Here is a 57671-nt window from a genome sequence, read left to right as displayed (position 1 = left end):
GGCGTGAACATGGTCATGCCCGACAAGGGCCAGAAAAACACACGCGCATCAACGTTCTCGGCGGTCAGAGCCGCCTGCAGCTTCTCTCGCGTCACCCCGGTGCGTGCGTCGAACACCACCGTCGGCATCCAGGCGCCATTGATCGTGCCAGGACATTCGGGATTCATGGATACCCCGTCCATATCGGACAAGGCATCCCGGTAGGCCGCCAGGATATCCCGCTTGCGTTCGATCAGCGCATCAATGCGCTCCATCTGCGCGCAACCGATCGCCGCCTGGATGTTGGACAATTTGTATTTGTACCCCACCGCATCCGGCCAGAACTGCTTCGTCTGCCCCCGGGCGCGACCATGATTGCTCAAGGTCAGGACCCGTTCGTACAACACGGCATCCTGGGTGACGAACATGCCCCCTTCGCCGGTGGTCATGGTCTTGGAACCATGAAACGAGAACGAGGCAAAAGCCCCCATCGTCCCCGCCCGCTTGCCGCGATAGACCGAGCCGATCGCCTCGGCGGCATCCTCGATGACGGGAATGCCGTGACGCGCGCCGATGGCCAACAGCGCATCCATGTCACACAGATTGCCATAAAGATGCACCGCTACGATGGCCTTCGTGCGCGGCGTGATGGCTGCCTCGACTCTGGCGGGATCCAGGCACCAGGTATCGGGCAAAATATCCACGAAGACCGGGGTCGCGCCCAAATGCACGATCGGCGAAACGGTGGCAATCCAGTTGGTGTCGGCCAGAATGACCTCGTCGCCCGGCCCGATCCCCAGCGCCGCCATGCCCAGGTGCAAGGCGCCTGTGCAGCTCGACGTGGCGATGGCATGCTCGGCGCCCAGATGCGCCTTGAACGCCTGTTCGAAGCGCCCAATGTATTCATAGCAGCGATCCCCCCAACCATTGGCGGCGGCATCCGTGGCGTAGCGCACCTCCAGCTCGGTGATCGATGGCTTGGTGTAGTGGATACGGGATTTCACAGGACCTCCAACTGCGGCACCGCCGTCACGAATTTCGTCCCCTGGACAGCCAGCGCCTTGTTCTGCTCCCGGACCTCCGGCGCAATATTCCACGGCAGGATCAGCACATAGTCGGGCCGCTGTTCAGCCAACGCCTGCGGCGCCAGGATCGGGATGTGGCTGCCCGGCAGGTACTTGCCCTGCTTGGCCGGCGCCGCATCGCACACGAACGGCAGCAGGTCGGGTTTCACGCCTGCATAGTTCAACAAGGTATTGCCCTTGGCCGCCGCGCCGTAGGCCGCCACGGTCTTGCCCAGTCGCTTTTGCTCCAGCAAGAAAGCCAGCAGTTCGTTCTTGACCCGGTCGGCGCGTGCCTGAAAGGCCTGATAGGTAGCCAGATCCAGCAAACCACCTTCTACTTCCGACTGCAATACGCGCTCGACTGCGGGTTGTTGCTCGAAGGCGGCGGCGGCATGGCAGCCATACACTCGCACACTGCCGCCGTGCGTGGGGAGTTCTTCTATGTCGTAGATGCGCAAGCCCGCTGCATTGAAAATACGCTGCACGGCATGAATCGACAGGTACGAAAAATGTTCGTGATAGACCGTGTCGAACTGATTGTTCTGAATCAGGCGCAACAGGTGCGGGAATTCCAGCGTGATCGTGCCCCCGGGTTTCAGGACGGCGGCCAGGCCGCGCGTGAAATCGTTGATGTCAGGCACATGCGCATAGACGTTGTTGCCGGCAATCAGGTCAGCCTGGCGACCTTCATCGGCCAGCCGACGGGCCAGCGCCTCGCCGAAGAACTCGCGCAGCACCGGCACGCCGATCGCCTCGGCGGCGGCGGCCGTGCTGGCCGTGGGCTCGATGCCCAGGCAGGAAATGCCGGCAGCCACGAAATTCTTCAGCAGGTAGCCATCGTTAGCGGCCACTTCGATCACAAAGTTTTTATCGTTCAGGCCCAGACGCTGCATCATCATTTGCGCGTAGCGCTGCGCATGCGCAAGCCACCCGCTGGACGTACTGGAAAAATAGGCATAGTCCGGGCTGAACAAGGCGTCGGCCTGGGCGTAGTCTTCGGTCTGCACCAGCCAGCACTGCTCGCAGACACGGATTTTCAGCGGAAACCAGGTTTCGGGCCGATTGAGCTCATCGGCTTTGAGATAGGCGTTGGAAGGCGGCGCAAAGCCCAGATCCAGAAACGTATGGCGCAACGCGGCGCCGCAGTGACGGCAATTCATGAATTCAAATCCAGTCCAACAAAGTCCGGGGTCAACCTGGAATGCTGCAGATCGCGCTCGGACTGCAAGGCAATGGGCAAGGGCCAGTTGATCGCCAGCATCGGGTCGGCGGCCAACAGGCCATCCTCAGCCTGAGCCGTATAGGGGGTTGTGTGTAGGTACAGCAGCTCGCAATCGTCCGTCAGCGCCTGAAAGCCATGCGCAAAGCCTTCCGGGATCAAGAGCGCCTGGCCATTATCGGCAGAGAGTTCGGCGGCGCGCCATTGCAAAAAAGTAGGCGACCCGGCGCGCAGATCCAGGCCCACATCCCATACCGCGCCGCGCAGGCAGCTCACCAGCTTCATCTCGGCATGCGGCGGATGCTGAAAATGCATGCCGCGCACCGTGCCGCGCGCCTGCGTCCAGGTGTGATTGATCTGGGCGACAGGTTTGTGCCAGCCGGCGGACGCCAGTTCCTCGGCGCAAAACAGTCGCGACAAGAATCCTCGTTCGTCGCCCAGGCGTTGGCGCTGGACAATACGCAAGCCTTCGATGCCGGTCTCTCTGATCGTCAAGCGGCTCATGACGAGATGCCCGTCGATTCAAAGGCTACGATATCCGCCTCGCACAAGGCGCGGGCATCCGTGCCGTCCTGCTGCTGGCGGTACCAGGCCATCGTCCGCATGATGGCGTCCTGCAAACCCCAGCGCGGCTGCACACCCAACACGGTGCGTGCCTGGGCGATTTCCAGCGCCAGCCAAGCAGCCTCGTGCGGCCCTTCGGTGCCGTCGCCCCACTGGATATCGCCACTGCCATAGGCCTGACGCGCCCATTCAACCACCTGCCGCACGGTGGCGGCCTCGTGCGTATGCGGGCCGAAGTTATAGGCGCCCGCCACCGCGGGGGTGGCGCACAGGCATTCGGCCAGGCGCAGATAGGCGCTGATGGGTTCCAGCACATGCTGCCAGGGCCGAATCGCCTGCGGACGGCGGATCGGCAAGGCCTGCGCCGCCTGCCAAGCCCGCACGGCATCAGGGATCAGGCGGTCCGCCGCCCAATCGCCTCCGCCAATCACATTGCCCGCGCGCGCCGTGGCCACCGCCACGCCCTGCTCCGCCAGAAAAGCATCGCGGTAGCTGGCAATCACCAGCTCGCTGGCCGCCTTGCTGGCGCTGTAGGGGTCATGCCCGCCCAGCGCATCATCCTCGCGATACGGGTAGGCGCGTTCCAGATTGCGATAGACCTTGTCGGTCGTCACCATCACAGCAGCCCGCACACTTCCTAGGCCACGCAAGGCATCGAGTACATGCGCGGTCCCCATGACGTTGGTCGAGTAGGTCGACAGCGGGTCCGCGTAGCCGGCCCGCACCAAGGCCTGTGCGGCCAGGTGAAAGACGATTTCAGGCTCCGCTCGGCGCATCCGATCTGCCACAGCCTGCGCGTCGCGAATATCGACGAAATGGGAATCGCACATCTCGCCCACCCGCGCCAGCGTGTACAGGTTCGGTTCGCCAGACGGCGGCAGGGCCATGCCTGTCACCTGCGCGCCCAAGCGGTGCAGCCATAAGGCCAGCCAACTGCCTTTGAACCCCGTATGGCCCGTCAGCACCACGCGCCGCCCCCGCCAGAAGGCAGGGTCAGGCGTGCTCACCGTCATGGCGTGCGCTATGCCCAGGTCTTCCATGGCGCCTTGCCCGATTCCCAAAGATCTTCCAGCAGGTTCTTTTCCCGCAAAGTATCCATAGGCTGCCAAAAGCCATTGTGTTCAAACGCCATCAGCTGGCCGTCACGCGCCAGCGACGTCAGTGGTTCACCTTCCCAACTGGTCTGATCACCCTGGACGCGATCCAGGCATTTGGGTGACAGCACGAAAAACCCGCCATTGATCAACCCGCCGTCCCCCCTGGGCTTTTCCGTAAAACCTGCCACCTGATCGCCATCGCGCTTGAGCGCACCATAGCGTCCCGGTGGCTGCACTGCCGTCACCGTCGCCAGGCGGCCATGCTGCTGGTGAAAGCGGATCGACGCGCCAATATCCACGTCGCTGACACCATCCCCATAGGTAAAGCAGAAGGCTTCGTCATCCTTCACATAGTCGCGCACCCGCCTCAAGCGCCCACCCGTGAGCGTGTCCTCGCCCGTGTCCACCAGCGTCACCCGCCAGGGTTCCGCATGCTGGTGGTGGACTTCCATCCGGTTGGTGCTCATGTCAAAGGTCACGTCCGACATATGCAGGAAGTAGTTGGCGAAGTATTCCTTGATCACATAGCCCTTGTAGCCGCAGCAGATCACAAAGTCGTGAATGCCATGATGCGAATACATCTTCAGGATGTGCCAGAGAATGGGCTTGCCGCCGATCTCGATCATGGGCTTGGGCTTGAGGTGCGTTTCCTCGGAAATGCGGGTGCCCAGGCCCCCGGCCAGGATGACGGCTTTCACGATGAATTCCTTTGATCTAACAGCAACTTAGCATAGTTACGGCTTGCACGGGCGAGGCTTTAGTGAGGTGCAAACAACGCGCTCCCGCGCTACCTGATCGAAGTATAGGAGCCGGAAAGCGAAGGTAATTGCAGGAACAGGTGGGGAAAGAGGGATCGGGAACGAGCTTACGTATTTCCCCCAAATGACAAAACCAATCAAGACGGCCTGAATCCACAGGCGGATTCCCCTGTTCTAGGCGACCATCTACTCCATCCCGATCCGAACGGAGACCCGCATGGGCGAGATGGACGCGGCCTACCGCCGCTTGTTTCAGCACAAAGAGCTGCTGCGCGATCTGCTAGCCTGCGTGCTCAGCCCCGGCCTGTTCGCCGCTCTGGACTGGGCACGCATGACGGCTGTATCCGCCAGCCATGTCAGCGACGGGCTGCATCGGCGCGACGGCGACTGCGCCTGGCTGATCCCCGGCAAAAGACCGCTGCCGCCGCCCGCCCGGCCATTGAGCCCGAAACGCACGGCCAATACCTCGTTCTCGCCCCCACTCCTCATTAGGGCAAGGACTGTGCGTCCTGTTACTGCTCGAACAGCAAAGCACGGTGGATGCAACCATGGCGCTGCGCATGATCAGCTACGCAGGGTTGAGCTACCAGACACTGCTCAACGGCAGACAGATCAGTCTGCCGCTGCCGCCCGTGCTGCCGGTGGTACTGTACAGCGGCCCGCGCCGCTGGCGCGCGTCGCGGGACATGGCTGGGCTGCTGGACGAGACCCCCGCCGACCTGCGACCCTATCAGCCGCAGATGCGCTATCTGCTGATCCACGAGCAGACGCTGATGAGCAGCGCCGGGCTGCCCGGCAAGAACCTGGCCGTGCTGCTGTTTCGCCTGGGCCGCAGTCGTGATGTTGAGCAATGGCGCTGTTTATTGCACACTCTGATCCAGACGGTTCAGCAAGAGCCGGAGCATGCTGAGCTGAACCGCAGCCTGACACTCTGGCTGCATTGCATTGTGCGGCGCAGCGCCCCGCCGGCGGAACAACTGCCCCCGGTCAAAACCCTACAGGAGCTGGATATGATGATTACCGAAAAGCCCGGCCTCTGGGCACAGCAGTGGCTGAAAGAAGGCCGCCAAGAAGGCCGCCTGAAGGGTCAGGCCGAGCTGTTGCTGGGCATGATCCAGCGCCGCTTTGGCCCTGTACCGGATAACGTCACCCTGCGTATTCATGCGGCTAAAGCCCAGCAGATCAAGGCCTGGTCGCTGAATTTCGTCGACGCAGAGACGCTGGAGGACGTGCTCAGAGATTGATCCGGCGCCTGTGCGTTGCGTGCTCATTGCAGAAATTTGATTTTTTCGCTTACCCGACAACGGCCATCAGCCCCCTCAGCGGCTCAGCAACCGTCTCGTCAACAACGCCCGCAAGTCCTTGCGCGTGTCACAGACGACGTGCACGTAAAGGACGTCACCTTGCACTTCGTAGATGATGCGGTTCATGCCTGAAAGCGCCTGGCGGTACTGAGATAGCCCCAGATCAGCCAGTTCAGGCGGGATATGGCCGCTCAGCGGAAAAGCCGCTACGTTGCGCACCACGGCTTTGATACCCGCATAGGTCTCCTGCCATGCAGTCTGGCCGAAAATCTTGCTGACATACTGGCGCAGCGCTCTGATGTCGGCCTGCGCTGCATCCAGCAGCACCGTTTTCACGCCAGATCTTCCTGGTCCAGTTCGGCAAAGAATTCCTCTGCTTCGCGGTAGCGGCCCTGCTCGATGTCTCGTTGTCCCATTGCCAGCATTTTCAGAAGCGCCAGGGTTTGCTCTTTCTGTTCATAGCTGCTCACATCCATGACGACCAGGCGGGCCTCGCCATTCTGAGTAATGAGCATGGGTTCGCCTGTCTCCGTAACGTCTTTGACGATTTCGGCGGCATGGCCCTTCAGATAGCTGATGGGCCGGACGTGAGTGGCAAGCTTCATGATGAATCCCTGATGAGAAGCAAGATAGGGAATAATTCAGACTGAATTTAGCCCAATTCCCCGATCTTCACAAGGCCGGCCCTGCTGGACCAACAGGGCTCTCGCCCATCAAGCCCCCCCCCTACCCCGGCTTGCGCGCCAGCAAGGTTGCAAACTGCAGTTGCGCCCCGTTATGCATCGTCCCCAGATCCTCGTTGTAGTTGACGAGTTCCCAGCCCTGGTAATGCGCACTGAGTTCCCCCGGCCGGAAGGTGAAAGGGAAATTAATCGGGCACGGGTATTCTGCCGTGTCCATCGCGCAGACGATCAGGTTGTATCCGCCCGGCAGGGTGCGCTGCTGCATGTCGGACAGCACCGCATCCACGCGCGCCGGGTCGATGAACATCAGCGTCACGGTGCAGGCGATGAAGCCGTAGTCCGCATCGAGGCTGGCTTGCTGGATGTCGTAGACCTGCGGCGCGATGGTGCGGATGCCTTCCTGGTCGACGATGGACTGCAGCATGGCGATGGCCTGGGGGTTGGCATCGATGGCCGTGACCTTGAAGCCCAACTGGCTGAGATACAGGGCGTTGCGCCCGCTCGAACACCCCATATCGAGCACATCGCACGGTTCGATGATCCGGCATGCCTGCACGATCTCGCTGTGGGGCGGGTTCAGGCCGTGGCGGCCATTCAAATCTTCCATGGGCTGAAATCCTGTAAATTAGAGTACCGGGCACGTGAGCCGCTACCGGCCGCCCGCGTGATGTTGCGCGGCCGCGCACGATGGTAGCAAACCGCAGCCGCCCGATCCCCCAAAGACCCCACAGGCGGCACTGTCCCCCTCAGCCATTATCGTGACCACACTCCCCTTTTCCCAACTGCCGCTTTCTCCCGCTCAGCTCGACAATCTGGCGAGCATGGGCTATCTGGCCATGACGCCGATCCAGGCGCAGAGCCTGCCTGTCATTCTGGCGGGCCGCGATCTGATCGCGCAAGCCAAGACCGGCAGCGGCAAGACGGCGGCCTTCGGCCTGGGCATTCTGCACCGCCTGGATCCCGCGCGATGGGCTCCGCAGGCGCTGGTCGTCTGCCCCACCCGCGAACTTTCCGAACAGGTGGCTACCGAACTGCGCCGCCTGGCGCGCGCCGCAGGCAACGTCAAGGTGCTGACGCTGACGGGCGGCGCCTCTGCACGCCCCCAGAACGAGTCGCTGGCGCACGGCGCCCACGTCATCGTCGGCACGCCGGGCCGGTTGCTGGACCACCTGGCGCGCCAAACGCTGGATCTGTCCGCCGTCAGCACGCTGGTCCTGGACGAGGCGGACCGCATGGTGGACATGGGGTTCTTCCCGGATGTGATGCAGATCGCCCACGCCTGCCCCTACAAACGGCAAACCGTGCTGTTTTCCGCCACCTACCCGGAAAGCATCCGCGCAGACGCCGAACATCTGCTCACGGACCCCGAGTTCGTCAAGGTGGATGCGGTGCACAGCGAAGGGCAGATCGAGCAGCACTTTTACGAGATCGAGGCAGCAGAGCGATTCCAGGCGGCCGCGGCATTGCTGCGTCATTTTCAGCCGGAATCAGCGCTGGCCTTCTGCAACACCAAGGCGGCCTGCGCCGAGCTGTCCTCTCATCTGAAGCGGGCGGGATTCAGCGCGCTGGCGCTGCACGGCGACATGGACCAGCGCGATCGGGATGATGTGCTGGCGCAGTTCTCGAATCACAGCAGCAACATCCTGGTGGCCACGGACGTGGCGGCGCGCGGGCTGGACATTGCGTCGCTGCCCATGGTGATCAATGTCGAACTGGCCCGCGATCCCCAGGTGCACACGCACCGGGTGGGCCGCACAGGCCGGATGCAGGAAACCGGGTTGGCGCTGAGCCTGTGCGCCCCGGACGAACAATACGTGGCGTCACGCATCGCGCAGCAAGATGATCGCCCCCTGCATCTGGAACCCCTGCCCCGCCAGAAAACAGCCGGACGGCCCGCCCAGGCCCCCATGGTGACGCTGCTGGTGCTGGGTGGCAAAAAGGCCAAGCTGCGCCCCGGGGACCTGCTGGGTGCGCTGACGGGCGACGGCGGGCTGACGCGCGAGCAGGTCGGCAAGATCCAGATCACGGACCAGGTGTCCTATGTCGCCCTCAGCCGCGCCATCGCGCACCGCGCTTTCCCTCACCTGGAAAACATCCTGATCAAGGGCAAGAAGCAGCGGATGAAATTGCTGTCGTGAACGGGTCGCCGCGCGGCGATCCCGGATGCGACACCCCTGTTCATTCCACCCGCAGCGTATCCAGCTGCCAGACCGACAGGTCGAACGACCGCTCGCGCAGCGCCTCCGGCAGGCGATCATAAGGATAGATGATGAACAGCGGCCCCTTGTCGCGCGACGACATGGGCTTGCCGTCCATGCTCAATGCGATGATCACGTCATACGCCTCGGCATGCTGGAACGGGATTCCGACGGCATAGTCGTTCATCGCGACAGCGTCGATGCGGGTGCCGGTGGCGCCCGCGGCGGCCAGCACGTCGCGCAGCAAAGGCCCCTGGAAGGTCACGGGGCGCAGATACCAGGGCGTAGTCACGTGATGGGTGTGCTGCGGCAACGCTTTCAGCCCATGCAGATCGAACCGGGTCTGACGCCCCTGGTTTTCCACCGTCAGCACGATTTTGCCGGGGGCTGCCGGCTGCGTGGGCACCATGATTTGCTGCGGCCGGATCGAGGCCGCGACGTAAGCCGCCACGGCAGCCAGCAGGATGAGGTACAGCCCCCCGAACAGGGCGAGACGCCGTCCGTCCGTGCGGCGCTGGCGGCGTCCGGACGGGGTGCGTGCGATACGGCGCAGAAAAGGGATCATGCGCTTGCCTCCGGTTGCGCAGCGCGGGCCAGGGCCTCGATATCCACGGTGTCGATCTGCGCCGGGACCATGTACGCCTGCGCATACGTCTGCCACACCCGGCTGTGCATGAAATACTGGAACAATTCGGGGTCCAGGTGGCCGCCTCTGCACATCGAGGCCATGATGAGCAAGGATTCGGACAGGGTCTTGGGCGCTTTGTAGGGGCGGTCGACCGCCGTCAGGGCCTCGAACACGTCCACCAGCGCGATGATCCGCTCGGTGGTGCCCAGTTGTTCGCCCCGCAGGCGGCGCGGATAGCCGCCGCCGTCCATGCGTTCGTGGTGGTTGGCGGCGATCTCGGGCACCCGTTCGAGGTGGGGCGGCCACGGCAGGCGCTTGAGCATGATGTACGTCTGCACGATATGGTCGTTGATGGCGAAGCGGTCTTCGTCGGTCAGCGTGCCCCGCTGGATGGCCAGATTGTGCAATTCGCCCATGTTGCGCCGGTATTCGGGCAGACGCATGTCGAACCCCCAGATATTGCGGGGATCGTCGCGCTCGACGGCGGGCCGCCGGGCTTCGTCCCAGGGGACGAGGTGGTGCGGCTGATCGGCCAGCAGCCGCTCGACGGCAGGCAAGGCGGGTGGCCCGGAGCGGCTGCCGGCCAACCGGGCGCTTTCCTGTTCGTCCAGGCCCAGGGCATCGTCGAAATGTCGCATCCAGGTCTGAGTCCCGATGGCCTGCAGACGTTCGACGGCCTCGTCGGACAGGGATTCGCCGCCGATGTTGCAGGCGGCGACGAAGCGGAAGTCCTCGTGCAGCCGGGCCTGGCGCGCATCGCGCCGGGTCTCGGCGGCGCGCGGGTCTTCGCCGCGCAGCCGGGCCAGCAGGCAGTCGATCTCGGCATCTCGCCAGAGGACCTCGAAGCGCATGCGGATTTCGTGGATGCGGTTGTACAGCAGCTCCAGCTTGGTCGCCTTGTCCATGATGTGCTCGGGACTGGTGACTTTGCCGCAATCATGCAGCCAGGCAGCCAGGCGGAAGGCCTCGCGTTCGCCCTCGTCCAGGTGGAAATCCGCATAGGGGCCTGCAGTTTCGGTCTGCATGCGGTCGGCCAGCAGTATGGCCAGTTTCGGCACCCGTTCGCAATGCCCGCCCGTGTAGGGGCTTTTGGCGTCGATGGCATCGGCCAGGATGTGGGTCACGGATTCGAGCAGCAGGCGCTGCGCCTCGATGAGCCGCCGTGTTTCGATGGCGACGGCCAGCATGCCGGTCAGGCGCTCGGCAAAAGCCTGGAACGCAGGCGCGGCGTGGTCCCAGTCTTTGTCGTGGGTCAGGACGAGCAGCCCCTGCGGCTGCGCATCGCGCCCTGGCAATGCGAAGGCGAGGCGGCGGCCACCTGTGTCCTGCGCCGCGGCCGGCGCCGCTGCGACCTCGTCTGCGCTCATGGCATCCCGCAGCCCGCCTTGTTCTCCGACCGCTGCCGCACGGGCCAGCTGCTGCTGTTCGCGGTCGAACAGATAGACGGCGCCGCCGGTGCTGCGCGTGGCCTGGACGAATTTTTCCAGCACCTGCGCGAGCATGGTCTCGATCCGGGGCTCGGAACCCAGCACACGACTGATGTCGAGCATCGATTCCATCGAGCCCGCCACCTTGTCCATCACCTCGTTGAGGGCCTCGACCTCGCGCAGCGCCGAAGCGGCCCGATCCTTGCGGCGGCGGAAATTGAACCGTGCCAGGCGCATCGATTGCGCCGAAATCCCCTCCAGCGCGTAGCCCACCGCACTGCCGACCTGCCAGCCGAAGGGCAGGATCAGGGCGATCAAGGCGATCGAGATCAGGATCATGCGTGTGCGGTTGAGCGCCAGGTCGCCCAGCAGTTCATCGACCGGCGCAGCGGTCAGCAGCCGCATGTCCATGCCTTCGATGCCATCGAACGGCAGCGCCGCCCCGAACCATTCGCGCCCGCCGGATTCATAGGCCACCACCCGGCCGTCGCCGGCGGCGGCGGTCCGCCACAGATGCGTCAGCGCCTCGATGCCCAGGGCATCGATGGCGCGCAGACTGGACGGATCCACCCCGTTCTTGCGCACCGGCAGCATCGCCATGTCTCGATAGCCGATCACCGTGCCGTCCTGACCCACCAGCGCCAGTTCGGCGCCGGGCGTCATGCCCAGGCCGCCCAGGGCTTCGCCCAGATCATCCAGGGCCACGTCCACCGCCACGATCGCCCCGCCCGAATGCGCCAGGCGCGAAAGCGTGATGCCCACCTGGCCGGTCGAAAAGAAGACGTAAGGCCCCGAGGTAACGGTGGACACCGTGTCCTTCGCGCCGACGTACCAGGGTCGTTCGCGCGGGTCGAAGCGGTAATCGGGTTCGGGCCGGCGCAGCACGAGTTCGTGCCGGGCATCGTAGAACAGGTACAGGCCGTGCGGCTGGCCGTCATCGCCGTGCGTGACCACCTGCACCAGATAATTGGCCTGGGGCGGCGCCTGGAACTGCGCGCGGATGTCGCGTCGGTCCAGGGCCCGCATCAACAGAAAGTCGCCGTTCTCGTAGCCGACGTGGATGGCCGATACCAAGGGGTTTTCGGCCAGTTCGGTCGCCAGGACGCTGCGCCGCGCGAGCCGATCGTCGAGCTGCCGGGCATCGACCACCGGATCGAAAGCCAGCACCCGCAAGGCCAGAGCGCCCGGTTCGGTCAGACGGCGCGCCCGCTCGGCCACGATCTGGCCGGTATCGCGCGCCATCAGGGCGGCCATGTCCAGCAGGATGGTCCGCGAGCTGTACCAACTGAGCGTGATCAGCACGGCGGCAACGAGCGCCATGGCCGCGACCACGAGGCCGGCAATCACGAACCGCACCGGCCATGCGTACTTCACACGAGGGACTTGCGGCATGGATTTCCCCATCGTTGCCAGGGAAACCGCCCGGGCCGGTCGTGGACCGGACGTCCCTGTCTCCCAATGTCACCGTGTTGCGAAAAGCTGGTTTGCAGAATGTTTCCTACGTTAGAGGATTCGTCAGGACATGGCAAGGCGTGACCGATGACGGACGCCGCGCGCCAGGCCTGCGTGCTAGCATTGGGCCTCGGCCCGATGCGGGCTTCCCATACGGGATCAGCCCTACGCCATGAAAAAAAACACCCAGACCGCTCTGATTTCGGGCCTGCTTCGCGTTCTTTCCGCCCTGCCCTACGGATGGGTCGCCAGGCTGGGCGAAGGGCTGGGATCGCTGCTGTACCTGATCCCCGGCAGGCGCCGGCATATCCTGCACACCAACCTGCGCCTGTGCTTCCCGGAACAGTCCGAGCGCCAACGCAGGCGCCTGGCGCGCGCCACCTTCCAGCATGTCATCCGCAGCTACCTGGAGCGCGGCGTGCAATGGTATGGCAGCGCGCGGGCCATCACGGATCTGACGGAACTGGACAGCGCCATCGACCTGCAGGACCGCTACGACCAGCCGACCATCTTCCTGGGGTTCCATTTCGCCGCCATCGAGGCGGCCTGCATGTATTACTCGATACGGCACCCGGTCGCGTCGATCTACACCCCGATGTCGGACCAGGCGACGGATGCGATTTCCAAAGCGCGACGCTCACGATTCGGCACGATGATGATTCCGCGCCACGGCAGCGCCCGCGACATCCTGGGCGTCCTGAAATCCGGCACGCCCATCATGCTGGCGGCGGACATGGACTTCGGCCTGCGCGATTCCGTGTTTGTGCCGTTCTTCGGCGTACAAGCCTGCACCTTGACCGCCGTCTCGCGCCTGGCGCGCCTGAGCGGCGCGCGCGTGGTGCCGTTCGTCTCGGAAGTCTTGCCTGGCTATCGCGGCTACAGGCTGCGGATCTATCCGGCCCTGCCGGCGTTTCCCAGCGGCGACGTACGGGCCGATGCGATGGCGATGAATCAGTTCCTCGAGGCGCGCATCCGCGAGGCTCCGGACCAATACTACTGGGTGCACCGCCGGTTCAAGCGCCGCCCGCCAGGCGAGGCGCCGGTGTACTGAAACCCTGGCCGGCCACCTCAGCGGTCGCGAAGCCGCACAGTCAGGCTTTGTGCCGCGGTCCCCACCGGTCCCAAGGCATCGCTCAGAACCGAAAACGTCTCGCCCAGGCCCGTGGGGCCGAAGCTGACACGCGTATCGAAGCCGACCCACCCGGCCACGGGCTGGCGCGTGAAATGGATGGTCAGGTCCACATTGGCGAAGAACACCGCCTTCGGGTCCGCGCGCACCGCCAGCCCGTTGGCGGTGTCGACCAGCTTGACGAAACCGGCCACGGTGGGATCGGCCTCCCCGTCCACCAGCGGATAAGGCGTCCGGATCCAGCTCTGGCCTCTGCCCGGGCGCACGTCGGCGCTCCGGCGGGCCTCCAGAGAGGCAATGAATCCGCCGCTCCAGATGGACGAGAACGTCAGGGCAGGCAAAGCATCGGGCGGCGGCAACGGCGTCCATTCGCTTCCTTGCACCTGGGCCGTATCGGTCGCGGCCAGGCGCCAGATCCGGGCCTGGATGCTGACCTGATCCCCATGGCGCATGCGAGCTTCGATCAATTCGATCGAGCGGCCCGGCCGCAGCATCCGGACGTCGATGGCGAACGGGCCGGAATGGATCACGCCCAGCACATCGAACGACACGCGGGATACCAGTTTGTCGCTGGGCAAACGGCGTTCGGCCTCGGCCAGGACCAGGCCGGCGGCGGCGGCCAGATGCTGCTCGCCGGGCTGCCAGGCGCCCTGGGAATGCAAGGTGGAAAGGAATTCGGTTTCCCCGCTGCGCACGTAGAAAGCGTCCGGATAGGACTCGCCGGCGCGGCCGAGGTGCAGGTTCTGGGTCGTAGACATGCGACAGAGTATAGCTGCGGGCACGGCGCTTGCCGCCCTTCCCGGTTCCATCGAGAGATCGGGAGATCACCATGCCGGCAAAATCGAAATCGCAGCAACAGGCGGCGGGCATCGCACTGGCCGCCAAGCGCGGTGAGAAAAAGGTCAGCGAGCTGAGGGGCGCATCCAAATCCATGTACGAATCCATGGACGAGAAGGAACTGCAGGAACTGGCCGAAACCAAGACGCGGGACAAACCCGACCACGTGGGAGACTGAGATGCGCGTGATCGTGGCCGCGAAATTCGATACGTTCCCCGCCGCCGAACAGGCGGTCGAGCGCCTGCACGCGCACGGCTTCCAGGGAGAGGATATTTCGACTTTTTACATCGACGGCCAGACGCTGGCCGACTCCCATGGCCCGGCCCCCGGCCCCCGCCCCCGAGAGTGGGGGATCGTGGCCGCCGCCCTGGGCATGGGCCTGGCGTGTGCGGCGGTCGGCGGTTTCCTGGGCTGGCATTTCACGCACATCGACATGATCGCCGTGGCCGGCGCGGGCACAGGCGCCTATATCGCGTCGCTCTGGGGCGCCCTGTGGATCACGGGCAAGCGGGCCCGTACGTACGAGCGGCGCCACGCCCGACCGGATGCCGCCCCCAGCGTCCACGGCCCGGGCGCCTTGCTGATCCTGCCAGTGGCGCCGGAACGCGAGCAAGAGGCGTGCGCCCTGCTGCGCGAGACCGGCGGCCACAGCCCGGGCCGCGCCCAGGGCCATTGGCGCAACGGCAAATGGGAAGACCTCGATCTTCCCGAACAACACGATCCCCGCGACGAGCCGCCCTCCGTACCGGTGGCCGGCACGCGGGATTAGACCGTGCGCTACAGGATCTGCAGGTCGTAGTTGACGCTGCGCCCACCGGGCACCTGCCGGGCGGCCTGGACGGCGCTTTCAGCCGCGGCCCGGCTGTCCACCGTTCCCTGCAACGATACGACCCCGTGCACAGTGCCCACCTGAAGGTTCGAGTTGCGAAGACCGGGCACGGCCGACACGGCACTGATGACGTTGGCATTGATGACGGCATCCTGGTGGTTGATCATCATCGCGCCGCTTTGCGTGCCCTGATAGCGGCCCGGCCCCGTCACGGCCACGTCGCCCGGCTCGTCGCCGGACACGTTTTCGTAGGGTGAGAGGTTCGGGGCGGCACATGCCGTGAGCGCCAAGACCGCCACGGCCAGCGTCCATGCGGACAGATATCTGCTGCGGATCATATCGTTCTCCGTCTAAGAAGGTAACGGGCCCGGGAGCGGGCGCACAGACACACCAGCAAGCCGCATGCCGGACAGCCTTGCCGCCGCGATCGCCGGCAAGGCATGGCAAAAAGCAATGGCTTCTATATAATGAATATTAAATTAATTATTATTCTCATTAACTATTCAACTTTTCTACCCTTCAGCGAGACTTCTCATGCGCGATACCTCACGCCCGCAGCCGTCGCGGCGCGCCTCCGCCATTCTGGCCGCCGCCCTGGCGCTTTGCCTTTCCAGCGCCGCATTCAGCGCCTCGCCGCCTTCTTCCAACAAGGATCGTCTCTGGATGAGCACCAACTATCTGGAGCATCCCGAGGAAGGGCTGTACGAACTGCAATACAACGCTCCCACCGGCGCGGTCTTTGCCTCGGTGATGGATCGGGTGCGCCGGGACGACAACCTGGGCTACCTGTACGCCTTCGACGGCAAGACTCTGGCCCTCAAGGGGCGCTACGACATGCCCTACCGGGCTTTCTCATTGACGCAGGACGCCCAGGGAAAGTGGCTGTACGTCGGACACACCCAGGCGGCATCGCTGCGCATCAGCAAGGTCGATCCGAAAACCGGCAAGGTGGCACTCACCAGCGAGCGGCTGCACGTCGACCCCAGCGAGCCGAAACACGAGCATCTGCGCCACGTCGTCCACAGCGCCCAGACCGGGGAACTGTTCACCGCCTACATTGGCAGCGTCAAGGAAAACGACAAATACCGTTCGTTCTACCGCTTGCTGGTCCTGGACGGAGAAACGCTGAAGGTGAAGGGCGAGGTCGAAAACGCTTTCCCCTCCGTCGGCTACGCATTGCACCTGGACCGCGCCACGCAGCGCATCTTCACCGCCGGATCCGACTACATCAACGAAATCGATCCGGTCAAACGCCAGGTCGTGCGCACCCTCCGCCTGGACGACACGGTCAAACCGCGCGTGAACAATCTGGTGGGCTTGGCCGTCGACGCCAAGGGCGGGCGCATCTTCGCCTCGCAGTTCATCCATCAGCCCCACCCCGGCGCCGAAAACGAGCAGGACGGCCTATACGTGTTCGACCGGAACAGCGGCAAGCAACTGGCCTTCGTGCCGACAGGCAAAGGCGGGGTCACGCTGGCCTACAGCCCGAAGCACGACGAAATCTACGTCAGCAACTTCCGCAGCGGCACCATCAGCGTCGTGGACGGAAAAACCTACGAGATCACCCAGCAGATCCCTGCCCACGTGTTTCCCAACATGATGGCGCTGGCCGATGATGAAAGCGCGTTGTACGTCGGCTTGAAGCAAGGGTTCAGCAGGATGTGGAATCCAGAGGAATTCGTCGAAGGCGCCAAGGAACAGATCCTGCGCATCACGCTGGATCGCGACGCGCCATAACGGGATCCCTCGCCAGGCGCACTAAAGGCATACACTGACGGTCGTTCCGATCCCCTTGCCTTTCTGCGCCCCCCTATTGTGACCGACACGGCCTTCTCCTCCCTGCCCCTTTTGCCCGCCCTGCTGGATAATCTGCACAGCCTGGGTTTTGAACGGATGACCTCCGTCCAGGCGCAAAGCCTGCCGCTCATCCTGGAAGGCCGCGACGTGATTGCGCAGGCCAAGACCGGGAGCGGCAAAACGGCGGCATTCGGCCTGGGCATGCTGCACAAACTGGATGTCGGCCGGCTGGCTCCGCAGGCGCTGGCGGTCTGCCCCACCCGCGAACTGGCGGACCAGGTTGCCCAGGAACTTCGCCGCCTGGCGCGCCTGATCCCCAACGTCAAGGTGCTGACGCTATGCGGCGGCGCCGCCGCACGCCCCCAGGCCGAATCGCTCGGCCGAGGCGCTCATCTCGTGGTGGGCACGCCAGGCCGGATCCAGGATCATCTGGCACGCGGCAGCCTGGACCTTTCGGGCCTGGCGACGCTGGTGCTGGATGAGGCCGACCGCATGGTGGACATGGGTTTCTACGACGATATCGCCGCCATCGCGTCGCACTGCCCTGCCCGGCGCCAGACCCTGCTGTTTTCCGCGACCTATCCCGACGACATCCGCGCACTCAGCGCCCGTTTCCTGCGCAATCCGGCCGAGGTCAAGGTTGAGACCCGGCACGATGCCGGCCGCATCGAGCAGATTTTCTACGAAATCGACGAACACAAAAGGCTGGACGCCGTGGTCGCGCTGCTGGCCCACTTCCGTCCGGCCTCCACGCTGGCCTTCTGCAACACCAAAGCCCGCAGCAGCGATCTGATCGAGCGGCTGCAAGCCGAGGGCATCCGCGCCCAGGCGCTCAACGGCGACCTGGAGCAACGAGACCGCGACGAAATCCTGATCCAGTTCGCCAACCAGAGCTGCTCCATTCTGGTCGCAACCGATGGCGCCGCGCGCGGCCTGGACATCCAGAGCCTGGACGCGGTGATCAACGTGGACGTGACCAAGGACGCCGAGGTCCACGTGCATCGTATCGGCCGCAGCGGACGCGGCGAGCGCAAAGGCCTGGCGTTGAGCCTGTGTTCACCCGAAGAGATGCGCTGGGCGGACCTGATCGAGCAATACCAGGGCGCACCGCTGACATGGGCCGACCTGGAATCGCTGCGCCCCAAGCCGGCCCCTCTTCCGCAGGCGCCCATGATCACTTTGTGCATCCAGGGCGGCAAGAAAGACAAGCTACGCCCCGGCGACCTGCTGGGCGCCCTGACAGGCGCCTGCGGCCTGGCTTTCGAACAGGTTGGCAAAATCAACATCACCGAATTCCGTTCTTATGTGGCGCTGGAGCGCAAGATCGCCAAGCAGGCGTTTGCGCAACTGTCCAGCGGCAACATCAAGGGCCGCCGGTTTCGCATGCGGTTCATGGAAGAGTTCTGAGCCTGACGCAAGCCACACGGCGCGCATGTGGGCCTGCCCCCGCTCCTTGGCGTCATGCCATGCCTCAAACACGAAATTATTGACAAGCCCCTTTGCGCATTCCTGACAGCAGGAAGGACACCAGAACGGCCAGGCCCGCAATCAATGCGGCCGTTGTCAGGAGCAGCACTGAATGCGTGGCCGAAAAAGCCGCCTTGCCCGCGGCGACCAATGCGACGGCCTGATCGTCGGCAAGCTGCCGCGCCGCCAGATACAAATCGCCCATCGAGACGGCGGCTTGACCTGCGATATCAGGGGGCAACCCGACAGGCACGGTGAGGTTACGCCCGAAAACAACCGACATGAACACACCGAAGAGGGTGATCCCGAGACCTGTGCCCAATTCATACCCTGTCGCTTCCAGCGAGCCCGCGGCACCACCCTTGCTTGCGTCGACCGACCCCATAATGGCGATGGATGAGGCGGTCAGGCCAATGCTGAGCGCCAGGCCCAGCAGTGCCAGCAGCACCGGCACGGCCAGGCCCGGAGCATGAAAATCCTCGATGGCAAGCCAGCCCAGCGATAGCGCCGCAACGACCAACGACAGGCTGGCCACCAGCCGCAGCCCGTACCGGGTGGACAACCAGCCTGCGACCGGGCCGCCCACAGCCGCCGCCGCCATGATGGGAATCATGAATATCCCGGCTTGAAGCGGTGTCCTGTCCAGGACGTACTGCAGTTCCTGCGCCAGCGTAAGTTCGACCCCCGCCAATGCGCCACTGGCGACCACCGCCATGATGATGCCGGCGGCGACGGCAGGATGCGCAAACAAGGACAGATCCAGCATTGGCACGGATGCGCGTAACTGTTTACGGACAAACAGCGCCAGCATTGCCACGCCGAAGGTCAGCGTCAACAACACCACGGCAAGCGGTTGTTTGCCGCCAAAACCCGCTTTGACCGCATACACCACCGCAATCATGCCCACGACCAGCAACAAGGCCTGGCCGATCGCCCAATGGGCGGACGAGGTCTGTTCGTAACGCGGCAGCAGCAGCCAGCAGGCGGGAGCAACGACAAACATCACGGGCACGTTGATCAGGAACACGGAGCCCCACCAGAAATGCTCCAGCAACGCACCTCCCGCCAGCGGGCCAACCGCCGCACCAACGGCACCGACGGTTCCCCATAAGCCCAGCGCAAGTCCGCGCTCCGTATCGTCTTCGAATGCGCGGCGGATAATGCCGAGCACGCAGGGCATGATCATTGCCCCCCCCACCGCCAGCAGAATGCGCGCGCCAATCAACATCTGCGCAGTCGGCGCAAACGCCGCCAGAGCCGAGGCAACCCCGAAGACCACCAAGCCGCTCAGCAAAATGCGCCGGTTTCCCACCTTATCGGCCAAAGTGCCCATGGGCACCAGCAAACCCGCCATCAACAGCGGGTAGATGTCGATGATCCACAGCACCTGGTTGTTCGACGCCCCCAACGCCTGGGTGAGCGTGGGAACCGCGACATGCAGGATGGTCATGTCGAGAACAACCGGCACGAATGCCAGCATTACCGCCAGCAGGATCAACCAGCGTTTGGAGTTCGGGTGGCGTAAAGACACGATCTCACCTATGATTTTGTCATTATCTGCAATATAAATACGATCGTATTTTATTTAAATCTCAATAAATGCGTCAAGCGAGAAAGACTGTGGGCAGGAAACCAACCATCACCCGCGACGTGCTGTTGGACGCGGCCGAAGAACTGGTGCGTGAGAAAGGCGGCTCCGCTTTGACCATTGGCGCTTTGGCAAAGGCGGCGGGCATTTCCAAAGGCGGCGTGCAGTATTCGTTCGCCAGCAGGGACGACTTGGTCCGCAGTCTGGTAGACCGTTGGACAACCCGATTCGATGCGATGCTGGAAGATGCTGCGGCGGATGATCCGGTTGAATTTATCCGAAGCTACATCGCGGCAACGCGAACCTCGCCGCAGGCAATGGACGCGAAGACCGCAGGTCTGATGGTCAGCTATCTGGAAAACCCCGAGCATCTACGGGAAGCACGCGAGTGGTATTGGGGGATTTTTGACCGTCTGACCGGAGCATCGCCGGATGCACAAGCGGCACGCGTGATCTTCCTGGCCGTCGAGGGGCTGTTCCTCTTACGCATCAATGGCATCGACGAAGATGGCGTTTGGACGAGCCTTCTGGACGATGTCGACGCCGTGCTGAGGCGCCTGACGTGATGGAGTTACCAGGATTCGGCGGACAGGGACGGCATCCAATCAGTCACTGAGGGAGACCGCCCTGCCGAATCACTGGATCAGTTGATTGATCTCTATGATCGGCATCATCACCGCCAGCACGATCACCAGCACCATTGCCCCCATGGTCAGAATCATCACCGGTTCAAGCACTGCGGTCAGGGTCAATGCCCGGCGCTCAAGATCGGCGGCCAGCACATTGGCCGCACGATCCAACATGGCGGGCAGTTCTCCGGTGCGCTCGCCACTGCCCACCAGATGGATCAGTAGCGGTGGAAAGACCTTCTGCGCCTGCAAGGCTTGGGCCAGGGAGCCGCCTTCGCGCACCCAGCGCACGGCATCCGTCGCCGCCGCACGCAATTTATGATTCCTCAGCGTGCGACCCGAAGCTTCCAATGACTCCAGCAGAGGCACGCGGCTGCCGGTGAGGATGGCCAGCGTGGCGGCGAACCGGGCCACGTCCACACCCTGAATGTAGCGGCCCAACACCGGAAAACGCAGCAGCCTGGAATGCCAGGCGAGCCGAAATTCGTCATTCCGCAAGCGCAGACGCCACAGCACTAAGACGAGCGCCAGCCCCATCACCAGCCATGCCCCCCATTCGCGGACCCCCTCGCTTGACGCAAGCAAAAGCCGCGTCAGCCAGGGCAAGGTCTGATGCGCCTGCGTGAAGGCCCCCACCACCTGCGGCACCACGTAGCTGAGCAAGAAGATCACGATCGCCACCGACACCGCCGTCACGATGCCCGGATAAATAAAGGCAGTCAGCACCTTATTGCGCAAAGCGCCCCGGGTTTCAATGTAATCGGCCAAACGTTCCAGAACGCGGTCGAGATCACCGGACTGCTCTCCGGCATCAACCAACGCCCGATAAACATCCGGGAAATCGCGAGGGTGTGCGTCCAGAGCCTGGCCCAGCCGCAAGCCGGCGCGCACATCGTCGCAGACAGCCGCCAGCACCCGCGCGACCTGTGGACGCTCGGCCTGCTCCAGCGTCGCACGCAACGCGGCTTCCAGCGGCAACCGGGCCGATAGCAGACTGGCCAACTGGCGCGTCATCCAGCCCAGATCCGCGTCCCGCAACCGTGCTCGCGCGCCGATGCCGCCGCCCGCCCGATGGCGCGTCTCGACCACGCTCAAGGGCAGCAGTCCCCGATGGCGCAGCAACTGGCGGGCGCTTCGCTCGCTGTCGGCATCGATCCTCCCCCGCTCTTCAAGGCCGGCGGCATCGATCGCCTCATACTGATAGGATGGCATGTCGATGGATCTCGTTATTTCATGGGTCGCGTGCAACGCGCTCGATCTCGGCTCGGGCGACGATACCCGCTCGAATCCAACGTTCGCCATCCTGGCGCAGATCGAGCATGCCGCTGCGCCTTGCGGCCTCCCTCAAGGCCTGCTCCCCGCAGGCTTCGTGAACCATGGCACGCAGCATGTCGTCCAGCACAAACAATTCATGCACACCAGTGCGACCACTGTGCCCCGTGTGCCCGCACGCCTGGCATCCCGTTGGATTGCGCTCGGCCGTCCCGTCATTTCCCACCCGCCTGCACTCGACGCACAGCTTGCGCACGAGTCGTTGCGCCAAAACGCCCTGCAGCGTAGAGGCCAGCAGAAACGATTCCACCCCCATGTCCAAGAGCCGCGTCACGGCCGACACGGCATCGTTCGTATGCAGAGTGGCCAGCACCAGATGGCCTGTCAGCGAAGCCTGCACAGCGATCTCGGCAGTCTCCAGATCCCGAATCTCGCCGATCATGACCACGTCGGGGTCCTGGCGCAAAATAGCCCGCAACGCGGAGGCGAACGTCAAGTCGATGCGCGGGTTGACCTGAGTCTGGCCGATGCCATGGAGGTCGTACTCGATCGGATCCTCGACTGTCAGGATATTCGTCGTCGCGGCGTCCAGACGGCTGAGAGCCGCGTAAAGCGTGGTGGTCTTGCCGCTTCCGGTCGGGCCGGTGACCAGCACGATGCCGTGGGGTCGCCGGATCAGTCCGTCCAGCTTGCTCAACACCTCGGGCGCCATGCCCAGCCGATCCAATTGAAGGCGTCCCGCCTCCTTGTCGAGCAGGCGCAGCACGACCCGCTCGCCGTGCCCTGTCGGCAGCGTGGACACCCGCACATCGATAGGCTTGCCACCCACGCGCAGCGCGATGCGCCCGTCTTGCGGCAAGCGTTTCTCAGCGATGTCCAGGCTGGCCATGACCTTGATCCGCGACACCAGTGCATTGTGGAGCGCGCGGCGCGGGCTGACGATGTCGCGCAGCATGCCATCCACCCGATACCGCACCACTGAATGAGTCTCGAAAGGTTCGATGTGGATGTCGCTGGCGCCATCGCGGGCGGCCTGGGTGAACAAGGCATTGATCATGCGAATGATGGGCGCGCTTTCTCGTGTGTCGAGCAAATCCTCAACCTCCGGCAAATCCTGAAGCAGACGGCCGAGATCAACATCGAGGGCGGCTTCATCGACGATGGAGGCCGCATCTCCCGTATGAACATAGGCCGCGGCCAGCAACGTGTCGAGCACCTCGTCGGACACCTCCCGCACCGGGGTCACACCGTACACCCGGCGGATTTCCGCCAGGGCCCATGGCGGGGTGTGCGCCGAGACCGTCAGCGTGTCGCCCGCAGTTCCGGTTTCCAAGAGGGCGCGCCAAGTGTGCGCCCAGGTATAAGGCAGACGGTGGTTCATGGCTGACGAACCGGCGCGGCCACAGCCGCTGCATCACCCGGATCAAGAAGATCCGGCGCAGCGGCTGGCGACGCCGAGAACTCTTCGGCCCGCCGGAAGCCGCGCAGATCGAGCAGGCCCGTGTCCGGGTCGCGCTGCAGCCCGGGCAGATCGGTCATGGCGTCATCCGGCATCAACCACGAGGGCTGGATGGGCAAGCCCGCCTGCGCCGCCCGCATGAAGTTGTAGCGATCCAGCGTCAGGCGCGCGCCGTCCCTTGCCGTGCGCACGATATGGGGCCGCAGAAACAGCATCAAATTCGTTTTGCTGTGGCTACGCTTCTGGTACTTGAACAGACTACCCAGCACGGGAATGTCGCCCAGCAGGGGCACCGACGCCGTAGAATCGTCCATGATATCCTCCAGCAAACCGCCGAGCACGATGATCTGCCCGTCGTCGACCAGCACCTTCGTCTCCAGAGCCCGCTTGCGGGTCACGATCGAGCCGTTGGTCACCGACGAGGCCGGATCGATGCTGCTGACCTCCTGGTACAGGGCGAGCTTGACCGTGCCACCTTCGGAAATCTGCGGCCGGATGCGCAGCGTCAGGCCCACGTCCTCGCGCTGCACCGTCTGGAAGGGATTGCTGGCGCCATCACCCGAGGTGGTGTACGAGCCCGTGACAAATGGCACCGTTCGACCTACGATGATGCTGGCTTGTTCATTGTCCAGAGTCATCAGATTGGGGGTGGACAGCACGTTCACACCGCCCTGCTTTTGCAGAGCTCGGGCCAGCACGCTGAGATTGAGGATCTGCGCGCCCATGACGTTGACCGTTCCGTTGACGACGCCCAGGTTCAAGCCTTGGCCCAAGGCATCGATCGTGGTGCGGGTGCTGGCGGGATTCAGACCGATCCCGGTACCCCCCAGATTGGCGCCGCCGAAGAAGGCGGCGCCGTTACCGTTCAAGCCGTTGCCGCCGGCCATCCATTGAACACCAAACTCGGCGGCCTTGTCCGCATTGACTTCGACGATCAGGCTTTCGATCAACACTTGGGCGCGCCGCTGATCGAGCTGATCGACGACTTCCCGCAAGCTGCGGTACAAGGGATCCGGCGCCGAGATGATCAGGGTATTGGTGGTGGAATCCGCCTGAATCGTGGCGCCCGCCGCCGAAAAGGCAAGACTCTGATTGCCGGAGTCCGTCAGCGCCGGCGTAGCGGCACCCGACCGGGACGACAGCGCGGCATCAGGCAGGCCCGGCTGACTCGTCGCGCCTTGCGCAGCGACCGAAAGCGAAGCCGCCGGCGATGGCTCGGCGCTTGCGCCCTTTCCCATGAGCGCCCCGCGCAGCACCTCGGCCAAGTGGGTGGCCTGGGCATTGCGCAAAGGGACGACATGCAGATTTCCGGTGCGAGACCCAGGCGTGTCCAGACGCAGGATCAACTTGCGCGCCTGTTTCAGGCGTTCAGGCGTGATGGCGCGCAACAGCACCGAATTGCTGCGAGGATCCGCCAGCACGGACACGTCCCGCGTCTTGCGGCCGCTGCCGTCCTGCAGCAATTGCTGCGCCAAGGCGGCCACGTCGAGCGCCACACCGTACTCGATCGGAACGACGTCCGTATTCACGGCCAGCGGCGTGTCGACGCGGGCAATGATCTGGGCGATGCGGTCCAGATTGTCCGCATAGTCGGTCACCACCAGAGAATTGCTGCCCTCCTGGGCGGCCAGAGTATTGTTGGCCGCCACCAGGGGGCGCAGGACCGGCACCAGATCGGCGGCATTTTCGTAACGCAGTGCGAAGACGCGGGTCTGCAGTTCGCCTCGATGCGCCGGCGCCGAGCCCGACGCCACCGTGCTCCCCAGAAGCTTGGCATCGGCCTCCGGCACGACACGGCTGACGCCGCCAACCTCCACCACAGCGTAGCCCTGCATACGCAGAGCGCCCAGCAGCATCGCGTACGCCGTGTCGGCATCGACCGGCGATTCCGACACCAGAGTCAACTGGCCGCGCACGCGTGGATCGACCAGGAAATTGCGGCCGGTGTAGCGGGCCAGGGCGCGGACCACCGAACCCAATTCAGCCTCCTGGAAATTGAGCTGAGTCATTGGACCGTCCGCGTTGGAATCGGCGACCGCGGGCGTCTCGGGCCGTTCGGGAATGGGCTGCAGCCGGCGGACCCGCGTCGCCTGCCGAAGATTTCCAGACTGAGCATCCAGACGCTCGGCGGGCGCCGGTGGCTCCGACCCCACCGAGGTATAGACCACCAGGGGCGATTCCTGATCCAGGCGAGAGTCGTCCGTCGTCGCGCAGCCGCCCAAAGCCAGCAGGGACAGCATCAGGGTCAGGTGTCGAACAGTTTCTGTTTTCATGAATACATTCGCAGGGGGGTTGCTCCGTCGGGGCCGGCTGCCGGCCCCAGGATATCCAGCAGGCGGCGCAACGCAGCCTGTGTTTCTATAGGGGCCGACTCGTCGGGCCGGGCCTTGCCTTCGAAGCGCAGCAGACCGTCCGGCGTCCACGTCCCGCTCCCCTCCAGGCGCAGGGGACCTGCGTCCGTCTTCAGTTTCAAGGTATATGCCGTCTCCGGACCGGCGGCGGCTTCTACCGAAAGGCGGTAGTCGCCCAGCGGCGCAACGCGGCTCACGGAGGAACGAGCGTCCCGCCAGCGGGCCAGCAGCAGAGGTTGTCCCGGCGCGGTCTGCGGGCCGTCGCGGCCGACGACGAGGTCCGGCCATTGCAGCAGAAATTCGCCACCGGGCTCCAGCGTATTGAACATGGCGTGCAGAGTCGTCAAGACTGTGGCCGGGACCCGCAGGGTCTGGCCGGAAATACGCAGGCCGCCCCAGGCCGGACGGATTTCCACCGGGTTGAGCAGCCAGGCGTGCGACAGTACCAGGCGCGGACCATTGGCCCATGTCAGACGCCAGTGCAAGGGCTCGGACAAACTGCGCCGCAAAGGCCCCGTGCCGATGGCCAGCGAGGCCTGTGCTGACCACAGGCTGCCCTGGGCATCGGTGACCATGACAGGGGCGGTCTCCGGCACCCAAGCCAAGGTCCAGCGGGCTGGCAGCACGCTCAGCGCCGCCAACGCAGCCACGACGGCCAGTACCAAGGCCCCAGCCAGGCGTGCGGGGTGGCGCGCCGGACCCGCTTCGTGCCACGCGCGCCGGAATCCCGGCCCAGGTCGGTTCGACGCATTCATGAAGGCGCCTCCGCAGGCAATGCCAATTCGATGGTGCCGCTGAGCAGACCGGGACGGTCCCTGCCATCGATGTGGCTGCGCGCCAGTTCGAGACGATGTACCCGCACCCGAGCAGCTTCGGGCAATTGCGCCATCCAAGCCAGCAGAATCGCAGCGGGGGCCCGCTCCACCACCAACGTCCGCCGCACCCGATCGCCCTCCACGCGCGCGGGCCCGAAACGGCCGTTCTCCTCAAGGCCGGTCCGCCGCAAGCTATCCTGCAGTGCAGCGAAGGTTGCCTCAGTCGACATGGATCCGCGCCGGCTACGGTTCAGAGCCCGGGACTCCAGCACGATACCCTCGAGCTCGGCCGCCTGCGCCTGCAGTACGGGCAATTGCTCCTGCGCCCGGCGCAATGTATCAAGCGCGGGGTGCAAGCCCGCCAACCACAGAACGGCGGCCCCCAACAACAAGGCCGCCAAGCCCAGCAGACGGCGTTCGCGCGAACCCAGGCGCCGCCAAAACGCGCCCCAGCGATGCAGCACGGGCCAAGCCCGCGCGTTCCAGGCTTCCCGCCAGCGCGACACCTCCTGGCTACTCATTCTTCGCCTCCTGCGAACCGGACCGCGCCTTCGGCCGCATCCAGCCGGGCAGCATGCCAGATATGCGGGCGGGCCGCATCGCGTTCCAGCCGGAGTCCCCGCCCGGCCGCCGTCCGCGCCAGAACGGTCTCATCGATCGGCGGCCGATAGCCCTCCGCCAGCGTCAGCGTCAACCGGCCGTCTTGATAGCGCAGGCCGAGCACGTGGCCCTGGGCAAAGTCCAGAATCTCCGCGGTGGCCAGAGCCAGGGGTATGAAATCGTCGGCGGCATCGTCGCCACCGGCCAAGCGCAGGGCGTCGCGCTGTTGCCGGGCCTGCAGCAAGGGATCGACGACCACGGGAATTTGCGGATAGGCCTGCTGAACGGTCTGGCGCATGGATTCACGCATCGCATCCAGCCGGCCGCCCTGACTGGCTGCGTGAAGGTTCAAGCCCAGAACCCAGACCGCGCAGGCCGCGGCAGCCCAGGCGATCGGCCTGCGCCAGCGCGCCGCCCCGCCCGCCGGGCGGCGCGCTGGCCCGGCGAAGGACCAGGCCGGCAGCGAAGCCAGCCAGCGAGGCCCCGCAGGCAATTCGAGCATCCGGTCGGGATGTGGATCATCCTCCGGCAGGGCCAGTGCATGCGGCACCAGAGACACGACGTTCAAACCTGCAGACGCCAACAGCGCCCAGGCTCGCTCCAGGGGCTCGCGCGCCGTCCACGCCACGGTCACCGTGCCATCGGCCTGGCGCGGGCTGTGGGCAATCAGCAGCCGATCAGGATCGGTCAGCGTCATGGGTTCGATGCTGCTGCGGACCGCGTCGCCGAGCCGCCTGGCGGCGACGGGCGGCACCGCCACGCGGGCGGCCACCGCATCGTCGTCGCGCACGATGGCGTGCACGGGCCAGGCGCCCGCCAGCGAGGCCAGGGGTTGCAGCTCCAGTTGTCCCGAACGCAGCAGGCGGCCATCGCGGCCGACCAGCGCAAAGGCCAGCGACATGGAGGGCGTCAGTTCCGACAGAGGAGGCAGCAACAACCGCACGTGTTGTCTCTTCATTCTTTTTATCTTGTCATCCATAGCTGACCCAGCGGACCGAGGCTCGTCCTTGCCTGTCCCGCTGGAGCAAGGCCCGCAGCCCGACTATCGTATCACCGACCGAAACCTCGCCCGCCACGCTGAACCAGTCGCTGCGAACATCCAGGCGCCGCAGCCCCTCCCGCAGCTCCGGCAGGCGGTTGACGAGATCGCCGCGATTGACGAACCACAGTCCCCGATCGCGCTGAGCGACCAGATCTCGCGCCCCGGCCAGGCCCAACCCTTCCATCATCGCGCCCAATACTTCGGCCGACGCAGTATTGGCGTTGAGCGGAACCGTCTCGGGCAGATAGACCACATAGGGCCGCAGCGCCTCTACCCCCGGCAATCCCAGACCCTCGACCGCCTGGAGGTCATCGAGACTGCGCAGACCCATTGCGACAGGCGCCCGCCCCCGGCCCAGTTGACTGTCGGCGACCCGTTGCGCGAGCGCGCTGGCCAGGCGCGTATCTTGACCCAGCCATTGCAGCAGCTTTTCCAGGGCGGCGACGGCGGCGGGATTGGCCTGGCCGTCCGTTGCCAGATCGCGCAGATTGAACTTCCCCTGCGCATCTTCGATTTTTCCGGAGAACAGGGCGGCGCGTGGATGATCGGCCGGCCCCACGGGCAGATCCGCCAGCGTCTGCGTCCACAGGCCGTCGAGACGCGTGGTGGCGTTCTCGCGCGCATCCAGGTGCAGAATGACCCGTGACCAATCGAGCCCGCCGCGCAACAGCCAGTGCGCCTGGGCCAGGTGTCGTTCGGTCGACAGTATCCGCACCAGACGGCCCTGCCCTTCGATCAGAGCCGTGGCCAGCGCGGAAGCGGCGATCACGACCAGCATGGCGGCGATCACCGCCATGCCGCGCTGATGGAGTCCGGCGCTCCTCATGGCAGCAGCACCACTTTGCGATAAGCCCGCCGGACGCCGTCCTCCTGGCGATGCAGCACGAATTCCAGGCCCAGGATATCATCCGCCGGCGCAGATTCCACTCCGGCGCGCCTTCTGGCGCGGACGGCTGGACGCGGCGCGGCAGCCGCATCCGCCGGTGCAGCCTGCGGATCCATCCATCCCTGGCCAGTACGCCATTCGCGCAGCGACCAGGTGCGCATGCCGTCGAGGACGGCGACCGCCGCTCTCGGCTCGGGCAGCGGCAGGCGGTACGACGGAGCACCGGCCGCTCGATAAAGGACGCCCTCGTCCACGTACCAGCGCAGCCGCTGCCACCGGCCATCGCCCGTCGAGCGCACCAGGGACAACCCCGATTCGCGGGCCCAGGCGATGCCCGGTGCCGGGAAAGCCAAACCCGGCGAAACCGGCCCGCCTGCAGCCGCTTCCCAGGCGGGCAGGACATCCGCCCCGGCATGCCGCCGCAGGTCGCGCTCCACCTGGCCAAGAGCCCGCATCAAGGACAAGGTCTCCTGGGCCCGTGCATCGAGCTGCTCGGAAACGTGCTGCACGGCGTCCAGCCCGCGCCAGGAAATCAGGCTCAACAGCGCCAGCAGGACCAGGGCAACCAGGACCTCGACCAGGGTGAATCCGCGCTGGAAGCGAGGCAATATCTTCATGGCAGACGTGAGGCCAGCCCATCGAGTTCGGACAGTACCCGCCCATCCTCCAACCGGACGCGCACCGTCACGCGGCGGAAACGCGCATTGGGCGTGGCCTGCACCCACTGCTCGCAGTGCAAGGCCAATTCCGCCTGGGGACAGGGCCTGCGATGCCGTCCGACAGCAGGAAAGTCTCCTTGCAGGCGCATTTCCGCCAGAACGTTTTCCGCCGATTGCAGCGCCAGGCTACGCAGCCTGAGCGCCTGCGTGCCGCCGATGCCCACGCCCAGCGCGCGGATGCTGGCCGCCAGCGCGACGCCGACGATGGCCAACGCCACCAGCACTTCGACCAGTGTGAGACCGCGCTGGCGATCTCCGTACCCGACACGGCTTGGCGCGCTCATGGGCGGACCTTGTAGCGCCCGTTGCCCGAACGCGAAATACGAACGGTCCTCCCCCCAGCGCTCAGCGTCACGTCAAGCGGCCCATGGACCCAATCTCCATCAAAGACGAGGTCACCATCCGGCTGTATATCGACCGATACCGGCCCCTCCGAAAGCCATGCGCGCGGGCGCAGGGGCGTGTCCGCCGCAAAACGCTCATCCCGTACTCGGGCCGACCGGGCGGCGACCCGTGCGGGCAGCACCAAGGGGCGCGGCAACCGCTCGAACGCGAACCCCCGCGCGCCGGAGCGCCAGGCAATGCGCGCGCCGCCGGCCCGGGCCTCGGCCTGGGCCGTCACGAATAGCCCCGCCAGCCTCTGGGCATCCTGGCGCAGCGTTCGCATCTGCGAATCACCGAGCGCGGACACACTGGCCGCTCCCATCGCGACGCCCATGATGAGAAGCACGATCATTGTCTCCAGCAGTGTGAACCCGCGCTGCGGGTCAACGCGTATCGATCCCGATCTCGGCATCCACGCCCTCGCCCCCAGGTTTGCCGTCGGCACCCAGGGAAAAAACATCGACCTCGCCCCGCACGCCGGGATTCAGGTATTGATAGGGCGTACCCCACGGGTCGCGCGGCACGCGGTCCATGTAGCGGGACTTGCCATCCGGCCCGCCGGCCAGGACATCCAGCCCCTGCTCGGCGGACGGATAGCGGCCGTGGTCCAGGCGATAGAGCTTGAGCGCCTGCTGAATGGAAGCCACGTCCTGCCGGGCCGCGATGACCCGGGCCTGGTCGGGGCGATCCATGACGTTGGGCACAACGAGCGCAGCCAGGATACCCATGATAACCACCACCACCATGATCTCGATCAGTGAAAAACCGCGCTCCGGCATCGCGCGAGAAAGGAAAGAACCTGGTTTCATGATGCTCCACGATCAACGGGTTTCCGACCCGCCTGGAATCCGGCCCACGAAACGCACGGCCGGCTCTATACTGAACAGCTTCGACGTTCCGGACCACGAACCCCGCGATCCATGCCCGTTCTCGATCTCCCCGCCGCAGAATTCCTCCAGCGCCACGCGCCCAGCCTGCTGCGCGGCGCGGCTCTGCTGGCGATCGCCAGCGGCATCGGCCTGTGGGGCGCCCTGCTGCTCGCGCCGCAACCCGATCCGGCGCCCCCGATGCTGGCGGTGGAACCTGCCCAGGCTCCTTCCCTGGACGCCCTGGCCGGCTGGTTCGGCAGTGGCCGGGGCCGTCTGCAGGTGCGCATGACCGGCCTGATGGCGGCCGGCCCCAGAGGCACCGCGATCCTGTCGATCGATGGCGCTCCAGCGCGCGCCTTCCGCGTCGGCGACACCCTGGCCCCCGGCGTTACGCTGGCCGAAGTCCATGCCGACGGCATCGTCGTCAATCAAGACGGCATGGACGAGGCGATCACCGCCCCTGCCGCCGAGCCGCCCGCGCCAGGCTTCATTCCCGCCGGTTCGCCACAAGGCGGCACCGGAGGCCATCCGTTCCCCTGACATCCGTTAGCCTCCCAACAAAGCCGCTATGCCGGCCGCCGCCAGGAAAGGCCCAAAACCGAAAGCCTCGCCCGGCGCCAGCCGGCCCGTCATCCGCCGCACGAGCGCAACTGCCAAGCCCAACACAGCGGCCGCGAACACCACGCGCGGCAAAGCCGTCCAACCCAGCCAGGCCCCCAACGCGGCCAGCAGCTTGAAATCGCCCCGACCCAGGGCCTCCCTCCCCGTCAACGCCCGGAACGCCCCGTCGACGCACCAGAAAGCCAGGTAGCCGCCCGCCGCACCCACGACGGCATGCGCCAGCGGCGCGAAGGTCATGTCTACATTGACCAGCAGGCCCAACCACAGCAGCGGCAGCGTCAGAAAATCCGGCAGGAAGCCGGTCTCGGCGTCGATCCAGGCCAAGGCCAACAGCACCGATACGAAGACGATGGCAGCCAGGGCCGCACCCGTCGGCCCGAAGCGCCAGGCGCAAACCAGGGCCAGCAGCGCCGCCGCCGAAAAGAAAATCCGCCGGCCGATCACATGGGCGGACGTCGGCTCGGCCGGTCGAGTGCCCGCCAGAGTTCGGGGCAGCCGCCAAGCAGCCCGGGCCAACGGCACACCCAGCGCCAGGGAAAAAGCGAGGGCGGCGCACCCAGTCGCCACCGGTTCCAGATTCCAGGTAATCCACAGCATGTTCACGCCCCCCCTGTCCGCCTCGAGCTTCACCTCAACGCCACCACAAGCGGGTCAACAAGGACGGCGCCACCGGCGGCGGCGCATCGGACACCAGACGGAAACCCACGTGCGACATGGGGCTGGCGGGATCCGCCGCCTGGCGCGCGCTGGGCCTGTAGGACAGACAATAATCTTCATTGCACAGGAACGATCCTCCCCGAATCACCCGCTTGGGGGCGTGGGCCGGCACGCCCGGATCGGACGGATCGTAGGATCTGGACGGACCGCGCGGGTTATCGATAGGTTCACCCTGCGCGGCCTTCGCCTGGCGGGCAAAATAGCGTGCATCATACCAATCGGCCGCCCACTGCCAGGCATTGCCCGTCATGTCGTACAGCCCGTAGCCATTTGCCGGAAAGGACATCACCGGCAGCGTGCCGGCCGCGCCGCCCGCCTCAGGCTTGACCACCGGAAAAGTGCCCTGGCCGCGATCCCAGTAATTGGCCATGGGCCGGCCGTCAGGCATCAACTCATCACCCCAGACATAGGTTGCCTGCTCCAGCCCGCCGCGTGCGGCGTATTCCCACTCGGCCTCGGTGGGCATGCGCTTGCCCGCCCACCGGGCATAGGCCTGGACGTCGGCATAACTGACCTGCACCACAGGGTGATCGCCCTTGCCTTCGATCGAGCTGCCCGGTCCTTGCGGATGCCGCCAGTTGGCGCCCGGTACGTAGCGCCACCACTGGCTGTAATCCGACAGGTCGGCTGGTTCTGCGGTGCCGACGAACACCATGGCCCCCGGCACCAGCACCTGATCGGGCGGCCTGGGCGTGCCGGGCGGCAGTTGGACCCGGATCGTCTCCCAATCGGGCTTGCGCTCGGCCGTGGTCTCGTAGCCGGTCTGCCGCACGAACTCGGCGAACTGATCATTGGTGACGTGGGTGACATCCATCCAGAAACCTCGCACCCGCACTGGATGCGCTGGCTTTTCATTGCGCTGCGCCATCTGGCTGTTGCTGCCCATCAGGAATACGCCGGGAGGCACCCATGCCATGTCCCGGGGTGTAGCCTTGCCGTCGCCCAGAATGACGACCGGTCCGACCGGCCCCGCCCGCGCAGACGTCCGGAACCAGGCATAGCCCCCTGCCGCCGCAATCACCAGGACTGCGGCTGACAGGGCGAGGAACCGCGGCCGCACGCGCAAACGATCAATAAACACTGGGCGGATAGACGCAAGTCTTGCCGAGCTGCAGGCTGACGACGTCCTGGTCCGGACCATTCGTGTAGCCATCGGGCAGACTGCCGGGCGTGGCGCCGGCAAAATCATAGACGCTGGACTTACCCCAACTGCTGTGGATCCGGTTCCAGTTGTCGAGATCCGCCTGGTTCACGACCCCATCGATATTGCCGTCGCCCTCGCACACGACCGCCGACAGCATCAGACGATCCAGCCGATCCTTCAGATCTTTGTAGGCCAGATCGTCTGCGAGCGTCCAACCCGGCATGGGCGTACCGTCGAGATTGATCTTGCTCATGCCGTTCTCGTCGAGCAGGGGTGTGCCCTTGGCCTGATCGACCTCGTAGAACTCGTACTCCACCTCGTCGTGGATGCCCTTTGCGGGATCGAAGCGTTTGAAGGTGTTGCGCACCAGCTTGTAGCGCGTTTCCCGGACGGCCACGGACTGGTCGGGCATGATGGTGTACATCTGGGCGGCGTTGTTGTTTCCGTAGCGGACCTGGTTCACCTGGGCGCAGGTGTCGTAGGAGTCGATCGCATTGTCGCCGTCCCAGGGAGCCAGGTCTTCATGCCCCTCTCCCCACCAGAAACCGCTATTGTCGCCGCACACCGATTTGGACGTGGCGATCTGCATGCAGGTGCCACCGCCACCGACCGTAGGCACGACACATGGACCGTTGCGCCCGCCGTCCGCCTGCTGGTTCAGACCGCTGATGGCGAAATTGGTCTGCCGCAGCGCCGGCTGCGCCGGATTTTTCAGATAGGCCTGGATCCCCACTGAATCGACCGGCCGCGATACGGGCAGCTCCTGGCGTACGTCGATGCCCGCCAACTCGCCGAACAGTTCGAACAAGTCAACCCCGTTGACCATGTGTTCGACATCGCGGTCGGGTTCCGCGACGCCGCGCCCCGCCACGATCAGCGGCACCCAGACGCCAGTCTGGTAAGCCGTGCCCTTGGCCCGTGTGGGATCGAAAGGGGCCTTGACCGCTATACCCAGCGAACCGTTGTCGCCAATGATAACGATCAGAGTATTGCTGGCCTCGGGCTCGTAATTCAGGCTGCCGTCAGGATTCCAGGTCGCAATGCCGGTTTCCACCAGCAGGCGGCCGAATTCAGTGTCCAGGGCTTGCGTCATGCGGTTCTGCAGTTCCTGCATGCGCAGCATTGCGGGGGGCGTCCCGTCGCTGGTGCACGTGAGATTGTTGAATATTTCGGCATTGACATATTCATCCGCTCCCCCTCCGACCAGACCGGGCATGAGGGCTCCAGGCGGCTGCTGCCAGGGCGTATGGGCCGAGGTATAGCTGACCGTGGCCATCCAGGGCTTGCCGGGAGTGCGTGAATTGATCCAGTCGATCGCCGCATCCGTCTCGATGGTGGTACGGTAGCCGCGAGCGCGGGGATCCCTGGGCAGCACTTTTTCCGCCTGGCCCTGTTCCAGGATCACCAGGGGTGAAACGTAGTAGCCGTTGTACCTAGAAAAATCGAGCCCGGCCGGCTTCGGATCCGCGCAGGAGGCCCCCGGCACGAGAATGCCTCCGGCCGCCAGACATTGCAGCCCCGCCACATCTTGCTCCGGCGCATTTTTGATCATCTGCGTGCAGCTATTGTCCGGAAAGTGGCAGGCGCCGGTGGCGGCCCCGTCCACGGCTGTCACGCCCGGCACGAACCCGCACTGATTGGAGGTGCCGCCCGGCACGACGCCACCGGCCTGGAGGTCGACGGATTCGGGGAGGCCGCCGATCCAGCCATAGAAGTAATCCCAGCCGAACAGGGCCGGCGTGGTGATGTCCGCCTGGTTGTTTTCTGGGCCGGCCAGGTGAAACTTGCCGAACATGGCACTTTCGTACCCTGCCTTGCGCAGCAACTTGGGAATCGCTGTTTCGTAGGGCGAAAGCTGCGCGTTGGCCAGATCGTTTGGCCCCAGCGCCTGGTAGATATGCGTGCGCGTGGGATAGCGCCCGACGAAGAAACTCGCCCGCGCGGGCGAACATTCTGGCTGTGCCCACGTGTTGCGAAAGCGGATACCCGATTGAGCTACCGCGTCCATATTGGGCATTTTCGGAGGATTGACCCCGCCATAGCCGAACGACGTCATCTGATCGATGCCCACGTCGTCCATCATGACAAAGAGAATGTTGGGCTTGCCAGATTCGGCCGGCGCCGCATTCGCCACCCGGCGAGAACCACCATCATCGCAAGCGGCAAGCAATGCGACCGAGCCGACCGCCACGCACACGGTCAGCAATGAAGCTCTTCTATTTTTCCGCATCCCCACCTCACGGTTAACATTGTCCGTGCATTGAAGGCAAAAATTTGATGTATGTCAAGAAAAAGAGATGCGCTGGGCGCAGCTTGCGGCGTTCTCCGGGCAATTCGACCGTCAGCGCAGCAAATACACACTGGGCTTTCCCCACCTCTCCGGACAGATCAGATGGCATGATCACGCCTGGAGAGCAAAGCGATGGCATGAAACAGAAGAAATTTCACGGACGAATTCAAGCGCGAAGCGGTTCGGCTGGCTGAACAGCACGAACTTGAAGCCGGCCGCGCGTGTACCGCCGTGGCGGGCGCACCGCGCGCCTCCACCTTATGGCACAGGGCGCGCGGGTCATCGGCCATGATTTCGTTGATCTGCCGGTTCTGGAAGGCCGGCAGGATGTCCCGATCACATACATGCCATCGCGGTCGGAAGCCTTGTAAATCTTGGACTTAGGCTTGAGATTGCGCAGTGCGGTGTCGGTAAGCATCGAGATTTTTCCTCCTGTTCGTGACGGCTTTTACCGTCAGGGGCCAGGAGACCTGCTGATGCTCGGAAAACCGCATGAAACCAGCTTTCCCGAGAAGACTTTTACCGTCGAAGACGGTTCGGGTCTGAATAGTGAACGGGAGGGTCTTAATCCGGCTTCCGGTTCTTACCGCCACTTTCACCGCCAACCTGTTCCGCTGGCCGGTGATAGCCACCGATAGATGACGTGACGTATTTTCTTCTAAATCAATACGTTATGACAGACTTTCGATAGCTGGCGATAGTCCCCGAAGGACGTAAATTCACTCCCACTCGATCGTGGCAGGCGGCTTGCTCGACACGTCATAAGTCACCCGGTTGATTCCGCGCACTTCATTGATGATCCGCGAAGAGACCCTTTTCAGCAACGCATACGGCAGTTCCGCCCAATCCGCCGTCATGAAGTCGGTGGTCTGCACGGCGCGCAGGGCGACGACGTAGTCGTAGGTGCGGCCGTCGCCCATGACGCCGACGGACTTCACCGGCAGGAACACGGTGAACGCCTGGGACGTCAGTTCGTACCAGGATTTGCCGGATTCGGGTTCGATGGTGTTGCGCAATTCAGTGATGAAAATGTCGTCGGCACGGCGCAGCAGGTCGGCATAGACCGGCTTGACCTCGCCCAGGATGCGCACCCCCAGGCCTGGGCCGGGGAACGGGTGGCGGAACACCATTTCCGGCGGCAGGCCCAGGGCCAGGCCCAGATGGCGGACTTCGTCCTTGAACAGCTCGCGCAAGGGCTCCAGCAGCTTCAGGTTCAGGGTCTCGGGCAGGCCGCCAACGTTGTGGTGGGACTTGATGGCGACGGCTTTGCCGGTCTTGGAGGCCGCCGACTCGATGACATCGGGATAGATGGTGCCCTGAGCCAGCCAGCGGGCGGATTTCAGCTTGGCCGATTCGGTCTGGAAGACTTCGACGAATTCGCGGCCGATGATCTTGCGCTTGGCTTCGGGGTCGGCCACGCCGGCCAGTTTGGACAGGAACTGCTCGCCGGCGTCGACGTGGATGACGCGGATGCCCAGATGGCGGGACATGGTGTTCATGACCTGCTCGGCTTCGTTCAGGCGCAGCAGGCCGTGGTCGACGAACACACAGGTGAGCTGGTCGCCGATGGCCTTGTGGATCAGGGCGGCGGCCACGGAGGAATCGACGCCGCCGGACAGGCCCAGGATGACTTCGTCGGAACCGACCTGCTCACGGATGCGGGCGACGGCCTCGGCCACGTAGTCGGGCATGTTCCAGTCGCGGGCGCAGCCGCAGATCTCGGTGACGAAGCGTTCCAGAATGGCTTGGCCCTGGACGGTGTGGGTGACTTCGGGGTGGAACTGGACGGCGTAGAAGCCGCGTTCCTCGTCGGCCATGCCGGCGATTTCGCAGGAAGGCGTGGAGGCCATGCGCTTGAAGCCCGGCGGCAGCGCCGTGACGCGGTCGCCGTGGCTCATCCAGACCTTCAGCATGCCGTGGCCTTCGGGGGTCTCGAAATCCTGCAGGCCGGTCAACAAGCGGGTGTGGCCGTGGGCGCGGACTTCGGCGTAGCCGAATTCCCGGTGGTCGGAGAACTCGACCTGGCCGCCCAGTTGCAGGGCCATGGATTGCATGCCGTAGCAAATGCCCAGCACCGGCACGCCGGCCTGGAAGACGGCGGCGGGCACTTTCAAGGATTCGTCGGCGTAGGCCGAGGCATGGCTGCCCGACAGAATGATGCCTTTCAAACCTTGCGCCTGCTGGCCGCGGATGAAATCGTCGTCCACGTCGCCGGGATGAATCTCGCAATAGACGCCGGTGTCGCGCACGCGGCGGGCGATGAGCTGGGTAACCTGGGAACCGTAGTCCAGGACGAGGATGCGCTGGTGGTGCATGATGGGCGATTCGGGAGGGCTGTTCAAGGCGTTAATGTAACCCAGGGATCCCCCGGATGTCGCGTCGCGGCGGCGCCCGCCGCTGACCGGAACGCGGCAGACGCCAGGTCTTGGTCCAATGCCCGCGTGCCGGTTACATTACAAGCCTGAAGGAGATCGCACCTCATGGCTTTCCGCCCAATCCGCCTCCCCCTGCCCCTGGCCGGCCTGCTGGCCCTCGCCGTCGCGATGGGCATCGGCCGTTTCGCATTCACACCCGTCCTGCCGATGATGCAAGCCGATCTGGGGCTGAGCCTTGCCCAGGGCAGTTGGCTGGCCAGCGCCAATTACCTGGGCTACCTGCTGGGCGCGCTGCTGGTCACGCACTTGAGCTGGTCGCCCGCGACCTTGCTGCGGTTTGGCCTGTGGCTGGTGGTGCTCATGACGGCGGCAATGGGTCTGGACAGCCACTGGCTGGGCTGGCTGGCGTGGCGGCTGCTGGCCGGGGTGGCCAGCGCCTGGGTGCTGATCGGGACGTCCGCCCTGTGCATTGCGCGCCTGAACGCCACGGGACAGACGGAACGCAGCGGCGTGGTGTTTGCCGGCGTGGGCTGCGGCATCACGTTCGCCGGGCTGGCCTGCATGGGCCTGACCCTGGCGGGAACGGCGGCTTCGCAAGCCTGGCTCTGGCTGGCGGCGGCGGCCCTGGGCGGGCTGCTGGGCGCCTCGATGCTGTGGCGCACCACGGACGCCGCGCCGAGCGCAGCCCCGGCCCCGCCCGCTTCCGGCTCCGGCGGCCCGGCAGCGCCCGCCGGGAAGCCCTCGACCAGCGAAACGCCCGCTTCCTCCCCCGCCGAAACGGCCACCGGCCCACACGCCGCTACGCCCCTGCATTGGGGCCTGATCCTGTGCTACGGAGTCTACGGTTTCGGCTATATCCTGCCGGCCACATTCCTGCCGGCGCAGGCGCGGCTGCTGATTCCGGATCCCTGGCTGTTCAGCCTGGCCTGGCCGGTCTTCGGGCTGGCGGGCGCGGTATCCACCGTCATGGCCAGCCGCCTGACGCGCCGCTACACCCGGCCGCAGATCTGGGCCGGCGCTCAGGTCGTGATGGCGGTGGGCGTGCTGCTGCCCGCCGTGTGGCATGCCCTGCCGGCGATTTTGCTGGCCGCCTGCTGCGTGGGCAGCACCTTCATGGTGATCACCATGGTGGGCCTGCAAGAAGCCCAGGCCGCCGTCGGCCAGGCCGGCGCCAAACGCCAGATGGCGGCAATGACGGCTTCGTTCGCCCTGGGGCAACTGATCGGGCCGATCTTCTTCAGCCTGACGCACGCCTGGTTCGGCGCATCGCTGGAGTTCGCCCTGGTGCTGGGCACGCTGGGTTTGCTGGCAGGCGCCATTCCCATCCTGCGGCTGCGCAGTCCCGCCGCTTCGCCTCGGGAGTCATGATGCATGCGCCCCGAACCTACGTGCTGATCCACGGCGCCTGGCATGGCGGATGGTGCTGGTCGAGGGTTGCCGGCCGGCTGCGCAGACACGGTCATCGTGTCTGCACGCCCACCCTGCCCGGCCTGGGCGAACGCCGGCACGAACCGGCGGGCGGCATCGGCCTGGAAACCTTCATCCAGGATGTGTGCGACACCTTGACACGCGAACACCTGCGCGATGTGATCCTCGTCGGCCACAGCTTCGGCGGGCTGGCGGTGGCAGGCGCGGCCGACCGTCTGCCCGGGCGCATCCGCAGGCTGGTGTTTCTGGATGCCTTCCTGCTGCCGCCGGGCGTGTCGGCCTTCGACACGCTTCCCGCCGATGTCGTGGCCAAGCTGGAAAGCCGGGCCGCGGATTCGTGCAGCCTGGCGTCCCCCAGGCCCGATAGCCTGGGCCTGACCGACCCGGCGGACATCGCCTACGTCCAGGAACGGCTGACGCCCCATCCGATCGGCACCTACCGCGAACCCCTGCGCCTGGCCCATCCGTTGGGCAACGGCCTGCCGGTGACTTATCTGCGCTGCGTGCAGCCGCTCTTTCCGGGCGTCTCGCAGGCCTACAGTTGGGCACGGGGCACGTATGGTGATCTCTGGTCCTGGGCGGAACTGGCCTGCGGCCATGAAGGGATGATCGACGCGCCGGAGCGCGTGGCCGAGGCTTTGCTGGCGGCGGACTGACCCGGTCGAGACCTTGTCAGGCCGTCAAACGGCCAGCCGCTGGTAGGCCAGCGTGGCGAAGATCGCCGCGCCCTGCGCCAGCAGCGCGTCGTCGAAATCGAACTCGGGATGGTGACAGGTCAGGCCATCGTGACCCAGGAAGAAATACGCGCCCGGGCAGTGGTCCAGCAGGTAGGCGAAATCCTCTGATGCCATCAGCGGTGCAACCGGATCGACGATCCGGTCCGTGCCCAGCACGGCGGCGGCTGCGCGCTTGACGTGTGCCACCGGCCCGGCCTGATTGATCGTGGGCGGCGAACTGAGCAGGTGACGGAATTCGATCGCGCAACCGTAGCCGCGCGCCGTGCCCTCGCACAGGTCGCGCAGCCGGCCCAGCACCCGGGATTGCGCTTCGCGCGACAGGGTGCGCACGGTGCCGCGCAGCACCGCATGGTCGGCAATGACGTTGATGGCGCTGCCCGCCTGGAACTGGCAGACGCTGAGCACGGCCGTATCGAGAGGGCTGACGTTGCGGCTGACGACGGATTGCAGGGACTGCACCAACGCCGCGCCGGCCACGATGGGGTCGTTGGCCTGATGCGGCATGGCGGCATGGCCGCCGACGCCCCGGATGTGGATCTCGAACAGGTCGCAGGCCGACAGGATGGCGCCGGTGCGCACGCCGACCTGCCCCGGGCCGATGCAGTTGTTGTTGTGCAGACCGTAGAGTTCGTCGCAGGGAAAGTCGCGGAACAGGCCGGCCTCGGCCAGCGCCTTGGCGCCCGTCAGGGGCTCCTCGGCCGGCTGGAAGATGAAGACGATGCGTCCGGCGAAGTCGGGATGGGCCGCCAGATGGCACGCCGCGCCCAGCAGGATGGCGGTATGGCCGTCGTGGCCGCAGGCGTGCGCGACACCGGCGTGGACCGAGCGGTGATCGTGCGCGCCCGCATCCGGCATGGGCAGGGCATCCATATCGGCGCGCAATCCCAGGGTCGGCCCCGCTCCCCGGCGTCCGTCCAGGACCCCGATGACGCCGGTGGTGCCGCCGTAACCCTCGTGCACGGCAATACCCCAGGAACGCAGCAGTTCGGCCACGCGGGCCGCCGTGCGGTGCTCCTGGTGGCCGAGTTCGGGGTGCCGGTGGAAATCCCGGCGCCAGGCCTGCATGGCCTGCGCCAGGCCGTCGTCGATGCGCACGCCCGCCGAAGCGGCGGGGGCGGCATCGACGCCCGGGACCGGGTCGCTGGCGGCCATGCGTTCAGTCCGCCCGATAGTTGGGGGCTTCTTTGGTGATCTGCACGTCGTGGACGTGCGATTCGCGCACCCCGGCGGCGGTGATTTCCACGAATTCGGCCTGGGCGTGGAGATCCTTGATGGTGGCGCAGCCGCAATAGCCCATGGAAGCCCGGATGCCGCCCACCAACTGATAGATAATGGCGATGACGCTGCCCTTGTAGGGGACGCGCGCCTCGATGCCTTCGGGAACCAGCTTGTCGACGTTGTTGTTGGGATCCTGGAAATAGCGGTCGGCCGAGCCGTCGGCCATGGCGCCCAGGCTGCCCATGCCCCGATAGGACTTATACGAACGCCCCTGGAACAGCACGACTTCGCCCGGGGCCTCTTCGGTGCCCGCGAACATGCCCCCCATCATGCAGGTGGATGCCCCCGCCGCCAGGGCCTTGGACACGTCGCCGGAATAGCGGATGCCGCCGTCGGCGATCAGGGGCACGCCGGTGCCTTCCAGGGCCTGGGCCACGTCGGCGATGGCGGTGATCTGCGGCACGCCCACGCCGGCCACGATGCGGGTGGTGCATATGGAGCCCGGGCCGATGCCGACCTTGACCGCATCGGCGCCGGCCTCGACCAGTGCGCGCGCAGCGGCGGCAGTGGCGATGTTGCCGCCGATGACCTGGATGTTGGGGTAGTGTTTCTTGACCCAGCGGACGCGGTCGATCACGCCGGCCGAATGTCCGTGCGCGGTATCGACCACGATCACGTCCACCCCGGCGGCGGCGAGTTTCTCGACGCGCTCGTCCGTGCCCTCGCCCACGCCGACGGCGGCGCCGACGCGCAACTGGCCCTGGGCATCCTTGCTGGCCAGGGGGTGCTCGGTGTTCTTGACGATGTCCTTGACGGTGGCCAGGCCGCGCAACTGGAATTTGTCATTGACGATCAGCACGCGCTCCAGGCGATGACGATGCATCAGCGCCTGGGCCTCTTCGAGGGTGGCGCCTTCGGTCAGGGTCACCAGGCGTTCCTGGGGCGTCATGATCTCGCGCAGGGATACGTCGAGGCGGTCCTCGAAACGCAAATCGCGATTGGTGACGATGCCCACCAGCTTGCCGCCCTCGACGACCGGCAAGCCCGAGATGCCATGCTGGCGCTGCAGCGCGATGGCGTCGCGCACCTTCATCGTGGGGGTGACCGTGACCGGGTCGATCACGATGCCGAATTCATGGCGCTTAACGCGCGAGACTTCGCGCGCCTGCTCTTCGGCGCTGAGGTTCTTGTGAACGATCCCGATGCCGCCTTCCTGGGCCATAGCGATGGCCAGGCGCGACTCGGTCACGGTGTCCATGGCGGCGGACACGAGGGGGATGTTGAGCTGAATGCCCCGGGTCAACTGCGTGGTCAGGCGCGTATCGCGCGGCAGAACCTGGGAAAAGGCCGGGACCAGCAGGACGTCGTCGAAGGTCAGGGCTTTTTTGATCAGACGCATGAAAGAACTCCGCACAAAGAACGATTATAGCGTTTCAAGCCAGATGAACCCGCGCATTGCGGAACATCCGCATCCACGGCGTATAGCCGCCGTGGGGCGCGCCATCCCCGCCTCGATCCGCCGGGCCCCAGCGCTCAGGCCGCCAGGACATCATGACGTTGCGCGTGACACGCTCGGGGTGCGGCATCATGACGGTGTAGCGGCCATCGGCCGTGGTCACCGCCGTCAGGCCCGCCGGGCTGCCGTTGGGATTGGCCGGGTAGCTTGTCGTGCGCGCGCCCCGATTGTCGATGAAAGCCATGGCCTCGACCACTCGGGCGGCATCGCCCTGGCGGCTGAAATCGGCGAAGCCCTCGCCATGGGCCACGGCGATGGGCACGCGCGCGCCGGCCATGCCGGCAAAGAAGATCGAAGGCGAGTCCAGGACTTCGACCAGCGACAGGCGCGCCTCGTACTTTTCGGACACATTGCGCGTAAAGCGCGGCCAGGCGTCGGCGCCCGGGATGAAGTCGGCCAGCGCCGCCATCATCTGGCAGCCGTTGCACACGCCCAGCGCGAAGCTGTCCGGGCGGGCGAAGAAGGCGCCGAACTGATCGGCCAGCGCGGCATTGAAGCGGATGGTGCGCGCCCAGCCCTCGCCCGCGCCCAGCACGTCGCCGTAGCTGAAACCGCCCACCGCCACCAGGCCGCTCATGCCGTCCAGACGGATGCGGCCGGCCAGCAGGTCGGTCATGTGCACGTCCACGGCCTCAAAGCCCGCCGTGTCGAACGCCCAGGCCATTTCGACCTGGCTGTTGCAGCCCTGCTCGCGCAGGATGGCGACGCGCGGGCGGGCCCCCGTGGCGATGAAGGGCGCCGCCACATCGTGCTGGGGATCGAAGTCGACGCGCGGCGACAAGCCCGGGTCTTCGGTATCCAGCCAGGTATCGTATTCGGCCTGGGCGCAATCGGGATGATCGCGCCGCGCCATGATGCGCCGCGTGGTTTCGCTCCAGTTCTGGCCCAGTTCGGCCAGCGGGCGTTGATAGATAATGATGCCGTCGCGAAAGACCTGCAGTTCCCGGCTCGCGTTGGGCATGCCGACCACCTGGGTGCAATTCGACAGGCCCGCCTGGCGCAGGTGGCGCAGCACGTCGTCGCGATGCGCGCGCGGCACCTGCAGCAGCCAGCCCGCCTCTTCGTTGAACAGGGCCGCCAGGTTGCGCTCATGCTGCTGGACGGACACCTGATCGGCGCGGATCTTGTAGTCGCCGGCATCGGCCGTATGCGGGTCGATGGTCAGCATGTCCAGGTTCAGGGACACGCCCAGCCGCCCGGCGAAGGCCATTTCGGCCGCCGCCGCCAGCAGGCCGCCGTCGGAGCGGTCGTGGCACGCCAGAACCCAGCCCTTGTCGGCCAGTTCGCGCAGCGCCAGAAAGGCGGCGCGCAGCAGGGCCGCGTCGTGCAGGTCGGGGGTTTCCGTGCCGATGGAACCGTACGCGTGGGCGAGGACGGAGCCGCCCAGACGCTGGCGCCCCTCGCCCAGGTCGATCAGCAGCAGCACGGAGCCTTCCGCCGCATCGCGCAACTGCGGCGTCAGCGTGGCGCGAACATCGGCGACCGGCGCAAAAGCCGTGACCACCAGCGACACCGGCGACACGACCTGATGGTCGCCCGCCTCGTCCCGCCAGGCGGTGCGCATGGAGAGCGAATCCTTGCCCACCGGAATCGACAGGCCCAGGCTCTGGCACCAGTCGCTGACGGCGGATACGGTGTCGTACAAGGCCGCATCCTGGCCCGCGGCGCCGCAGGCGGCCATCCAGTTGGCGGACAGCTTGATGTCCTCCAGGCGGGCGACCCCGGCGGCGGCAAGATTGGTCAGCGCCTCGGCCACGGCCATGCGGCCCGAGGCGGCCGGATTCAGGACCGCGATCGGGCTGCGCTCGCCCAAGGCCATGGCCTCGCCGGCCACGCCCTCGTGGTCGCGCAAGGTGACGGCGCAATCGGCCACCGGCACCTGCCATGGGCCGACCATCTGATCGCGGGCCGTCAGGCCGCCCACGGTCCGGTCGCCGATAGTGATGAGGAAAGATTTGTTCGCCACCGTGGGGTGGCGCAGCACACGCTCGATGGCCTCGGGCAGTTCGATGGCGTGGAGTTCCAGCGCCTCGCCCGTGACAGCGGCGCGGAGCGCATCACGCTGCATGCGCGGCGGCTTGCCCAGGATGACGTCCACCGGCACGTCCACGGGCCGCAGTCCGGCCGCGGCGATCTCGCCCGCCGGACGGTCCAGGCCCGGCAAGCCCTCGTCCAGCGTGACGCGCAGGCGGCGTTCCTCGGTCGCGATACCCACCACGGCGCAGGGGCAGCGTTCGCGCTCGGCGATGCGCGCGAAGCGGTCGAAATCCTCGGGCCGAATGGCCAGGACGTAGCGCTCCTGGGATTCGTTGCTCCAGATTTCGGCCGGCGACAAACCGGATTCTTCGAGCGGGACGCGCCGCAGTTCGAATTCCGCGCCGCGGCCGGCATCATTGACCAGCTCGGGGAAAGCGTTGGACAGGCCGCCCGCGCCGACGTCATGGATCGCCAGGATGGGATTGGCCTCGCCCTGCTGCCAGCAGCGGTCGATGACTTCCTGGGCGCGGCGCTGCATTTCGGGATTGCCGCGCTGCACGGAATCGAAATCGAGTTCGGCCTGGTTGATGCCCGCGCCCATGCTGGAGGCCGCCCCGCCGCCCATGCCGATGCGCATGCCCGGCCCGCCCAGTTGCACCAGCAGCGCACCCGGCGGCAGCGGGTCTTTGTGCGTCAGCCGCGCATCGATCTGCCCCAATCCGCCGGCCAGCATGATAGGCTTGTGATAGCCCCAGCGCGTGCCGCCGGCCTCTTGCTCGAAGCTGCGGAAATAGCCCAACAGGTTCGGGCGGCCGAATTCATTGTTGAACGCCGCGCCGCCGATAGGGCCTTCGATCATGATGTCCAGCGGCGTGGCGATGCGCCCGGGCGCGCCGCCCGCATCTTCCCAGGGCTCCAGGGCGTCGTCCACGCGCAGGCTGGATACGGTGAAGCCGGTCAGGCCCGCCTTGGGCTTGGAACCCCGCCCGGTCGCGCCTTCGTCGCGGATCTCGCCGCCCGCGCCCGTCGCCGCCCCCGGAAAGGGCGCGATGGCTGTGGGGTGGTTGTGGGTTTCAACCTTCATCAAGGTGTGGGTCACGATGTCGTGGCGCCGGTAGACCGTATCTTCGGCGCCGCCCGCATGAAAGACGCGCGCCGGCCCGCCGGCCATGACGGCCGCATTGTCCGAATAGGCGACGACCGTGCCTTCGGGCTGGGCGGCATGGGTCGCCCGGATCATGTCGAACAGCGTGTGCGCCTGCGACTGCCCATCCAGCGTCCAGTGAGCGTTGAAGATCTTGTGGCGGCAGTGCTCGCTGTTGGCCTGGGCGAACATCATCAATTCGACATCGGTGGGATCGCGTCCCAGGTCGCCATAGGCACGCAGCAGGTAGTCGATCTCATCATCCGACAGGGCCAGACCCAGGCGCGCATTGCAGGCCTCCAGGGCGGCCCGGCCCTCTGCCAGCACCGGCACGGCCTGGACAGGCTGCCCGCCCACGGCGGCGAACAGCGCCCGCCCGTCGAAATCGTCGGCGGCCACGGTTTCGGTCATGCGGTCGTGCACGCAAGCGGCCACGGCGGCCAATTGGTCTGCATCCAGCGCGCGCGCGCCCAGCAGGCCGCGTTCGGGCACGACCGTGTAGCGCACCCCTCGCTCAATGCGGCGAACCTGCGGCAAGCCGCAATGGCGGGCGATGTCGGTTGCCTTGCTGGCCCAGGGGGAGATCGTGCCCAGGCGTGGAATCACCAGGAAACGCGCCGCGTGCCGTCCGGCCGCGGCCGGTGAGCGCCCATCGTCCAGCAACGCCCGCAGGCGCGCCTGGCCCGGCTCGTCCAGCGCGCCGTCGAGACCGATGAAATAACAAGCCTCGGCGTGGATGTCGGCCACGGGCAGGCTCCGGACGGCCAAGGTGCGCAGCAGGCGTTCCCGGCGAAAATCGGACAGGACGGATGAACCGGGGATGATCAGGACGGTAGTCACGGCGAGACGGCTCGAAGGCAGGAGAAACCGTCTATTTTAGCCGCCTTAAGGATCCGCTGGACCGGCCGGGGGCCGTCCCGGAAATTCCTCAAGGGTCCGGATAGCGGACGTCCATGATGTCGAGTTCCTCGATCCCGGCCGGCGTGCGCAAGGTCACCGTATCGCCTTCGCGCGCCTTGATGAGCGCGCGGGCCACAGGCGACACCCAACTGATCCTGCCGGCCAGGGGCTCGGCTTCGTCTACGCCGACGATGGTGACGGTGAATTCCTCGCCCCGGCTGTCGCAATAGCTCACGGTCGCGCCGAAGAACACCTGGTCGCGGTTGGGCTGCTGGGCCGGGTCGACAACCTCGGCCGATTCCAGGCGGCGCGTCAGAAAGCGGATGCGCCGGTCGATTTCCCGCAACCGCTTTTTGCCGTACAGGTAATCGCCGTTCTCGGAACGGTCGCCGTTGGACGCAGCCCACGAGACGACGGACACAACCTCGGGCCGCTCGACGTTCATCAGGCGCATCAATTCATCATTCAGCGCCCGGTAGCCGGCGACCGTCATGTAATTTTTGGTCCCGGCGGGCAAGGCCCGGGATTCGGGCAGGTCGTCGTCCTCGTCGTTGTCCGACTCTTTGACGAAGGCCTTGTTCACGACATTCTCCAAAAAACTTTGCGAAAAAATCAAATCCAGTCTTTCCAGACGGGCGCCAGATCATCGGGCAGCGGCGGCACCCCGCCCAGCTCGGTGCGGGCGATGCCCGGCGTATGGAAATCCGAACCGCGCGAAGCCTCGAAGCCGTAGCTTCGCGCGACGCAAGCGTAACGTTTGCTTTGCGCGGGCGTATGGCCGCTGGAGACGACTTCAATGCCAATCCCTCCGTGGGCCTTGAACGCCTCGAACAACGCATCGAACTGCTGCGGCGTGTAGCGGTAGCGCCCAGGATGTGCGATCACGGCCTTGCCGCCGGCCGAACGGATCCAGCCTACCGCCGACTCCAGGCTGGGCCAGCGCATCGGCACGAAGGCCCGTTTGCCGTCGCCCAGGTAGCGGTCGAAGGCTTGCTGCAGGGATTTGCAATGCCCTTGCTCCAGCAGGTAGCGGGCAAAATGCACCCGCCCGAGCAGTTCCGGATTGTCCGCATACCGCAGCGCGCCCGCGTAGGCGCCGGCGACGCCGCAATCCTGCAGGCGCTCGGCGATGGTCGCGGCGCGCGCGAAGCGGCTTTGGCGAATGCCGGCCAGGCCCGCCTGCAGTTCCGGATGGCCCGGGTCGATATTCAGCCCCAGGATGTGGATCGTGCGTTCGCAGAAGGTGACGGAAACTTCCACTCCGGGGATGAATCCCATGCCCAGGTCACGCGCGGCGGCGGCGGCCTCGGCCAGGCCGGAAGTCTCGTCGTGGTCACTCAGCGACCACCAGTCCACCCCTTGCGCATGGGCTCGGGCGGCCACCTGCGCGGGCGTCAGCACGCCGTCGGAACGGGATGAATGGCTGTGCAGATCAATGTTCAATGGCATGTCCGGTGTGTATCGGCCAGGCGCCCGCGCCTGGCCGGCCGCCCTGCGTTCAGGGGGCCAGCAGGAAATCGCGCACTGCCGCGATCTGATCATCGGCGCGCAGGGTGGGCGCATGCCCTACCCCGCCGAACTCCACCAGGCGGGCCCGGGGATTGCGCTCCAGCATCCGCCGGGCAGTGCCGGACGTCAGGATGTCGGAGTGCTCGCCGCGCAGGATCAATGACGGCACAGGCAGATGGTCCCAGGCCTGCCACAGCAAGGCTTCGGCGGCAGCCGTGGCTTCGGGCGTCTGCAAGGCGAAGGGCTGCGCCAGGCGCAGGTCGTAATGCTTGACCCAGCCGCCGTCCCGCTCGCAAAACACGTGCCGGGTCAACGCGTCCCAGCCGGCGGCGTCATGCGGCCCGAAACCGGCGGATACCGTCCGGACATAATCCACCGCCTGCTCGTAGCGCTCGAAGCGCAGTTCCTGGCCGACATAGCCGCCGATGCGCGACAGGCCGTCCGCATTCAAGACGGGGCCGATGTCGTTGAATACCATGCGGCCCAGCGGCAGGTCCGCCGCGGCGCCCAGCCCCAAGTCTCCCCGGACGGGACGCAGGGTGGGCGAAACGGCCGCCATTCCCGCCAGCCCCAGGCCGATCAGCCCGCCCATGGACGTGCCGACCCAGTCCAGCCGTGCCGGCCGCAGCCGGGCAACGAGCGTCGTCAGGTCGGCCGCGTATTGGGGAATCACGTAGCCGGCGGGATCGATCAGCCAGTCCGAGCGCCCGCGTCCGACGACATCGGGGCAGACCACGCGATAGTCGCGACTCATCGCACGCGCCAGGGGATCGAAATCCCGGCCTGTACGCGTCAGGCCATGCACGCAGACCAGCACCCGGCCGTTGTCCGGATCGCCCCATTCCCAATAGGCCATGCGGTGCAGGCCCGCCGGGCTGGCGCAGGCGACGAAATCCAGGCGCGGTTCGTCGGCCGGGCTGGATGAAGCGGCGGGGGAACAAGCGGAAGACATGCGGCACCTCGGGTCGGACGGACGCTTGTATTTAAGCATGGGGATGAGTCCGGGCACAGGCCAGACCCTGCGGACTGAGCCGTGCCCGGACGAATCCGTGCCCCTGGCAAGCGGCGAGGCGGAGGGATGCGCGGTTGGAAAAACCCCCGATAGAGGGTTCTCAGACGTGCAGCGCCTGCCCCAACGCCCGCAAGGCCGCCTCCTGAATCGCCTCGCCCTGGGTCGGATGCGCATGGATCGTATGGCCGACATCCTCCAGGCGCGCGCCCATCTCGATGGATTGCCCAAAGGCGGCGGCGAATTCCGACACCCCCCGGCCCACAGCCTGCCAGCCCAGGATCAGGTGATTGTCGCGCCGCGCCACCACGCGCACGAAGCCATCGGTCGATTCCAGCGTCATCGCCCGGCCATTGGCCGCCAGCGGGAAGGACGCGTCGATGGCGTCGATACCCGCCTGGGCCGCCTGCTGCGGCGATATCCCCGCCGTGACGACTTCCGGATCGGTGAAGCACACAGCCGGAATCGCCGCCGGCACGAAGCGCCGCGTATGGCCGGCGATCTGCTCGGCCACACACTCGCCTTGCGCCATGGCGCGGTGCGCCAGCATGGGCTCGCCCGTCAGGTCGCCAATCGCCCAGACCCCGTTCATGGAGGTGCGGCAGCGGTCGTCCACGCGCACGGCTAGACCGTCCATGTCGAGCATCAAAGAGCTGAGCCCAAAGCCCCGGCTGCGGGGCTTGCGACCGACAGCCACCAGCACTTGCTGAGCGGGCAGCACGCTCTCGGACTTGCCCGACTGGACCCGCAGACCCTTGCCGTCTTCCGTCAGGCCCAGAACCTGGGTCTGCAGATGCAGGCCCACGCCCAGGGACTTCAACGCCGCATGCACCGGCTTGACCAGGTCGGCGTCGTAGACTGGCAAAATGCGCTCCTGGGCCTCGATCACATCGACCTTGACGCCCAGCTTGCGATAGACGATGCCCAGCTCCAGGCCGATATAGCCCGCGCCCACGATGGCCAGGGACTTCGGCAGTTTCTTGGGCGACAGCGCTTCGGTCGAGGAAATCACCGGGCCGCCGAACGGCATGAAGGGCAGCGCGGCGGGCTCGGACCCCGTGGCCAGCAGCAGGTGTTCGCAGCGGATGCGCTGGGGCGCGCCGGCCTTGCCCTTGACGACGGGATCCACGTCCACGGTCTTGCCGTCGACGATGCGCGCCCAGCCCTGGACCACAGTGACTTTGTGCTTTTTCAGCAGCGCGCCCACGCCCGCGGTGAGCTTCTTGACGATGCCGTCTTTCCAGGCGACGCTGCGCGCCAGATCGAGTTCGGGCGCCTGGGCGCGGATACCCAGCGGCGAATCGCCGGCGTAGCCCTGCAGGGCGTGAAACTGCTCGGCCACGTGGATCAACGCCTTGGACGGGATGCAGCCGATGTTCAGGCAGGTGCCGCCCAAGGCGGCGCCTTCGACCAGCACGGTGGGAATGCCCAGTTGGCCGGCGCGGATGGCGGCCACATAGCCGCCGGGGCCGCCGCCGATGATGAGCAAGGTGGTATTGAGGGGATTGGACATGCTGCTTACTCCACGAACAAGAGCGCCGGGCACTCCAGATAACGCCGGATGCACTGGATGAACTCGGCGGCATGCATGCCGTCGACCACGCGATGATCGAAAGACGAGGACAGATTCATGAGCTTGCGCGCCACGACCCGGCCTTCCTGGAATACAGGGCGTTCGACCACGCGATTGACGCCGACGATGGCGACTTCGGGATGATTGATGACCGGCGTGGACACGATGCCGCCCAACGCTCCGAGGCTGGTCAGGGTGATGGTCGAACCGCTGAGTTCGTCGCGCGCGGCCTTGCCCTGGCGGGCGGCCTCGGCCAGGCGTGCGACTTCCGCGGCGCACGACCAGAGATCCAGGGTTTCGGCGTGATGCAGCACCGGCACCATCAGGCCCGACGGCGTCTGTGCCGCCACGCCCAGGTGGACGGCTCCGTACTGGGTCACCACCCCCGCATCGTCATCGTAGCGGGCGTTGATCTGCGGGAATTCGCGCAGCGCCAGCACCATGGCGCGCGCCAGGAACGGCAGCAAAGTCAGCTTGCCGCGCTCGGCGCTGTGCAGGGCGTTGAGGCGCGCGCGCAGCGATTCCAGCTCGGTCACGTCGATTTCTTCGACATAGGTGAAGTGCGGGATCCGGCGCTTGGATTCCTGCATTTTCTGCGCGATCTTGCGCCGCAGGCCGATGACGGGGATTTCAGTTTCCTCGTGATGGGCGGCGTAGAGCGCGCCGGTGGTGCGGATCGAGGTCTCGTTGCGGTCGCGCGCCAGCCAGGCGTCCAGATCGCCATGCGTGATCCGGCCGGCGGGGCCCGTGCCCGGCACGTATTGCAGGGTGATGCCCAGATCCCAGGCGCGTCGGCGCACGGCGGGCGAAGCCAGCGGGCGCTGGCCCTCGGGGCGGGACGGCGCATGCGAGGCGGCGTGCGGCGCCTGCGCGCCGCGGGCCACCGGCGCAGGGCCGGGTGCGGCGACGGTTTCGAGCGCCTCGATGGGTGCTGGCGCGGGCTCGGGCGCGGCTTGCGGCGCGACAGGCGCGGCGGGTGCGGCCCGGGACGTCGTGCCGACCGCTCCTTCGTTGCCCTCGCCCTCGACTTCCAGGCGGATGAGCTCGGAGCCCACCGCCATGACGTCGCCGACCTTGCCGCCCAGCGACATGACGCGCCCGTGCACGGGGGATGGCACCTGGACGGTGGCCTTGTCGGTCATGACGTCGGCCAGGATCTGGTCCTCGACCACGGCCTCGCCCGCCTGGACGTGCCATTCAACCAGCTCGACTTCCGCGATGCCTTCGCCGATGTCCGGCATCTTGATGATGTGAATACCCATTATGCCTCCCGGAACACGCGTTTGAACGCCTCCGCGACCCGCTTGGGGCCGGGGAAATAAGCCCATTCGTGCGAATGGGGATAGGGCGTGTCCCACCCGGTGATGCGTTCCACCGGGGCCTCCAGATGATAGAAACAATGCTCCTGGACCAGTGCGCACAACTCGGCGCCGAAACCGCTGGTGCGTGTGGCCTCGTGCAGCACCACGCAGCGGCCAGTCTTGCGCACGGACGCCAGGATCGTGTCCAGATCCAGCGGCCAGAGGCTGCGCAGATCGATGATGTCGGCCTCGATGCCGGCCTCACGGGCGGCGACTTCGGCCACATAGACCATGGTGCCGTAGGTCAGCACGGTCAGTTCCCGGCCTTCGCGGTAGATCGAGGCCACGTCCAGCGGCACGGTGTAATAACCTTCGGGCACGTTGCCCAGGGGGTGCTTGGACCAGGGCACGACGGGCTGGTCGTGGTGACCGTCGAAGGGGCCGTTGTACAGGCGCTTGGGTTCGAGGAAGATGACCGGATCGTCGTTCTCGATGGAACTGATCAACAGGCCCTTGGCGTCGTAGGGATTGGACGGCATGACGGTGCGCAGGCCGGCGACGTGCGTGAACAGGGCTTCCGGGCTCTGGCTATGGGTCTGGCCGCCAAAGATCCCGCCGCCGCAAGGCATGCGGATCGTCAGCGGCGCCGTATAACCGCCCGCCGAACGGTAGCGCAGGCGCGCCGCCTCGGAGAATATCTGGTCGGCCGCGGGATAGAAATAATCCGCGAACTGGATCTCGACCACCGGCCGCAGGCCGTAGGCCCCCATGCCGATGGCCGCCGCCACGATGCCGCTTTCCGAAATGGGCGCGTCGAACACGCGCGACTGGCCGTACTTGGCCTGCAGGCCCTCGGTGCAGCGGAACACGCCGCCAAAATAGCCGACGTCTTCTCCGAAAACGACGACGTTGTCGTCCCGCTCCAGCATGACGTCCATGGCCGAACGCAAGGCCTGGATCATCGTCATGGGACGGGTCTTGGTTTTTTCCTGTGCCATGCTGATTACACCCCCAGTTCCTGGCGCTGCCGGCGCAGGTGGGCCGGCATGTCCTTGTACACATCCTCGAACATGGTCGCGACGCTGCTGGTCCGTCCCGTGGCGAGCGTGCCATGGGCTTCGGCCTTTTTCTGGGCGGCAACGACCTCGGCCTCGCACGCCTTCTGCAGTTCCTGGTGTTCCTGTTCGGACCAGATGCCGCGTTTGATCATGTAGTCCTTCAGCCGCACGATCGGATCGCCCAGCGGAAAGCGCGACCAGTCGTCGGCGGGCCGGTACTTCGAAGGATCGTCGGACGTGGAATGCGGCCCGGCCCGGTAGCTGACCCATTCGATCAGCGTGGCGCCGTGATTGTTGCGGGCCCGTTCGGCAGCCCACCGGGAAACCGCGTAGACCGCCAGGAAATCGTTGCCGTCCACCCGCAGCGAAGCCACGTTCGAACCGATGCCGCGCGCCGCCAGGGTGGTGCCCTCGCCGCCCGCAACCGACTGGAAGGTCGAGATCGCCCACTGGTTGTTGATCACATTGAGGATCACCGGCGCCCGGTACACATGCGCGAACAGCAGCGCCGTCTGGTAGTCGGATTCGGCCGTGGCGCCGTCGCCGATCCAGCCGCAGGCGATGCGGGTATCGCCCTTGATGGCCGAAGCCATGGCCCAGCCCACCGCCTGGGGCATCTGCGTGCCCAGGTTGCCGGACAGGGTAAAGAAACCTTTTTCCGGCACCGAATACAGCACCGGCAACTGGCGCCCCTTGAGCGGATCCTGATCGTTGGAAAAAATCTGGCACATCATGTCGAACAGGGGATAGTCCTGCGCGATGAGCAGGCCCTGCTGACGGTAGGACGGAAAATGCATGTCGCCTTCGCGCAGCGCCAGGGACTGGCCGATGGCGATGGCCTCCTCGCCCAGGCACTGCATGTAGAACGAGGTCTTTTTCTGGCGCTGTGCGATGACCATGCGGGCATCGAAGATGCGCGTCTTGACCATGGCATGCAGGCCGCGGCGCAGCAGATCGTCGTCGGGGATATCCTCGGCCCAGGGGCCCTGCACCTCGCCCTGATCGTCGAGCACGCGGATCAGCCCGATGGCCAGGTCGCGGGTATCGTAAGGGGCAATATCGATGGGGGGTTTGCGCGCCGCCCCGGCGGGCTGCAGACGCAGGTAGGAAAAATCGGTCGCCTGACCGGGACGCCCCGAGGGCTCGGGCACGTAGAACTTCAGAGGTTTCTGTGTCATGGTCGCAAAAATCTTTTGGATTTTTCACAAGCCCGCAAGAGAATCCGGCATCCCGGACATTCTCGAAAGGACCACAGTCGTCTTGTGGACGGCTGCCGGATCATCACCGATCCCGCGCGATCGCGCAAGACCGAGAAAACCATTAGGGGCGCCGCCCATGCCACGCACGCCGGGACGACTCCAGAACACTGTACAACGACAGGCCGGCCGCGCGCGACCGGGCGTTTACCCCGCCTTGCCGATCGGTTCGCCATAGTGTCGCGCCGGCTCGGCGCCAGCGCTGCAGCACGGCGGCATCCGGGTGGCCGTGCCGGTTCCAGGCGCCCGCCTGGACGATGACGTGGCGGGCGGCCACGGCCTTGGTGAAGGCGGCCGACGAGGAAGTCCGCGACCCGTGGTGCGCGGCCACGACCACGTCCGCGGGCGTCAGCCCGCGCTCGACCAAGGCGGATTCGGCGCGGATCTCGATGTCGCCCGTCAGCAGCAGGCTGTGATGGCCCCCCCGCACCCGCAGCACGCAACTGCCGGCGTTGGCCTCGACCCCCCGGCGCCGCGCGCGCACATCCAATGGCCACAGGAATTCGAACTCGACCCCGTCCAGCCGCCAGCGGTCGCCGAACCGGCAAGGCACGGCCGCCAGGGGCAAGGGCGTGACCGCCTCGCCCAGCTTGCGGGTCTCGGCCCGCAGCCAGGCTTCCAGGTCGAAGGACGCAAACGCCTGCGCCACGGGGACCGCCGCGAGCACACTGCGCACGCCGCCGGCGTGGTCCAGATCGGCATGGGACACGATCAGCGCATCCAGGCGGCGCACCCCCAGCGCCTTCAGCACCGGAACAACGGTGCGGGCGCCCTCGTCCGCATCCCGCGCATGGCGCGCGCCGGCGTCGAACAACAGCGCATGCCGCGCCGTGCGGATCAGCAGCGCGCTGCCCTGCCCGACGTCCAGCGCATGCAGATCCCATTCCCCTTCGCCTGGACGGTCCGGCGGCCACAGCAACATCGGTGCCAGAGCCAGCCAGCCCCAGGCGCGATGGCGGCGGACCGCGCCAGCCCGATACCTCGCCACGCCCTTGCCGCCCCGCGCCGGGTCGGTGGGCCTCGCAGCCCCGGCACGCGCTTGCGGCCAGAGCGCCACCGCCACGCCGGCCAGCGCCAACAGATACACCCACGCCGGCCCGGCAGGCGCCGGCCAGGCCGGCAGGGCCGCCAGCCATTCGGTCGGCCGCATCATCAGCGCCAGCACGCCATGCGCCAACCAGGCCAGACCGCCGGCCACCGTCGCCAGGCCCGGCACCAGCGCCACGGCGGCCAGCAGCAGCGACAGCGGCGTGATCAGCAGTTCGATCACCGGAATAGCATAGGCATTGGCCAATGGCGACACCAGGGAGACCTCATGAAACGTCCAGGCCAACAGCGGGGCCAAAGCCCAGGTCACCTCCCATTGCAGGCGCGCCGCCTGCTTCAGGCCGCGCAACCAGCGGTCGCGCCGCCGTTCAGTCCGGGGTCCAGGCGGCGCCGCGTTTCCCGGCGTGCCCAGCGCCGGATCGGCGCGGGCTGCCGCATCAGACCCGGCCGCCGCCTCCACCCTTGCTCCGGCGGCCAGCAGCACGCCCACCGCCAGGAACGACAACCAGAACCCGCCCGCCAGCACGGACCAGGGGTCCGTCGCCACCACGGCCACAGCCGCCAGCGCCAGCACCCGCGCGCCGCTCAGGCGCAGTTGCAGGGCCTGGGCGCCCGCCACCACGGCCAGCATCAGAAAGGTGCGCCGCGCGGGCACGCCCCACCCCGCCAGCAGGCAATACAGCCAGGCGACCAGCAGCGCCGCCAGGGCCCCCGCCCGGCGCGCGGGCCAGCGTTCGGCCAGGCAGCGGCCACGCCAGCGCAAGCGGCGCCACAGGGCCGAGACCGCCAGCGCGCCGAGTCCGGCCAGCATTGTGATGTGAGACCCGCTGATGGAAACCAGATGGGTGATCCCGGTGCGGTTGAAGACGGTCCAGTCGGCATCGTCCACCCCGTCCTGATCCCCGATGGCCAGGGCCCGCAGCACCGGTCCGTAGCGCAAACCGTGCAGATGGGGCGCCATGGCTTCGCGCACCGCGTGGCGGGCTCGCCCCGCGATGACGGACAGGCCGGCCCAATCCTCGTCGCGCAGCCACTCGGGCTGGCCCCGCACCGTGCCCTGCGCACGCAGGCCGGCGGCAAAGGCATGGGACTCGTAGTCGAAGGCATGCAGATTCTGCGCGGCCCGTACCGGCCTCAGCACCAGGGCCATGCGCCAGACCTGGCCGGGCCGCACCTCGGGCAATGGCGGGTCGGCTGGCCGCGCGGGCGCATAGGGGCCGCGCCAGCCGCCGGCCGGCCAGCGCACCCGGATGCGGCCTGGCACTCCGCCGGGCCGCGCATCCAGCACTTCGGCCTCGAAATCCAGGCGATCGGGCCGCAGCCGGGGCAGGCTGTCGACGCGCAAGGTCACGCGCGACACCTTATCCACATTGCCGTCGGCCAGCGCTTGGCCCAGGAGCGCCTGGGTGTGCAACACGGTGAAGACGAAACCGGCCCAGGCGGCCAATAGGCAACACATCGCGCCGCGCGCACCCGCGCGCCACACCACCCATCCCGCCAGCCCCAACGCACCGGATGCCAGCGCCAGCGCACCGCTGTCCGGCAGATCGGCCAGACCATGGGCGCCGAGCACGCCGCCCAGTCCCGCCGCCGCCATCGCGCGCCCGAACATGCCTTCTCCCCGAAAAAATTCTCTTTCAGGTTAGAGGGCGAAGGGGCCGCCGGACCGCCGGGCGCGCATTCCGGTCACAAGGGGAAACTACGCGGCGGCGCCCTCCAGGGCCCGCATCAGCCGGGGCAGCACCCGGCAGGCATTGGCGGCGCACTGCCCGGCCAGGGCCTCGGCCTCGACGCCACGCAGTTC

51 protein-coding genes and 1 pseudogene (2 of these 52 cut by a window edge) are annotated in these 57671 nt (G+C 66.1%); 11 read left to right on the top strand and 41 right to left on the bottom strand.

The genetic code is table 11. The features are described from left to right. The 5 genes in view from ABRZ00_RS11670 to rfbF are tightly spaced (each overlapping or abutting the next) and all read right to left on the bottom strand, a layout consistent with a single transcriptional unit that may run on beyond the window. On the bottom strand, positions 1-983 hold the 5' portion of the coding sequence (locus ABRZ00_RS11670) for a DegT/DnrJ/EryC1/StrS family aminotransferase (RefSeq protein ID WP_343835046.1). It extends 133 nt beyond the left edge of the window; 983 of the gene's 1116 nt are visible here — the first part of the coding sequence; the start codon lies at positions 981-983; its stop codon lies beyond the left edge, outside the window. Beyond that, positions 980-2203 carry a class I SAM-dependent methyltransferase gene (locus tag ABRZ00_RS11665; protein ID WP_343835045.1) on the bottom strand — a complete coding sequence of 408 codons (1224 nt, stop codon included), beginning with the start codon at positions 2201-2203 and terminating at the stop codon, positions 980-982. The genes ABRZ00_RS11670 and ABRZ00_RS11665 overlap by 4 nt, the downstream gene beginning before the upstream one ends. Continuing rightward, positions 2200-2766 carry a dTDP-4-dehydrorhamnose 3,5-epimerase family protein gene (locus ABRZ00_RS11660; protein ID WP_343835044.1) on the bottom strand — a complete coding sequence of 189 codons (567 nt, stop codon included), beginning with the start codon at positions 2764-2766 and terminating at the stop codon, positions 2200-2202. The genes ABRZ00_RS11665 and ABRZ00_RS11660 overlap by 4 nt, the downstream gene beginning before the upstream one ends. Beyond that, on the bottom strand, positions 2763-3866 hold the full coding sequence (rfbG, locus tag ABRZ00_RS11655; protein ID WP_343835043.1) for a CDP-glucose 4,6-dehydratase: 1104 nt from the start codon (positions 3864-3866) through the stop codon (positions 2763-2765). Before rfbG ends, ABRZ00_RS11660 begins: the two co-directional genes overlap by 4 nt. Next, a complete protein-coding gene (rfbF, locus tag ABRZ00_RS11650) occupies positions 3848-4621 on the bottom strand; it encodes a glucose-1-phosphate cytidylyltransferase (RefSeq protein WP_343835041.1) in 774 nt (257 codons plus the stop codon). Before rfbF ends, rfbG begins: the two co-directional genes overlap by 19 nt. Positions 4622-5142: 521 nt before the next feature. Between rfbF and ABRZ00_RS11645 the strand changes: the two genes are divergently transcribed. After that, positions 5143-5925 carry an Rpn family recombination-promoting nuclease/putative transposase gene (locus ABRZ00_RS11645; RefSeq protein ID WP_343835883.1) on the top strand — a complete coding sequence of 261 codons (783 nt, stop codon included), beginning with the start codon at positions 5143-5145 and terminating at the stop codon, positions 5923-5925. Positions 5926-6000: 75 nt separating this feature from the next. Here the strand turns inward: ABRZ00_RS11645 and ABRZ00_RS11640 are convergent, their stop codons facing one another. The 3 genes from ABRZ00_RS11640 to tehB all read right to left on the bottom strand — a co-directional run bounded on the left by ABRZ00_RS11640 (position 6001) and on the right by tehB (position 7275). Next, positions 6001-6321: a type II toxin-antitoxin system RelE/ParE family toxin gene (locus tag ABRZ00_RS11640; protein ID WP_343835040.1), complete on the bottom strand. Its 321-nt coding sequence runs from the start codon at positions 6319-6321 to the stop codon at positions 6001-6003. Continuing rightward, positions 6318-6590 carry a type II toxin-antitoxin system Phd/YefM family antitoxin gene (locus tag ABRZ00_RS11635; protein WP_343835038.1) on the bottom strand — a complete coding sequence of 91 codons (273 nt, stop codon included), beginning with the start codon at positions 6588-6590 and terminating at the stop codon, positions 6318-6320. Before ABRZ00_RS11635 ends, ABRZ00_RS11640 begins: the two co-directional genes overlap by 4 nt. Positions 6591-6711: 121 nt before the next feature. Beyond that, on the bottom strand, positions 6712-7275 hold the full coding sequence (tehB, locus tag ABRZ00_RS11630; protein WP_343835037.1) for a tellurite resistance methyltransferase TehB: 564 nt from the start codon (positions 7273-7275) through the stop codon (positions 6712-6714). 151 nt (positions 7276-7426) lie between these two features. Here tehB and dbpA (ABRZ00_RS11625) point away from each other — a divergent pair, with 151 nt between their 5' ends. Next, positions 7427-8806, top strand: coding sequence for an ATP-dependent RNA helicase DbpA (gene dbpA, locus ABRZ00_RS11625; RefSeq protein ID WP_343835035.1), 1380 nt, complete (start codon positions 7427-7429; stop codon positions 8804-8806). Between the two features lie 40 nt (positions 8807-8846). Here dbpA (ABRZ00_RS11625) and ABRZ00_RS11620 read toward each other — a convergent pair whose 3' ends face one another. Both ABRZ00_RS11620 and ABRZ00_RS11615 read right to left on the bottom strand, forming a co-directional pair. Beyond that, entirely contained in the window at positions 8847-9431 is a 585-nt protein-coding gene (locus ABRZ00_RS11620) for a molybdopterin-dependent oxidoreductase (protein WP_343835033.1), read from the bottom strand. Further along, the gene (locus ABRZ00_RS11615; protein ID WP_343835031.1) at positions 9428-12313 is read right to left on the bottom strand and encodes an HD domain-containing phosphohydrolase; all 2886 of its coding nucleotides are present in this window, start codon (positions 12311-12313) and stop codon (positions 9428-9430) included. The genes ABRZ00_RS11620 and ABRZ00_RS11615 overlap by 4 nt, the downstream gene beginning before the upstream one ends. Before the next feature lie 232 nt (positions 12314-12545). On the opposite strand from ABRZ00_RS11615, the gene ABRZ00_RS11610 reads away from it, so the two are divergent. Next, positions 12546-13424 (top strand): lipid A biosynthesis lauroyl acyltransferase, encoded by an 879-nt coding sequence (locus ABRZ00_RS11610; RefSeq protein ID WP_343835030.1) that lies wholly within the window; start codon positions 12546-12548, stop codon positions 13422-13424. 17 nt (positions 13425-13441) lie between these two features. Here the strand turns inward: ABRZ00_RS11610 and ABRZ00_RS11605 are convergent, their stop codons facing one another. Then, positions 13442-14260, bottom strand: a complete 819-nt coding sequence (locus tag ABRZ00_RS11605) for a thioesterase family protein (RefSeq protein WP_368641925.1) — start codon at positions 14258-14260, stop codon at positions 13442-13444. A 71-nt stretch (positions 14261-14331) separates the two neighbouring features. Here ABRZ00_RS11605 and ABRZ00_RS11600 point away from each other — a divergent pair, with 71 nt between their 5' ends. Both ABRZ00_RS11600 and ABRZ00_RS11595 read left to right on the top strand, forming a co-directional pair. Continuing rightward, positions 14332-14517 (top strand): DUF3008 family protein, encoded by a 186-nt coding sequence (locus ABRZ00_RS11600; RefSeq protein WP_343835026.1) that lies wholly within the window; start codon positions 14332-14334, stop codon positions 14515-14517. Position 14518: 1 nt separating this feature from the next. After that, positions 14519-15109 (top strand): hypothetical protein, encoded by a 591-nt coding sequence (locus tag ABRZ00_RS11595; RefSeq protein ID WP_368641926.1) that lies wholly within the window; start codon positions 14519-14521, stop codon positions 15107-15109. A gap of 8 nt (positions 15110-15117) precedes the next feature. Here ABRZ00_RS11595 and ABRZ00_RS11590 read toward each other — a convergent pair whose 3' ends face one another. Next, the gene (locus ABRZ00_RS11590) at positions 15118-15507 is read right to left on the bottom strand and encodes a BON domain-containing protein (protein ID WP_368641927.1); all 390 of its coding nucleotides are present in this window, start codon (positions 15505-15507) and stop codon (positions 15118-15120) included. A gap of 196 nt (positions 15508-15703) precedes the next feature. Here ABRZ00_RS11590 and ABRZ00_RS11585 point away from each other — a divergent pair, with 196 nt between their 5' ends. Both ABRZ00_RS11585 and dbpA (ABRZ00_RS11580) read left to right on the top strand, forming a co-directional pair. After that, complete coding sequence (locus ABRZ00_RS11585; RefSeq protein WP_368641928.1) at positions 15704-16906, top strand: hypothetical protein; 1203 nt, start codon at positions 15704-15706, stop codon at positions 16904-16906. 78 nt (positions 16907-16984) lie between these two features. Beyond that, complete coding sequence (gene dbpA / locus ABRZ00_RS11580) at positions 16985-18373, top strand: ATP-dependent RNA helicase DbpA (protein WP_368641929.1); 1389 nt, start codon at positions 16985-16987, stop codon at positions 18371-18373. Between the two features lie 76 nt (positions 18374-18449). On the opposite strand, the gene ABRZ00_RS11575 is transcribed toward dbpA (ABRZ00_RS11580), so the two are convergent. Beyond that, complete coding sequence (locus ABRZ00_RS11575) at positions 18450-19964, bottom strand: MFS transporter (protein WP_368641930.1); 1515 nt, start codon at positions 19962-19964, stop codon at positions 18450-18452. Positions 19965-20032: 68 nt separating this feature from the next. On the opposite strand from ABRZ00_RS11575, the gene ABRZ00_RS11570 reads away from it, so the two are divergent. Further along, positions 20033-20587: a TetR/AcrR family transcriptional regulator gene (locus tag ABRZ00_RS11570; RefSeq protein WP_368641931.1), complete on the top strand. Its 555-nt coding sequence runs from the start codon at positions 20033-20035 to the stop codon at positions 20585-20587. A 69-nt stretch (positions 20588-20656) separates the two neighbouring features. On the opposite strand, the gene gspF is transcribed toward ABRZ00_RS11570, so the two are convergent. From gspF to gspG, 11 genes are read right to left on the bottom strand one after another with little or no spacing between them, the layout of a single operon-like run. Further along, positions 20657-21862: a type II secretion system inner membrane protein GspF gene (gene gspF, locus ABRZ00_RS11565; protein WP_368642846.1), complete on the bottom strand. Its 1206-nt coding sequence runs from the start codon at positions 21860-21862 to the stop codon at positions 20657-20659. Positions 21863-21881: 19 nt separating this feature from the next. Next, positions 21882-23303, bottom strand: coding sequence for a type II secretion system ATPase GspE (gspE, locus tag ABRZ00_RS11560; RefSeq protein ID WP_368641932.1), 1422 nt, complete (start codon positions 23301-23303; stop codon positions 21882-21884). Then, on the bottom strand, positions 23300-25654 hold the full coding sequence (gene gspD, locus ABRZ00_RS11555) for a type II secretion system secretin GspD (protein WP_368641933.1): 2355 nt from the start codon (positions 25652-25654) through the stop codon (positions 23300-23302). Before gspD ends, gspE begins: the two co-directional genes overlap by 4 nt. Further along, complete coding sequence (gene gspN / locus ABRZ00_RS11550; protein WP_368647698.1) at positions 25651-26487, bottom strand: type II secretion system protein N; 837 nt, start codon at positions 26485-26487, stop codon at positions 25651-25653. The genes gspD and gspN overlap by 4 nt, the downstream gene beginning before the upstream one ends. After that, positions 26484-27068: a type II secretion system protein GspM gene (gene gspM, locus ABRZ00_RS11545; protein ID WP_368644279.1), complete on the bottom strand. Its 585-nt coding sequence runs from the start codon at positions 27066-27068 to the stop codon at positions 26484-26486. Before gspM ends, gspN begins: the two co-directional genes overlap by 4 nt. Then, complete coding sequence (gene gspL / locus ABRZ00_RS11540) at positions 27065-28105, bottom strand: type II secretion system protein GspL (protein WP_368641936.1); 1041 nt, start codon at positions 28103-28105, stop codon at positions 27065-27067. Before gspL ends, gspM begins: the two co-directional genes overlap by 4 nt. Before the next feature lie 13 nt (positions 28106-28118). Continuing rightward, positions 28119-28985, bottom strand: coding sequence for a type II secretion system minor pseudopilin GspK (gspK, locus tag ABRZ00_RS11535; protein WP_368641937.1), 867 nt, complete (start codon positions 28983-28985; stop codon positions 28119-28121). A gap of 26 nt (positions 28986-29011) precedes the next feature. Continuing rightward, positions 29012-29692: a type II secretion system protein J gene (locus tag ABRZ00_RS11530; RefSeq protein WP_368641938.1), complete on the bottom strand. Its 681-nt coding sequence runs from the start codon at positions 29690-29692 to the stop codon at positions 29012-29014. Then, positions 29689-30078, bottom strand: coding sequence for a type II secretion system minor pseudopilin GspI (gene gspI / locus ABRZ00_RS11525; protein WP_368641939.1), 390 nt, complete (start codon positions 30076-30078; stop codon positions 29689-29691). Before gspI ends, ABRZ00_RS11530 begins: the two co-directional genes overlap by 4 nt. Beyond that, positions 30075-30590, bottom strand: coding sequence for a prepilin-type N-terminal cleavage/methylation domain-containing protein (locus ABRZ00_RS11520; RefSeq protein WP_368644278.1), 516 nt, complete (start codon positions 30588-30590; stop codon positions 30075-30077). The genes gspI and ABRZ00_RS11520 overlap by 4 nt, the downstream gene beginning before the upstream one ends. Continuing rightward, a complete protein-coding gene (gene gspG, locus ABRZ00_RS11515; RefSeq protein WP_368641941.1) occupies positions 30562-30987 on the bottom strand; it encodes a type II secretion system major pseudopilin GspG in 426 nt (141 codons plus the stop codon). The genes ABRZ00_RS11520 and gspG overlap by 29 nt, the downstream gene beginning before the upstream one ends. A 111-nt stretch (positions 30988-31098) precedes the next feature. On the opposite strand from gspG, the gene ABRZ00_RS11510 reads away from it, so the two are divergent. Beyond that, on the top strand, positions 31099-31587 hold the full coding sequence (locus ABRZ00_RS11510) for a type II secretion system protein N (protein WP_368641942.1): 489 nt from the start codon (positions 31099-31101) through the stop codon (positions 31585-31587). Between the two features lie 6 nt (positions 31588-31593). On the opposite strand, the gene ABRZ00_RS11505 is transcribed toward ABRZ00_RS11510, so the two are convergent. The 5 genes and pseudogenes from ABRZ00_RS11505 to guaA form a co-directional block, all read right to left on the bottom strand. Beyond that, the gene (locus tag ABRZ00_RS11505) at positions 31594-32265 is read right to left on the bottom strand and encodes an A24 family peptidase (RefSeq protein WP_368642847.1); all 672 of its coding nucleotides are present in this window, start codon (positions 32263-32265) and stop codon (positions 31594-31596) included. A 34-nt stretch (positions 32266-32299) separates the two neighbouring features. Beyond that, a complete protein-coding gene (locus tag ABRZ00_RS11500) occupies positions 32300-33403 on the bottom strand; it encodes a formylglycine-generating enzyme family protein (protein WP_368642848.1) in 1104 nt (367 codons plus the stop codon). Between the two features lie 52 nt (positions 33404-33455). Next, positions 33456-35726, bottom strand: a complete 2271-nt coding sequence (locus ABRZ00_RS11495) for a sulfatase-like hydrolase/transferase (RefSeq protein ID WP_368644654.1) — start codon at positions 35724-35726, stop codon at positions 33456-33458. 308 nt (positions 35727-36034) lie between these two features. After that, positions 36035-36237: pseudogene (locus ABRZ00_RS11490) on the bottom strand (hypothetical protein); the annotation flags it as partial. Positions 36238-36538: 301 nt separating this feature from the next. Continuing rightward, positions 36539-38134 carry a glutamine-hydrolyzing GMP synthase gene (gene guaA, locus ABRZ00_RS11485; protein WP_368641945.1) on the bottom strand — a complete coding sequence of 532 codons (1596 nt, stop codon included), beginning with the start codon at positions 38132-38134 and terminating at the stop codon, positions 36539-36541. 165 nt (positions 38135-38299) lie between these two features. Between guaA and ABRZ00_RS11480 the strand changes: the two genes are divergently transcribed. Both ABRZ00_RS11480 and ABRZ00_RS11475 read left to right on the top strand, forming a co-directional pair. Beyond that, positions 38300-39562 carry a YbfB/YjiJ family MFS transporter gene (locus tag ABRZ00_RS11480; RefSeq protein ID WP_368641946.1) on the top strand — a complete coding sequence of 421 codons (1263 nt, stop codon included), beginning with the start codon at positions 38300-38302 and terminating at the stop codon, positions 39560-39562. Beyond that, positions 39562-40278 (top strand): alpha/beta fold hydrolase, encoded by a 717-nt coding sequence (locus ABRZ00_RS11475; RefSeq protein ID WP_368641947.1) that lies wholly within the window; start codon positions 39562-39564, stop codon positions 40276-40278. Before ABRZ00_RS11480 ends, ABRZ00_RS11475 begins: the two co-directional genes overlap by 1 nt. A gap of 24 nt (positions 40279-40302) precedes the next feature. Here ABRZ00_RS11475 and ABRZ00_RS11470 read toward each other — a convergent pair whose 3' ends face one another. The 12 genes from ABRZ00_RS11470 to ABRZ00_RS11415 all read right to left on the bottom strand — a co-directional run. Then, a complete protein-coding gene (locus ABRZ00_RS11470) occupies positions 40303-41511 on the bottom strand; it encodes an amidohydrolase (protein WP_368644276.1) in 1209 nt (402 codons plus the stop codon). A 4-nt stretch (positions 41512-41515) separates the two neighbouring features. Beyond that, positions 41516-42976, bottom strand: coding sequence for an IMP dehydrogenase (gene guaB, locus ABRZ00_RS11465; RefSeq protein WP_368641949.1), 1461 nt, complete (start codon positions 42974-42976; stop codon positions 41516-41518). 34 nt (positions 42977-43010) lie between these two features. Further along, positions 43011-47054 (bottom strand): phosphoribosylformylglycinamidine synthase, encoded by a 4044-nt coding sequence (gene purL / locus ABRZ00_RS11460; RefSeq protein WP_368644274.1) that lies wholly within the window; start codon positions 47052-47054, stop codon positions 43011-43013. A gap of 88 nt (positions 47055-47142) precedes the next feature. Beyond that, entirely contained in the window at positions 47143-47697 is a 555-nt protein-coding gene (greB, locus tag ABRZ00_RS11455; protein WP_343839418.1) for a transcription elongation factor GreB, read from the bottom strand. A 29-nt stretch (positions 47698-47726) separates the two neighbouring features. After that, a complete protein-coding gene (locus ABRZ00_RS11450) occupies positions 47727-48563 on the bottom strand; it encodes a PHP domain-containing protein (RefSeq protein WP_368639170.1) in 837 nt (278 codons plus the stop codon). Positions 48564-48612: 49 nt separating this feature from the next. Then, positions 48613-49575 (bottom strand): alpha/beta fold hydrolase, encoded by a 963-nt coding sequence (locus tag ABRZ00_RS11445; RefSeq protein ID WP_368641951.1) that lies wholly within the window; start codon positions 49573-49575, stop codon positions 48613-48615. A gap of 160 nt (positions 49576-49735) precedes the next feature. Further along, on the bottom strand, positions 49736-51145 hold the full coding sequence (lpdA, locus tag ABRZ00_RS11440; RefSeq protein ID WP_368641952.1) for a dihydrolipoyl dehydrogenase: 1410 nt from the start codon (positions 51143-51145) through the stop codon (positions 49736-49738). 5 nt (positions 51146-51150) lie between these two features. Continuing rightward, positions 51151-52467 carry a dihydrolipoamide acetyltransferase family protein gene (locus ABRZ00_RS11435; protein WP_368641953.1) on the bottom strand — a complete coding sequence of 439 codons (1317 nt, stop codon included), beginning with the start codon at positions 52465-52467 and terminating at the stop codon, positions 51151-51153. Beyond that, positions 52467-53504, bottom strand: coding sequence for an alpha-ketoacid dehydrogenase subunit beta (locus ABRZ00_RS11430; RefSeq protein WP_343839403.1), 1038 nt, complete (start codon positions 53502-53504; stop codon positions 52467-52469). Before ABRZ00_RS11430 ends, ABRZ00_RS11435 begins: the two co-directional genes overlap by 1 nt. A 5-nt stretch (positions 53505-53509) precedes the next feature. Then, a complete protein-coding gene (locus tag ABRZ00_RS11425; protein WP_343839400.1) occupies positions 53510-54742 on the bottom strand; it encodes a 3-methyl-2-oxobutanoate dehydrogenase (2-methylpropanoyl-transferring) subunit alpha in 1233 nt (410 codons plus the stop codon). A 142-nt stretch (positions 54743-54884) separates the two neighbouring features. Further along, complete coding sequence (locus tag ABRZ00_RS11420) at positions 54885-57479, bottom strand: ComEC/Rec2 family competence protein (RefSeq protein ID WP_368641954.1); 2595 nt, start codon at positions 57477-57479, stop codon at positions 54885-54887. An 87-nt stretch (positions 57480-57566) separates the two neighbouring features. Further along, positions 57567-57671, bottom strand: partial view of a TatD family hydrolase gene (locus tag ABRZ00_RS11415; RefSeq protein ID WP_368641955.1) — the 3' end only. It continues 732 nt past the right edge of the window; only the last 105 of its 837 coding nucleotides appear in the window; its start codon lies off the right edge, out of view; it ends in the stop codon at positions 57567-57569.

The sequence above is a fragment of the Castellaniella ginsengisoli genome (assembly GCF_040955415.1).
In the GTDB taxonomy this organism is placed as follows: Bacteria; Pseudomonadota; Gammaproteobacteria; order Burkholderiales; family Burkholderiaceae_B; genus Castellaniella; species Castellaniella ginsengisoli.
The sequence above is the reverse complement of the archived record's forward strand: the minus strand, read 5'-3'. Positions and strand labels throughout refer to the sequence as shown.

Coding starts and splice junctions, on each gene's coding strand:
- ABRZ00_RS11430 (WP_343839403.1), bottom strand. CDS start 53,504: ATGGCACAGGAAAAAACCAAGACCCGTCCCATGACGATGATCCAGGCC.
- gspM (WP_368644279.1), bottom strand. CDS start 27,068: ATGAGTAGCCAGGAGGTGTCGCGCTGGCGGGAAGCCTGGAACGCGCGG.
- guaA (WP_368641945.1), bottom strand. CDS start 38,134: ATGCACCACCAGCGCATCCTCGTCCTGGACTACGGTTCCCAGGTTACC.
- ABRZ00_RS11665 (WP_343835045.1), bottom strand. CDS start 2,203: ATGAATTGCCGTCACTGCGGCGCCGCGTTGCGCCATACGTTTCTGGAT.
- ABRZ00_RS11620 (WP_343835033.1), bottom strand. CDS start 9,431: ATGATCCCTTTTCTGCGCCGTATCGCACGCACCCCGTCCGGACGCCGC.
- ABRZ00_RS11590 (WP_368641927.1), bottom strand. CDS start 15,507: ATGATCCGCAGCAGATATCTGTCCGCATGGACGCTGGCCGTGGCGGTC.
- gspE (WP_368641932.1), bottom strand. CDS start 23,303: ATGAACCACCGTCTGCCTTATACCTGGGCGCACACTTGGCGCGCCCTC.
- gspN (WP_368647698.1), bottom strand. CDS start 26,487: ATGAATGCGTCGAACCGACCTGGGCCGGGATTCCGGCGCGCGTGGCAC.
- ABRZ00_RS11610 (WP_343835030.1), top strand. CDS start 12,546: ATGAAAAAAAACACCCAGACCGCTCTGATTTCGGGCCTGCTTCGCGTT.
- ABRZ00_RS11445 (WP_368641951.1), bottom strand. CDS start 49,575: ATGTCTTCCGCTTGTTCCCCCGCCGCTTCATCCAGCCCGGCCGACGAA.
- tehB (WP_343835037.1), bottom strand. CDS start 7,275: ATGGAAGATTTGAATGGCCGCCACGGCCTGAACCCGCCCCACAGCGAG.
- ABRZ00_RS11435 (WP_368641953.1), bottom strand. CDS start 52,467: ATGGGTATTCACATCATCAAGATGCCGGACATCGGCGAAGGCATCGCG.
- ABRZ00_RS11530 (WP_368641938.1), bottom strand. CDS start 29,692: ATGAAGATATTGCCTCGCTTCCAGCGCGGATTCACCCTGGTCGAGGTC.
- guaB (WP_368641949.1), bottom strand. CDS start 42,976: ATGCGTCTGATCAAAAAAGCCCTGACCTTCGACGACGTCCTGCTGGTC.
- gspF (WP_368642846.1), bottom strand. CDS start 21,862: ATGCCATCCTATCAGTATGAGGCGATCGATGCCGCCGGCCTTGAAGAG.
- ABRZ00_RS11660 (WP_343835044.1), bottom strand. CDS start 2,766: ATGAGCCGCTTGACGATCAGAGAGACCGGCATCGAAGGCTTGCGTATT.
- gspD (WP_368641933.1), bottom strand. CDS start 25,654: ATGAAAACAGAAACTGTTCGACACCTGACCCTGATGCTGTCCCTGCTG.
- ABRZ00_RS11600 (WP_343835026.1), top strand. CDS start 14,332: ATGCCGGCAAAATCGAAATCGCAGCAACAGGCGGCGGGCATCGCACTG.
- ABRZ00_RS11475 (WP_368641947.1), top strand. CDS start 39,562: ATGCATGCGCCCCGAACCTACGTGCTGATCCACGGCGCCTGGCATGGC.
- ABRZ00_RS11470 (WP_368644276.1), bottom strand. CDS start 41,511: ATGGCCGCCAGCGACCCGGTCCCGGGCGTCGATGCCGCCCCCGCCGCT.
- ABRZ00_RS11595 (WP_368641926.1), top strand. CDS start 14,519: ATGCGCGTGATCGTGGCCGCGAAATTCGATACGTTCCCCGCCGCCGAA.
- rfbG (WP_343835043.1), bottom strand. CDS start 3,866: ATGGAAGACCTGGGCATAGCGCACGCCATGACGGTGAGCACGCCTGAC.
- gspL (WP_368641936.1), bottom strand. CDS start 28,105: ATGAAGAGACAACACGTGCGGTTGTTGCTGCCTCCTCTGTCGGAACTG.
- ABRZ00_RS11505 (WP_368642847.1), bottom strand. CDS start 32,265: ATGCTGTGGATTACCTGGAATCTGGAACCGGTGGCGACTGGGTGCGCC.
- ABRZ00_RS11635 (WP_343835038.1), bottom strand. CDS start 6,590: ATGAAGCTTGCCACTCACGTCCGGCCCATCAGCTATCTGAAGGGCCAT.
- ABRZ00_RS11570 (WP_368641931.1), top strand. CDS start 20,033: ATGCGTCAAGCGAGAAAGACTGTGGGCAGGAAACCAACCATCACCCGC.
- gspI (WP_368641939.1), bottom strand. CDS start 30,078: ATGAGCGCGCCAAGCCGTGTCGGGTACGGAGATCGCCAGCGCGGTCTC.
- ABRZ00_RS11510 (WP_368641942.1), top strand. CDS start 31,099: ATGCCCGTTCTCGATCTCCCCGCCGCAGAATTCCTCCAGCGCCACGCG.
- ABRZ00_RS11480 (WP_368641946.1), top strand. CDS start 38,300: ATGGCTTTCCGCCCAATCCGCCTCCCCCTGCCCCTGGCCGGCCTGCTG.
- lpdA (WP_368641952.1), bottom strand. CDS start 51,145: ATGTCCAATCCCCTCAATACCACCTTGCTCATCATCGGCGGCGGCCCC.
- ABRZ00_RS11450 (WP_368639170.1), bottom strand. CDS start 48,563: ATGCCATTGAACATTGATCTGCACAGCCATTCATCCCGTTCCGACGGC.
- ABRZ00_RS11420 (WP_368641954.1), bottom strand. CDS start 57,479: ATGTTCGGGCGCGCGATGGCGGCGGCGGGACTGGGCGGCGTGCTCGGC.
- gspG (WP_368641941.1), bottom strand. CDS start 30,987: ATGAAACCAGGTTCTTTCCTTTCTCGCGCGATGCCGGAGCGCGGTTTT.
- ABRZ00_RS11615 (WP_343835031.1), bottom strand. CDS start 12,313: ATGCCGCAAGTCCCTCGTGTGAAGTACGCATGGCCGGTGCGGTTCGTG.
- ABRZ00_RS11425 (WP_343839400.1), bottom strand. CDS start 54,742: ATGACACAGAAACCTCTGAAGTTCTACGTGCCCGAGCCCTCGGGGCGT.
- ABRZ00_RS11585 (WP_368641928.1), top strand. CDS start 15,704: ATGCGCGATACCTCACGCCCGCAGCCGTCGCGGCGCGCCTCCGCCATT.
- ABRZ00_RS11520 (WP_368644278.1), bottom strand. CDS start 30,590: ATGCCGAGATCGGGATCGATACGCGTTGACCCGCAGCGCGGGTTCACA.
- gspK (WP_368641937.1), bottom strand. CDS start 28,985: ATGGCGGTGATCGCCGCCATGCTGGTCGTGATCGCCGCTTCCGCGCTG.
- ABRZ00_RS11605 (WP_368641925.1), bottom strand. CDS start 14,260: ATGTCTACGACCCAGAACCTGCACCTCGGCCGCGCCGGCGAGTCCTAT.